The sequence below is a fragment of the Sphingomonas sp. Leaf38 genome (assembly GCF_001421825.1).
GTDB lineage: Bacteria > Pseudomonadota > Alphaproteobacteria > Sphingomonadales > Sphingomonadaceae > Sphingomonas.
The window spans coordinates 1,170,832-1,228,502 of record NZ_LMLD01000011.1; the positions used below are offsets into that span (position 1 = coordinate 1,170,832).

The window sequence follows — 57,671 nt, forward strand, 5'->3', positions numbered from 1 at the left end:
AGCCATAGATCGGCGCCATGTTCGCCTGCTGCAGCCCGAACGAAAATTGCAGCCCGAGAAAGCCGAGGTTCATCTCGATCAGCCGCATCAGCGACAGGCGGGGTTTGGTCATGAGGCCGAGGTTCATCATCGTCATGCCTTCTCTACCATTCCGATACGACACCCTTCCTGTTCCACCGCGGAGGCGGGGGTCCAGGAGTCTCGAACACCGGCTCGCGGGACTCTGTTCTCCAGCCTACGCGGGAGAACAGATAGGGTCGCGTGTATCACCCGGCCGGGCCAGCCCATATTACACCCCAAGGCTCGATCGTCAGCGTGTCGCCGCAAGCTCTGCCCGAGACCCGATCCCGCCATCCGACGAGCCCATCGACCGCCACCGAAGCATTGGAGAAGTTCAGGAAGACGCGGTCGCTGCCACAGCCGATCCCGAGCAGGGCAGGGGAGTCCGTCGCGATCGCCACAGGCGATCCGGCTCCGCCGCTGGCGATCCGTGCGGCGCGCAACGTGGCCAGATCGCCACTGATCCGTCGCGCGGCCGGGCCGTCGAGCGCCGCCCAGTCCATGTCGGGCCGGTGCAGCCAGCGGCCTTCATGTGCTCGCTCGGGATCGTCCAGATAACGGGTGTCGTTCAGCAGCCCGGCTTCGTCGCCCATATAGGTCGTCGCCAGACCACCACTCGCGATCGACAGCGCATTGAGCAGCGCGATCCGGCGAAACGCCATCTCCCGCGCATCGTCGTCCGCTGCCGCTTCGAGCCCGGCCAGTGACGCCATCGTCCCGTTCGAGCCATGCAGCACCGATCCGTCGGACTGAAACGGCGCGCCGCGCGCCCAGCTGCCGTCGCCGCCTTCTAGGAACCGCGCCGCCGTCTTGAGCCGTGCGACCGGATCCGGATCGATCCCGGCGAGATCGCCGATCACCGCGCCCCAGCCGATATCGTCGTGGCAGCGCGCATAGCTCAGCCAGTTGGCGCCGCGCGGCAACCCGCCGCTCGCCCCGACGATCGCATGCGGCAGCGTGGCGGACTGTTCGGCGAGCGCGACCCAGCCTGCGACCATCAGCGAATTATTGTAGACGAGATGGCATTCGGGTTCGAACCCGCCATCCCAGTCCGCGCCCTCGTCCGCGCCGAAATAGGGCGGGACCAGCGCGGTCGGCACGATCGCTTCCGCCTTGAGCAGCGTCGCCGGCGCGACGATATCGAGCGCGGCACGCAGCGCCCGGACGATGAAATGCGCCTCTGGCCGGTTGCGGCAATCGGTACCCAGCTGTTTCCACAGGAAGGCGATCGAATCGAGCCGGAACGCCTCGAACCCGTGGTTTGCCAGCCGCAGCATCGTATCGACGATCGCGAGCATGACCTCGGGGTTCGACCAGTTCAGATCCCATTGGAACGGGTAGAAGGTCGTCCAGACCTGTCCGCCCATCGCCGGGACCGCAGTGAAATTGCCCGGCGCGGTCGTCGGGAACACCTCGGGGAGGGCGGCCTCATAGGCCTGCGCCTCGTCGTCGCCGAGTACGTGGTAGAAGGCGCGATAGTGCGGATCGCCCGCCTGCGCGGCCTTCGCCCAGGGGTGATCGTCCGCGGTGTGATTGAGCGCGAGATCGACGCACAGGCTGATCCGCCCGGCGCGCAGCCGTGCCGCGAGCCGCTCGACATCGGCCATCGTCCCGAGCCGCGGCTCGATCGCCAGATAGTCGGCGACCGCGAAGCCGCCGTCGCTGTCACCCGCGCGCGCCTTGAGCAGCGCGAGCAGGTGCAGATACCGGACGCCGAGCGATTCCAGATGGTCGACCCGCTCGGTCAGCCCGTCGACCGTCCCCGCAAACCGGTCGACATAGGTCGAATAGCCCAGCATGTCGGGCGCGACGAACCAGTCGGGATCGGCCAGCCGCGCGGTGTCGAGCGCGGCCAGTGCGTCCGGGCGTTCGGCCGCCCGGTCGCGCAGGATCTGTTCCATCCGCGGCCAGAGCGCCGCCAGCCGGTCCGCCCCGTACAGCCGTTCGAGCTGGCGTTTCAGGCGGGCGGCCAACGCCTCCAGGCGGCGCTCGGTCGAGGATGGCGTCATGGTCACCGGTCCGATCAGAAGCCGACGCGGACCGCGGCGGAGATCGTCCGGCCGGTGATCGAGCGTGCGCGGACGATGCCGTTGCTCGGGATGTTGCCCTCTTCGGCCTCGGTGATCCCCTTCACGTCGAACAGGTTGTTGCCGTTGACCGACAGCGTGACGTTGTCCGCCGGGCGCACCGACACGAACGCGTTGACCTGCGTATAGCCGGGCATCTTGAGACCGTTATTATCCTGCGCGAAGCTGTCGGTCGTACCGATCACGTTCGCGCCGACGGTCAGCCGGCCTACATCGACCTGCGGGGTCGCCTGGAAGATGAACTTGGCCTGGCGACGCGGGCGGTTGCCCTCGACCGCAGGGTTGAGCACATCCTTGGTGATCTCGGCATCGGTATAGGTGCCGCCCGCCGACAGCGAGAACGGCCCGCGTGCGATCCGACCCTCGAGCTCGACGCCCTTGGCTTCATATTCGCGGTTGAAGAAACGCTGCGTCGTCGCCTCGAAATTCTGCTCCTCGGTACGCGCCCAGAATCCCGTGGCGTAGAGCGAGAGGCCGTTCTGACGATATTTGAACCCGCCTTCGAGCTGGCGGACGAAATCGACTGCGGCGCCCTGGTCGGTCAGGCCGCCAGTCCGCGTGTTGATCGACGGGCCGAACAACAGGCGATCGGCATTGGCGCGGCCGCCGCGGCTGTAGCGCGCGAACACCGCGGTGGTGTCGGTCAGGCGATAGTTCGCGCCGCCCGAATAGGACAGATAGTCGTAATTATAGTTCAGCGGCGACCGAACGTTCGGGATCACCGCGACCTGGCGCTCGGGGGCCGAGATCACGCCGTCGCCGTTGATGTCGAACGTCGTGATGCCGTTGCCGAAGCCAGCGCCCAGATCCGCACCTGCAACGCTGCCGCGTGCGCGACCGAAGTCATAGCGCAGCGAACCGTCGATGTTGAACCGGCCGATTTCCAGCCCGAGCTGCGCGAACGGCGCGTAGGTCGTGTAGTCGAGATCGTACGACCGGCGGCAGCAATTGCCGAAGAAGCTCGCCGAATAGCCCGGTACGCCGTTCTGCGTGACCGGCACGCCGGCAGCGGTGCGGACATTGACCAGCTCGGATCGGCCATTGTCGGCGACGGTCTGAACGAACGAGGTCCACAGCCAGTCGCTCTTGATGTCCTGACGCGAGGCATAGAAGCCGCCGGTGATCGACAGCGATCCGGTACCCACCGGCACCGAGCCGTTGAGGCGGATGTCGTTGGTGATGTTGTTCAGGCTCTTCAGGTCGACATCGAACAGCACGACGTTGGCAAGCAGGCCGTTGCCGTTGAGCGACGCGGGGTTGGCGATCCGCTGGCCCGCCTGCGATCCGCTTGCGTAGAAGAGCTGCGCCCCTGCGCCGCCGATGCCGTTGGCGATCGACTGCGCCGACCCGACGGCGGCGGGGAAGGGCGAGGTGAAGCCGCCCGAAATGTCTGAATAGCGGAACCGCTCGACCACGTTCCAGCCGTCCGCAACCGGGATCTGCGTCTCCAACCCGGCCGAATAGACCACCGGATGCTGGCCGTCGGCGATCGAGCGCGTGACGAGCTTGTTGTCGCCGTCGAGCGTCTGCACGGTGCGGATGTTGCCGCTGTGCAGCGTGCCGTTGTTGATCGAGAAATTAGTGATGTTACGATAGGTCGGGTCGCTGTCGGAGCCGGTGACCTGCACCGGGTTCGGCAGATAGCCGATCGCGCGGTCGTCGAGATACTTGCCGTACAGCCGGACATAGCCGCCGTCGCCGAACGACTTGGTGATGTTCGCCTTGAACTGGCCGCCCTTCACGCCGTCATACCCGACCTGCCGCTGGCCGTCGCCGATCCGGTAGAAGCCGCCGAAGTGATAGGTCAACGAGTCGGACAGCTTGCCGCCCTGGTCGAAATCGACGCGGAATTCGCGGTAGTCGAGCCCGCTCGACAGCTGGAACGCGCCGCCTTCCTGCTCGCCAGTCTTCGACAGGAAGTTGATGACGCCTCCCGGCGAGTTCGAGGCGAAGGTCGAGGCCGATCCGCCGCGCACCGACTCGACCGTCCGCACGTTGAAATCGGCGCGCAGGAAGATGTCGGCGTTACCGAAGGTGATGTCGCCGAATTCGAGGATCGGCAGGCCGTCCTCCTGCAGCTGCAGGAACTTCGAGCCGCCCGACGCGACCGGCAGGCCGCGCACCGAGATGTTCGCGTTGCCATCGCCGCCTGACGCCTCGACACGGATGCCGGGCAGGTTGCGCAGCAGCTCGCCCGAGGTGCGCGGTGCGAGCTGGATCAGCGCATCCGACGTGATCGAGCTGGTCGTGATCGAGGTGTTCAACCGGTTCGTGCCGCGCGCGACCGCGGTGACGACGATGTCGTCCTGCGGGACGTCAGCGGCCGGGGCAGCGGGTGCGGCGGTGGGGTCAGCCTGCGGTGCGATCTGCGCAGCTCCGGCGGTGGCGAACGACGCGGCGGCGATGCCGGCCAGCAATGCGTGACGAACTTTCATGCGATCCTCCCTGCGACGGCTTTCTGAGAAGCCCAAGGCCGCCTCCTACCTCCATCACAATCGATTGCAACCGATTCTTGCAATCGATTGCAAGAATCAGGCGGATTGTCGCTGGATCAAGGTCGGTGGCACGATGGCGGACTCGGCCGGCGCCCCGGCGATACGCTTGAGCAACCGGTCGACCATCAGTTCGGTCCCGATTTCAAGGTCCTGGCGGATCGTCGTCAGCGATGGCGAGGTATGTGCCGCCAGCGTGACGTCATCATAGCCGATCACCGCCGTCGTCCCGGGAATGTCGATCCCAGCCTCGGTCAGCGCGCGCAGCACGCTCATCGCAGCGACATCGGACGCAGCGAAGATTGCATCGGGGATCGCATCGTGGATCGCGCCGGTGGCGAGCCGCGCGGTGATCGCGGCATGCACTACTTCGGGCGTCATCGGCGTCGCGAGCACTTCGCACGGCAGGCCCGCTTCTTCGGCCGCCGCCGCGAACCCGCCCAGCCGGTCCGCGAACTCGGGCGGGGCAGGGTCGCCGACGAACAGCAGCCGTTTGCGTCCCTGCGCGATCAGATGTTCCGCCGCCATCCGGCCGCCCGCAAAATTGTCGGATCCGATCGTCAGGTGATGTTGCCCTTCCCGTTTCGCGCCCCACACCACGAGAGGACGATAGCGTTGCGCGACGCGCTCGATCGCCGCGAACTGATCCGACTGGCCGACGAGCAGCAGCCCATCGATCCGCCCGCTGTCGACCAGTCGCTCGAGCCAGTCGTCGGCATCGGGGATCACGCGCGACAACAAGATATCGTAGCCGCGCTCGACCAGCAGGTCGGCAAGGAATCCGAGGAGCGACAGGAAAAACGGATCGGTCAGATGCTGCGTCTTGGCGTGACCGAGCGGCAGGACGAGGCCAATCGCGCCCGTGCTCTTCATCCGCAGGTTGCGCGCGAGTTGGTTGGGGCGCACGTCGTGCTCGCGGGCCAGCGCCCTGATCCGCGCCTGCGTCCGCGCATTGACCGAGCTGTGCCCCGCCAGCGCGCGCGACACGGTCGCGGTCGAAACTCCGGCGAGTACGGCCAGATCGGCGAGTTTCATGGAGATAGCACGTCCTCGTTATCACGCGATGTTGATCTCGATCGTACAAGCCGCGCCGGCATGCCGCAATCAGCGCGCGGCGGGCATGCCGCGGGTGTGACATTGGCGGCCGATGGCGGGCGTTCGACCGTTGCGATGGTACGGGCCGTAGCCTAGATGTCTGGCACTTAGCGATATTCGAGGCGGCCTTGACTGATACGACCGATCGCGCCGTCGAAAGCGCACCCAAATTGACTGCGGATGCCGAGCGGATCGCAGCCGAGGTGCTGGGCCAGGACGTCGGCACCGATCCGTTCGTTGCCGCGGTACGCGCGACGCGGATGCCGATGATCATTACCAACCCGCGGCTTCCCGACAATCCGGTGGTTTTCGCCAACAACGCGTTCTGCCGGCTCAGCGGCTACACCCGTGAGGAGATTCTCGGCCGTAACTGCCGTTTCCTGCAGGGACCGGAGACCGACCCGGCCACGGTCGCCAAGATTCGCGAGGCGGTGCGTCGCGTCGAATCGATCGAGATCGACATCCTGAACCAGCGTAAGGACGGCGACACGTTCTGGAACCGGCTGCTGATGGCGCCGGTGTACGATACCGAAGGCATGCTGGCCTATTTCTTCGCCAGCCAGGTCGACGTGACGATCGAGCGCGAGCGGTTGACCGGACTCGAGGCGAGCAACGCCTCGCTGATGGCGGAATTAACCGACCGGCTGCGATTGCAGAAGGAGCAGGAACGCGAGTTGGCGTTCACGCTGAAGGCTGCGCGGTTCGGTACCTGGACGCTCGACATCACCGGGTGCCAGCTGATTTCGTCGGAGACCTGCAAGGAGATATTCGGACGCCCGCTCGACCAGCCGTTCACCTATGACGACCGGCTGGCCGCGATCCATCCCGACGATCGTGATAAAAGTGCGGCGGAAGTCGCCCGCTGCATCGCCGATAGCACCGATTACGACGTGGTCTATCGCATCCGCCGGCCCGACGACGAGGTTCGCTGGATCGCGTCGCGTGGCCAGCCCTTCTTCGACGCCGACGGCAATCCATTACGCATCGCCGGTGTCTCGACCGACATCACGGTGCAGCGCCGCAGCGAAATCCTCAGCGCCGCGCTGGTCGAACTGAGCGACGTGTTCCGCGATACCGAGCAGCCCGACGATATCGCGTTCGCCGCGGCGCGGATCATCGGTGAAACGCTCGAAGGCAGTCGCGCAGGCTTTGGCGAGATCGATCCCGCCAGCGAGACGGTCACGATCGTCCGCGAATGGAGCGCGCCGGGCGTGATGCCCTTGGAGGGTAGCTTCGCGCTCCGCGATTACGGGTCGTATATCGACGACCTGATCCTTGGCGAAGAGGTCTGCGTCGAGGATGCGCGCACCGATCCCCGGACCGTGGAGGCCGCGCAGGCGCTCGAGGCGCTGGATGCGCGTGCGATCATCAACATGCCCGTGATGGAGAATGGCCGGCTCGTCTCGATGTTGTATTTGGGGCACGGCGGCGCGCGGCAGTGGCGTCCGGACGAGGTCGTGTTCATCCGTGAGGTTGCCGAGCGCACGCGAATTGCGACCGAGCGCCGCCGCAGCGAACACGCGTTGAGCGCACTCGCCGCCTCGCTCGAACAGCAGGTTGCGGCACGGACCAGCGAGCTTCAGACTGCCGAGGATGCGCTGCGCCAGTCGCAGAAGATGGAGGCGGTCGGCCAGCTGACAGGCGGGGTCGCGCATGATTTCAACAATCTGCTGACGGTGATCCGATCGGCGACCGATCTGCTCAAGCGCCCCGATCTCAGCCCCGAGCGACGCGAGCGGTATATCGATGCGATCTCCGATACCGCCGACCGCGCCGCGAAGCTGACGGGGCAATTGCTGGCGTTCGCGCGCCGCCAGGCGTTGCAGCCCGAAGTCATCGACGTCGGCCAGAGCCTGCGGGTGATCGCCGACATGCTCGGCACGCTGACCGGATCGCGGATCGTCATCGGCATCGACCTGCCAGAAGCGTCGTGTTTCACCAATGTCGATCCGAGCCAGCTCGATACCGCGCTGGTGAACATGGCGGTCAATGCGCGTGACGCGATGCAGGGCGCCGGACGAATCGATATCGCGGTGCGGTCGACCGATCGGATCCCCGCGGTCCGTTCGCATCCGGCGGTCGCAGGCCGTTACGTCGCGATCGCGATGCGTGACACCGGTTCGGGAATCGAGCCCGACAAGCTCGAACGTATCTTCGAACCATTCTTCACCACCAAGGATGTCGGACAAGGCACCGGCTTGGGGCTCAGCCAGGTGTTCGGCTTCGCCAAACAGTCCGGCGGCGACATCACCGTCGAAAGCGACGTCGGCCACGGCACGGTGTTCACGCTGTACCTCCCGCAGGTCGAGCAGGGCGCGCAAGCAACAATCGACCCCGTCGGTGAGGGTGTCACGGACGGGCATGGCACCTGCGTGCTGGTGGTCGAGGACAATGCCGAAGTCGGCACTTTCACCACCCAGTCGCTTGCCGAACTCGGCTATAAGACGGTCTGGACCGCCGATGCGCAGGAGGCGCTTGCCGAGCTTGCCGCCGATGCGACTCGGTTCGACATCGTCTTCTCGGACGTGGTGATGCCGGGGATGAACGGGATCGAGCTCGGTAAGGTGATCCGCGATCGGTACCCGACCTTACCGGTGGTACTGACCTCGGGATACAGTAACGTGTTGGCGCAGGATGGCACGCATGGCTTCGAGCTACTCCACAAGCCCTATTCGGTCGAGCAACTGTCGCGTGTCCTCAGTAAGGCGACGATCTGAGATCAGACGGAATGGCGCATTACGGTGCCGGCGCGATCGGCGTCGCGCGCGTGATACGTGGCGGCCGGAAATCGAGAGCTTGGTGATCGACGCTAGGGTGCAGGACCTTCGACGGACGTCCGTCTGCGCGCATCCGGCGATCAGCCTCGTCCCAGGATGGCAGTATCCGATCGGGCTGGTCCCAGTGGACAATACTTGCCTCGTCGCACCAGTGAAGCAGTTTGGGCATTGCCTGGAGATGGGAGCCATGCGTGACGTAGTGCCGCATCGCCGTCTGGTCGCGCCATAGCGTCATCGTCCAGAACGTCAGCCGTCGATCGGGGAGCAACGATCCCGTGACGAAGCCGTCGGCGCGTCTGACCTGTCCGTTGGTTCCCAGCAATTGCACGATAAACACCGGCATGAAGCGCAGCGATCGGACCCTCAGCCGCGTGACACTGATGAACATCATCGACCTCCATCGCTCGCCGCGCCCATAGCGCGGCGAGGCGTTAAATCTAGCCGATGTCCGATGCTCAAGATAGGGCGCATGGTTGTTTCAGCACTATGGGGTAGTGCATGAATACGTGGGATAAAATGCCCTCTAGGCGGGTTATGTCATTGTAAATATCTCGAATCTTCCGATCGAGGCACCGTGTGGTAGCCGTCGACGCAAAGGGGTTTTGTGGTCTATTCAGCTACTGTGGGTCGTATAGCTATCCTCGGCGTGGCGACCGGCATGCTGTCGTCACGGGCTTGCGCTAACTCCTCCGCAAAGATCGCGACCTTGCTCGGAGGCTATGCCTTCCAGCCAGCGCAGTCGCAGTGCGTCGGTGATCGGCTTGAAGCCAATCTGTCGCTAGGCGAGCTCCAGCAGTTGGGTCGCGCTGCAAAGGCTTGGCGTCAGGGCGATACGAGCCCAATTTGGCTGACCGTAAGCGATTTCCTCCGCGTATCGGGGCAGGTCAAGGATCCGAAGGTGCTCTTCGAAGTCGGCAAAGCTGCAGTTGCCCCCGCGATCCTTACCGCGCCCGCGTCACCGCTCTAGACGTCGATCGCTGACCGCTTTTCGAAGTCCTTGTTGTGCCGGATCGTCGATAACCGGCTCGTTTGGGGATCGTAACGACGCCGGCAACGTTACCCACACGCTCCATCTTCATCTTCGATCGGCGCATCTTGAATCGACGTGGTCAAAGTTTTCTACCCTTGATCAACATAGGAGACCCTACATGAACACTGACACCCTCGCAGGCGCAGCAACCGACTTTGGCGGCAAGGCCAAGGAAGCTCTTGGTACCGCGACCGGCGACACCACGCTCAAGAGCGAAGGCACCGCGGATCAGTTGAGCGGCACCGTTCAGAAAACCGTCGGTCAGGCCAAGGATGTCGTCGAAGAGAACATCCGTCCGCTGGTCGACTATGTCCGCCAGTTCTCGAAGGAGCGTCCGTTCACCGCCGCAGCGGTGGCCGGTGTCCTCGGCATCGCATTGATCAACACGCTTCGCGGCAAGTAAGGCGCACGGCCGGCGGGAGCCCATCAGCCTCCGCCGGTTTGCCCGGTCTGAGGAGACCGCATATGCATAGCGACTATACCGATTTCGACCGAACACCCCACGAACAACGTCCTGACGAAGAATGGGACGGCGTGTGGAATACCGAAGATCGCAACCGCGACACGCTGCGCAAGATCGAGCTTGGTTTGGCTGCGATCGCGATCGCGACCGCCTTGGTGCTGATGCGAGCCGGATGGGTGCGGATGTCTTCGCCTTCCAAGCGGTTTATACCCTCGGCCGCGGACATCCATGTGCGGATGCCGCCACCGCGCTGAATTCGAGAAACTATCTGGCGGGCTGAGCCAGTTCTGGATAGCGGTCTAGGATCGCGCTCGTCACGCCATTCGTCCAGCCGAAGCCGTCCTGCACCGGATATTCGCCGCCGCCACCAGTCGTGCGCTGTTCGACGTTATATTTCTCGAGCATCCTGCCGGTCTCGGCATAGGCAGCCCCTACCGTCCCGAGCCAACGGCGCGCGATGTCCTTGGCCAGCGCGGCCTCGCCATTCGCGGCCAGCCCCGCGATCGCCACCCATTGCAGCGGCGCCCAGCCATTGGGCTCGTCCCATTGAAGGCCGTTTCGCAGCGTCGTGGTCCGCAATCCACCCTCGGCAAGCAGCGATGTGCGCACCGTCTTTGCCACCGAACGCGCTTGCACGGGCGACGCGAGCCCGACAAATAATGGTTCGAGCATCGCCGCGTTGATGCTGGCAGTTGAGCTGTGCGTCGACAGGTCCCAATCGGCGTAGCGCGTGGTCGTCGCCTGCCAGAGATATCGGTCGATCGCGGTCTTGCGTTTGCCTGCCAAGGTCGCGAATTCGGTGGCACATGGCGTATCGCCTGCATTACGGCAGCGCTCGGCGATCCTGCGCTCCATGGACCACAACAGGCTGTTGAGATCGACCGGCACGATGTCCGCCGTGTGGATCGTCGCCAGTGCTTTTGGATCGCGCAGCCAGCGCGAACTGAAGTCCCATCCGCTCTCCGCTCCGGCGCGCAGATCACGGTAGGTCTCGGACACGGGGCGCGGCGCAGCCTTGGCTGCGGTCGCGACATCCTCGGCGTAGGATTCGTCGCGCGGCGTATCCCGGTCGTCATAATAGCGATTGAGTACGCTGCCATCGGGCATTCGCACGACGCGCGCGCATGCCGGCTTGCCGGTAAGGCACGTCGTACCATTCATCCAAAACGCATGCTCGGCGCGCAACGCCGCCAATCGCCGTTTGGCTACTACGGGATCAGAATTGATCGAGAGATCGAGCATCAGCGCGAAATAGGGCGGCTGCGACCGGCTAAGATAATAGGTCCGCGTGCCGTTCGGAATGTGGCCGTACCGCTCGATCAGGCTCGTGAAGTTGTCTAGCATCGATTCCACTAGTAGCTGCTGCCCATCGACCTTGAGGCCAAGCATCGTAAAATAGCTGTCCCAGTAATATATCTCGCGGAACCGCCCGCCCGGCACGACATAGGGGGCGGGCAACGCGAGAGCGGAGCTTTCGGCGACCGGCGCTACGGGTTGGCGCGTCAATTGCGGCCATAGTGTCCGGACATGTGTCCTGAGGTCGTCTGTGCCGCGATCATTCTCGCCTGGCACCACGAAATTGGCGAGCACGAATCCCCTCAGCGCCGCGTTTTCGGGCTTGGTCTGCACATAGTCCGCCACGATCGCGGCAGCCGCACGCTTTGGCACTGCGTCGACGAAGGTCTTGCCGTCAGCGAACACGTGGCTTTGCTGGACGGTGCGGAACAACGGGCCAAAGACGTCGGCAGGAGACTGCACCGATGGCCGATCCAGAGACGGAGTCGAAGTACGAGCAGTCGTCGGGGTTCGGGAGGGGGGCGTCTGTCCCGTTGAGGCCGCGGCGATCAACGTCAGCACGGCGAAACGGCAAAGGCTTTTCATCACGTCGCTAATATTCCGGTAATGCGGTCGATCCGGTCAATATGACGCGATCGGTCCCGTGAGCAAAGTCTCGCCGGCTCTAGCTGACGCATAAACAATGCACGGGCAACGGTGCGCGAAGCCCCGCGGAGCAAGACTCTGGCCTGATGCGAAACCGATGCAGGCGCGGGGTGGTGCCGGTCGACCAATGGCTTGAAGGCCCCGCGAGACAGTACGCTGGCGTGTTCGGTGCCGGGTAGAATCATCGTCCTTACTGCGGAGGGAGAGCCGCCAGGGGTGATGTCGACCGGCGTACCGATCGCCAACTGCGCGTTCGGCGAAGGGGGCGGCGTGCTGTACCTCGCCGCGGACGACCGCATCCTGCGCGTACGGTCACACCGCGGCTGGTGGGGATGAACGAGCGCAACACCGCTCAGAACATCCCGCTCGTCGCGCCCCTCTGGCGGGAGAGGATAGTAAAGCTTTCCTACCGCCGCACAGCGTGGTCGCCGGTGATACCGAACCAGTGCGGGACGCCTGCCGGGATCAGCATGATATCGCCGGGCCGCGGCGCGCGCGTCGTGCCGCCAACGATGCGGTCGCCTTCGGTCTGGTTAGCCTTTATCGGTTTCGCGGCAACGAGCGAGTCGTCCGATATCAGCTTATGGCGCTGGCGATAACTACCGCATATTCGGCCCGATCCGAGTGCGCCGGAGGGCCACCGACCGTTTCGCCATCGCGGACCAGCGGCTGCCACGCAAAGCCCTGGCCAGGTTTTATCGCCTTCGCTATCCCCGCCACCTAAGCGGCAACGTCGACAGACGACGCCAACCCGTTCGAATCGGGGGGCTGTGCCGGTGCGGCCGCGGATCCAAAGGCGATGGCGAGCAAACGCGCAATCATGCTCGGCCGTCGAGGCGGATCGTGCGGGCCTCACGCGCGGAGCGATAAATCGCCTCGACGATCCGCATGTCTCGCAGGCCCTCTTCGCCGGAGACGATCGGTTGGCGCCCAGCGAGGATGCAGTCGGCGAGGTGATCGAGCTGCCCCGCAAATTGCGTCTTGCCAGGGCCGGGCGGCGGTGTGACCACACGTTCACGGCCGTCCCTGCCGAGCCACATCTGGTTGCCGTCGTAACGCGTTGCCGGCTCCAGTTCGACCCGTCCGGTGTCGCCCATCAGCAGGATGCGGTTCTGGTTGGCGCTATACATTGCCTGGCACCCGGCGATCGCACCCGAGGGAAATTCCAGCGTCCAGTCGATCATGTCTTCGACCTCAGTGAAGCGCGGATCGCTGCGGTCGGTGGATTCGCGCGCGGTCACAGCGACCGGTTCCTCGCCGGTCATGTAGCGCGCCGCCTGAAGACTGTAGATGCCCATGTCCATCAGCGAGCCGCCGCCCGACAAGGCTTTCTTCAAGCGCCATTTCGCTGGGTCACGCTGGACGAAGCCGTGCTCGGACCGGACATAACGAATCTTGCCTGCCGCACCGGTCCGCGCGAGCCGCATTGCCTCAAGATTATAGGCCTCGAAATGGCAGCGATAGCCGATCATCAGCTGGCGGTTCGCAGCCTTGCACGCGGCGATCATCGCCTCGCATTCCGCGACCGAGACCGCCATCGGTTTTTCGCACATCACGTGCTTGCCCGCTTTCGCCGCACGGATCGTGTATTCGGCGTGGAGCGCATTTGGTAGGCAGACATAGACGATGTCGACGTCGGGATTGTCGCGGATCGAATCGAACGTGGCATAGGAATAGAGTGCGCTGACGGGCAATCCCTGCTCGTCCGCAACGCGTTTCGCCTTGGCAGGATCGCCACTGACGACCGCGGCCAGTCGGCTGTGCGTGCAATTGGCAAACTGGGGTATGATGACGTCGAGACCGTACGCGCCGAGCCCGACGATCGCATAGCCAAGCCGCCGGTCTGAACGTGCCGCGCCGCAAGCAACCGAGTTCAGCGCCAGCGCGGCAGCGGACAGGATGATGTCGCGTCGTGCAAAATCCATGGTGGGCGCCCCAGCGTAAGGAAGAAGGGATCGGACCTGTCAGAACCGCGCGCATGCCGATCCGGTAGGACCGACCCAATGTGTCGTACAATGCCGGGCTCACGTCGAGCCCTGTATTGGTTTCCGGCGATGGTCCGGCGATGCTCCGGGATCGTGGTCGAACTGATTGGCAATCGCGACGAACATCCTTACCCGCTTGGCGACGTTCAGCGCGCCGCCGACGTCGAAGTCGCGTGCGCGCTTAATCCGGTCATAGTCGATCGTCGCCTTGCTGCTGGTCGATACTGAACAAGCGCCAGCCGAGCAGACGACATCTTGGCGGCTCATACCGCCGTGGCTCAACCAGCGCTGCTCCAGCGTGGGGCTGAACTGCTCGTTGTCGTAGCTTTCCGTGGCGCGCCATTTTGTTTCGGGAGTGGCGCTCGAATTGGCTCCGGCGGCACCCACCGCGCGTGAACCGGGAGCGTGCCGTCGGCTCCGAGCGGTTTTCGCCGCTCATAACTGCCCTCTATGTCGAAGCCGTTGGTCTTAATCGATGCAAGGCTGAACGACTGTACGCTGATGAAGTTCGGCCGCGGTGCGTGCGGTTAAAAGCGCCGCAGTGTCGGTGTTGTCCTGCGAGCAGAGATTGACGATCGGCGCCGCGGACGGGCTTGAGACGACGTTCTTCGGGGCGAACGTGTGATCGCCGAACGACAGGCTCAACCCCGGCAGCCGGTTCAGTTGGGAGAACACGATGCCCGCCTCGATACTGTGTTCGCCTCGATACTCTGCGCGATCTCGGAGCGCAGTGCCGAATTGCCGCTCGTGTTCTGGATGATCAGCACCTTTGCGTTACGGAACGGATCGTTGAAAAAAATTGGGGACGGTTTTCGTGGTCGGCGCCGCGAACAACTCTGACAGGCTCTGCGCCTGGACGCCCCGCGACGTCACTGTTCAAAATTGGAACCTATCGTGCGGCGTTTCCTGTGCCCCGCCGACTTGACAGGCAGAGACGACGCCCGAGGTCTAATAGCCGTGGCGCGCCCTGCGGCGTTAACGTCCGCGCGATCCAGCGTCCTCGCATCGAGGATCGGAAGGTTCCGCGCGAGAAAACTGTTGAGGACGGTGTATCTGCCCGTCTCATTCTTGTAACGGGGCTATCCTGGGTTTGTCTGGTATGCTGATACGGTCCTGCCATGGGCGTGGCATAAGCGAAGCGGCATCGGACAGTCGAGTGCTGCCGAAAATGTGAATCGGCTGGCACGGGCGGCGCGCGCGGCCGCATTGGCGTAGATGATCTTGCCATTGGTCCGCGTCGCGTTAATTGCCTTCGTGTAGCGGCCCGTGAGGCTGACATTGTCGGCGTTGATGTCGGTGATGTTGAAGCCGTGTTCATACTATGCGTCGCCGGCCGTTGCTCCGGACCGGTCACGCCGGCGGTTCGACCAATTCTACCGCATGAACGGAGATCGCGGCATACACGACAAAGGTTACAATGGCCTGGCTAGAATGACCACGACGAAGGTCGTAATGGCCAATCCGGTCGCGCCGCCCGATAGCGTCGTGACGTGGGCAGTGCAACGTGGGCAGTGCGACGGGGCAGTGGGACGAGGGCGAATGGTGCAGGCAGAGCGAGAGAGGTCCGGACATCGCCGCGGTCTCGTCGTGATGGGAGTCAGCGGCAGCGGCAAGTCGACGCTCGCGGCCTGTCTGGCAGAGCGGCTCGGCTGCCCGTTCCTCGAAGGCGATTCCTTTCATTCGGCCACCAGCGTCACCAAGATGCGATCGGGCCATCCGCTCGAGGATGGCGATCGCTGGCCGTGGCTCGACCGGCTCGGTGCCGCGATCGGTGATGCTGCGTCGGGCGCAGGGCACGGCGGCATCGCCGTGGCCGCCTGCTCCGCGCTCAAGCGGGTCTATCGCGAGCGATTGTCGGCCGCCTCTGCTGTGCCATTGGCGTTCGTGTTGCTCGAGACGATGCCCGCGGAGATCGCGCGCAGGCTCGCGACGCGGGAAGGCCATTATATGCCGGCTAGCCTGCTCGACAGCCAGCTCGCGACGCTGGAACGCCCCGGTCCCGACGAGCATGCGCTGACGCTGGACGCAGGTCGGACACCGGATGCGCTGGCGGCCGATGTGGTGGCCTGGCTCGGGATTGCACCGCCAGCCTAGGTTTCAGAGGGGGGCAAGTCTCTTCCGCCACGTGCCGGTGGCAGGCACCCGTTTCAGGGAGATGGGCGGTAGAGCCGACATCGGTTTCATATCCGCTCCTCCATTACCTACGGTCCCACCTTCCCCCGGCGAGGTGGGATTGCCGTTCCGTCCCGATACGCCCTCATGACATCAACCGCTTGCGCCCCTGCGACAGATGCCCGCGCATCGCCGTCAGCGTCCTGCGTGCGGATCGCTTCGACGATCGCGTCATGCTCCCCCATCATCGCGCCGATCACCCCTGGCGGTCGCGAGCGCGAAATATCGACGCCAGCGCGCAGGATCCGCACCACGTCTTCGTGGAGATAATCAACGACGAGCAGAAACGCGCCGTTCGTAATCGCGTCGACGATAGCACATGCAGCACTCAGTCTTCGTCATGGGCCAGCGCGTTCGAGAGCCGCGCGCCACGCAACGCCTCCGGCGCCCTTTCGATTCCGTCGAGCTGTCGATCCGACCGGCGTCATGCTGCCAGACGCGCTGCCTCCACCTCAAGCACGAAGCGCACCTCGTATGTGCCGAACGTCGTTGCCAGCGCATCCATCGACATGTGCGTACCAAGGCGGTCGTACCAGCGGCGTTTGACGCGAGATCCCGCACCCCGCCGCGCTGGCGTGATCCCGTCGGATGCCAATCGCGAGTGCGTCGCGAGCGATCGTGCGCGATATGCCGACGCTGGCGGCAAGGTGCGCTTCGGACGGAAGCCTGTCACCGACCGCGAGCCAGCCGTCGGTGATGATCCGGACGATCGCCGTATAGGCGCGATCCGCCAGCCTGGCTTAGCTCACGACCGTCCTTTCGATATGTGGTCCGTCGTGGTCAAACGACATAGCTCAACGCTATCACCAGCAGAAGGCCAACCACCGAGATCGCCGTTTCGAGCAGTGACCAGGTGCGGAAGGTGTCCGCGGTGCTGGTGCCGACATAGCTTTTCACCAACCAGAATCCGGGATCGTTGACGTGGCTGAAGAATACCGATCCCGCGCCGATCGCCAGCACAACCAGTTCAGGCGACACACCCGAACTCGCAACCACGCCGGGCATGATCCCGACCGCAGTGATCGTCGCAACCGTCGCCGATCCCGCGGCAAGCCGGATCGCGACCGCCACCAGCCAGCCCAGCAAGAGCGGCGAGATCGCGTACAACATCACCGTCCGCGCCAGCAGGTCGGACAGCCCCGCGACGACAAGCACCTGCTTCAGCGCGCCGCCCGCGCCGATCGCGAGCAGGATAGCCCCCGCCGCGCCCATCGTCTCACGCCACACAGCCTCCTGAATCGCCGCCTCGCGCAGCCGCCGACCGAACAGCAGCGGCAACGCGAGCAGGTTCGTCACCAGGAGAGCAAGCACCGGGTTGCTCGCCGCGACCAGGCCGGTGGCACCTTTCCACGTGGGCACCATCTGGCCGATTTCGCCAGTCGCTATCGACAGCACCGGCAGCAGCACGATCAGCAGCGATAGCAGCCGCGGCGGCGTCGCGATCCCGAGCCCGTCGTCGTACACGACCGGCGAGGCGAGGCGGACACCGCGTGTCGTAAACGTGGCCAGCAATGGCCCCGCGACGATCGCCGTCGGAATCGCGACCACGATCCCGTACAGCATCGTCAGCCCCAGATTCGCCCCAAGCGCCTCGACCGCGAGCAGGGGCCCCGGATGCGGCGGCACCAGGGCATGCACCACGCCTAGCCCGGCGAGCGCAGGCATGATCAGCCGCAGCTTGGCCCGATCCCGGTCGGCGTCGTCGATCTCGGCGGTCATCGCCGACATCTCCGCCGCCGCCGCGACGACGATTGGGAGGAGCAGCACCAGCCCGGTCTCGAAGAATAGTGGCAGGCCAATGACAATCGCGATGCCCAGCGTCGCCCAAGGTGCGGCCTGCACGCCGGTCAGCCGGAGCGCGCCCCTGGCGAGCGACGCGGCGGCGCCCGATAGATGCAGCATAGCGCCGAGCGAGAGGCCGAGCGCGACGACCAGCCCAGTCCCGCCGACGATGTCGCCAACGCCCTTCTGCACCGCCTTGGCAACATCGGGCAGCGGCAATCCCGCGAGCAGCCCGACCGTGAACGCGCCGCACAACAGTCCGATGAACGGATGCAAGCGTCCGCGAACGATCATCAACACCGCCAGCAGGATACCCGACAGTGCCGCAATCACGAGCCTGAGATCGCCGCCGATCATCGTCGGGTGATCGCGGGTTGAGCGATACATACGCGTGATGGCATCGACATCCTTCCCATTCGGTCCGACGACGCCTTCGCCTGTCGGGCAGATCAATCTGTAGGACAGGTCTTGGCCGCGTGCGAATAGAAAGGCTCGGCGGCTCAGTGAACAGCGGCGCGTAATGTAACTCCGTCCAACCGAATCCGTAAAAGGCGCTTGGGCGGGCGAAGACCTTGTGCCCTGTCCCCGCGACGTCATATCGCATCGATGCCTTCCAGAGCAGAAGAGGGTGATCATCGAACCGTCTGTTCAAGATGCGCGTCTATCCTCGCCCGCTTTTCCGTATCGGGTGCCGCAGCGCGTGCATCGCAATTGACGCCGACCCAGATCAGGGTGGTGCGCTGCCTCCGTGCGGGGCAACTCAAAGCGGATCACTTTCAGTCTTGGCATCGCCGAAGCGACGGCGAAGGCGCACATGACCGCGCTGATGCGCACAGCGAACGCGCGTATTCGGACGCACGCGGCTATCGTTACGCGGATACTGATGGTGCACTCCGTCTGAGCGAACGGTGTCTGCTTAACGCGACGACGATCTGACGCCGCGGTTCGAGCGCGGCGATCACGGATGCGTCCGGCCATCACCGTACCGGTCCGGACTGCAAGGGGCGGTACTAGACGACGAAGCCTTACGTGGTGGCGCGAGGGCGTTCGGACTTCGGGGCAAACTGCCGATCTTCCCGCCGCTCTTTCCTACCAGCCGACCGTCTTGCGGTTCTGCCGGTCGATCGACATCAGGATCCCAAGACACAACAGCACCGTCATCTGCGCCGAGCTGCCAAAGCTGACCAGCGGGAGTGGAATGCCGACGACCGGGGCGAGGCCCATCACCATCATCAGGTTGATCGCCACGTAGAAGAAGATCGTCGTCGCGAGGCCCGCCGCGGTCAGCCGGCCGAAGCGGGTCTGCGCGCGCTGGCCGACCTCGATGCCCCAGCGGATCACCAGCAGGAAGGCGAGGATCAGCAGGCAGCCGCCGACCAGCCCCCATTCTTCCGCCATCGTCGCGAAGACGAAGTCGGTATGGCCCTCGGGGAGGTAATCAAGATGACTCTGCGTGCCCTGGAGGAAGCCTTTGCCCCAGATCCCGCCCGAGCCGATCGCGATCTTCGACTGGCTGATGTGATAGCCGGTGCCGAGCGGATCGCTTTCGGGATCGAGAAAGATAAAGATGCGGTTGCGCTGATAGTCGTGGAGCAGGAAGTTGATCGCCAGCGGAATCGCGATCGCCGCGGTGATCGCGCCGCCGACGAACAGCCGGAGCGGGATGCCGGCGAGGAACATGACGGTCGCGCCGCCCGAACAGATCATCAGCGCGGTCCCCAGATCGGGCTGCTTCATCACGATCGCCGCGGGTACGCCGATCAGCAGCGCGGCAGGCCAGACGCCCCCGAACCGCCGCGTCTCGCCGGGCGGGAGCATGTCGTAGAATTTCGCGGCTGCCAGTACGATCGCCGGCTTCATGAACTCGGACGGTTGCAACCGGATGAAACCGAGATCGAGCCAGCGCTGCGAGCCACCCGAGACCTTGCCGAGGATCTCGACCGCGATCAGCGACAGCACGATCAATGTGTAGGCGGGCAGGGCGACCGCCTTCCAGCTGCGTTCGGGGATGTAGGACAGGCCGATCGCGCCGGCGAGCAGTACGAAAAAGCGGATTCCCTGCGACAGCGCCCAGGGGCGCAGCGAGCCGCCCGCGGCGGAATAGAGCACAACCTGACCGAAACAGCCGATCGCGACGACCAGCAGGATCACGAGCCAGGGCAGTTTGGCGAGCGGTTCGGGGACGATCCGGTTCATCGGCGGCTGGTCATGGCTGGCGGTCCCTCGAATCGTCTTCGGCCACGGTCGCGCCGGGGGCAGTGAGCGCTTCCTGGGTCGCGTTGGCCATATCCGTGGCATTCGCGACCGCAGGGGCGTCGCTCGGCACGATCGCGTCGGTCTTGGTGGCGATCGCCGCGGGCGGCGCGGATTGCGCCTTGCGATACGTCTCCGCGGTCGCGGCCATGCGCGTGCGGATGTCGCCGCCCCAGGTCGGTTCGACCTCGGCGAGCGATTTCAGCGCCCGGTCGCGGTCGAGCATATAGGTCATGATGTCGCGGCCGATCATCGGCGTGTCGAGATTGCGCACGGTATGACCATTATGTTCGAGCACCACCGCGAGCGCATAGCGCGGGTTGTCGGCGGGCGCGAAACCGATGAACAGCGCGTGATCGCGCATCTTGAACGGCAGCTGCCCGTTCTTGAGCACGCCCGAGCGTCGTTCGGCCATCGTGATGCGGCGGACCTGCGCGGTGCCGGTCTTGCCCGCGATCGCGACACCGGGAATGAGCAGCTTCGCCGCACCGCCGGTGCCGCCCTGGTTGATCACGCCGAACATCGCATCGCGGACACGCGCAAGATGCTCGGAATCGATCGCGAGGGCAGGGGAATCGCGGTGGACGTGATCGGCGAGGATGCTCGGCTGCAACGCGCGGCCCGATGCGAGCCGCGCCGCCATCACCGCGAGCTGCAACGGATTGGCGAGCACATAGCCCTGGCCGATCGAGGCGTTAAGCGAATCCGCCACGGTCCAGTCATGCTTGTACTTCTTCAGCTTCCACGCCGGATCGGGCACCGTGCCGTAGCGCTGCGTCGAGAAGGGCAGGTCGAACTTCTGCCCGAGCCCGAGCGTCCGCGCGACGGGCGCGATCGCGTTGTAGCCGACCCGCCGCGCCATCTCGTAGAAGTAGATGTCACAGCTTTGCATGATCGCGTTCTTAAGATCGAGCGCGCCATGGCCACTTTTCTTGTGGCAATGGAACACGCTGGTGCCGAGCCGCATCGCGCCGGAACAATTGACCCGCGCCGACGGATCGACGCCCGCGTTCATCAGCGCGAGCCCGTTCATCGGCTTGACGGTCGAGCCTGGCGGATAAAGACCCTGCGTCACCTTGTTCATTAGCGGCACGTGATCGTCGTCGCTGAGCATCTGCCATTCGAGATGGCTGATCCCGTCCGAAAAGCTGTTCGGATCATAGGCCGGCATCGACACCATCGCGAGCATCTCGCCCGTCCGGCAGTCGAGCACGACGACCGACCCGGAGTTGGTGCCGAGCCGCCGCGCGGCATATTCCTGAAGCCCCACGTCGATCGTCAGCCGCGCGGTCTTGCCCGGCACGTCGGGCTTGGTCGCGAGTTCGGCGACCAGCTTGCCGCGCGCGGTGACCTCGACTCGTTTGGCGCCGGCGACGCCGCGCAGTTCGGTCTCGAGCATCTTTTCGAGCCCGTCCTTGCCGAGCTTGAAGCCGGGCGTGACGAGCAGCGGGTCGCGAGTCTTCTTGTACTGCTCGGCATTGGGCACGCCGACATAGCCCGTCAGATGCGCGACCGCGGCGCCCGCGGGATAGCTGCGCGCAAAGCCGCGGGTCGGCGCGACGCCGGGCAGTTCGGGCAGGCGGACGCTGACCGCGGCGAACCGCTCCCAGTCGAGATTCTCCGCGACCTGGACGGGCTGGAACCCGGCGGCGTGTTCGAGGTCGATCGCGATGCGTTCGACCTCCTCGGGCGGCAATTGCAGGATGCGGCCGAGCAGCGGCAGCACGCGCTCCTTGTCGCGCAGGCGGTCGGGGATGATGTCGACGCGAAAATCGGTGCGGTTGTTGGCGATCGGCACGCCGTGGCGATCGACGATCCAGCCGCGCCGCGGCGGCAGCAGCGTCATGTTGACGCGGTTGCTTTCGGACATCGCGGTGTAGCGCTCGTTCTGCGCGATCGACAGCCACGCCATCCGCCCCGCGAGCAGCAACCCGACGCCGCCTTGCGCCGCGCCCAGCATCCAGGCGCGCCGCGAGAAGCTGTACGCCTGCGACATCTCGGTGACGATCCGCGGAGTCCCCCTCATTCGCTGCCGCGCTTGTTCTGGATCGCCGCGACGATCCGCGCGGCGAGGGGGAACATCAGGATCGTGACGGCGAGTTGCGCGATCAGGATCGTGTCGACATGCGCGCCGACCGGGACCGCGATGAAGCGGCCGACGATGATGCACAGCGCGATCAGCCCGCTCGCGATCAGCCAGTCCTGCCAGTGATCGCGAAACGCGAGCCGCTGTTCGATCATGTCGATCGCGACGAACGCCAGCGACCAGAGCAGCACCGCGCTGCCGAGCGGCTGGCCGCTGACCAGATCGTCGAAGAAGCCGAGCGGTGCGGCGGCCCACGGCCGGAACGCGAACCGCGCGAGCAGCCGCCACGCGAGCAGCATGACCAGCCCGAACGGCGGCAGCAGCGGGATCGTCGCGACCACCGGGATGATCGTCACGAGCGATCCGGCCATCACCGTCAGCCAGGGGATGACGCGCGCGCGGCTCGCGGGGAGCTTGGAGGCGAAGGGTTTGTAATCGACGCTGTCGACGACGCGGGGCGGCATCATGGCTGCGTGACCGGACGCGGTGGCGGCACCGGCATGAACATCCGCTCGACCAGCGCGAAGTCGAGCGTGTCGGGGTCGGCGAAGGTCCGCGCCATCACCGAATCGGAGCCCGCCTTGGTCACGCGCGCGACCGGAACGCCGGGCGCGTAGATGCCGCCGGTGCCCGTCGTCACGAACAGGTCGCCCGCGTTGAAGCGGACGTTGGTGGCGTTGACCGAGCGGATGTCGATCATCCCGTCGCCGCGTCCCGCCGCGATCGCGGGCATGCCGTCGCGCGTGCGGCGGACGGGGACGATGCTGTCGCCATCGCTCAGCAACAGCACGCGCGCGGCATTGGGGCCGGTCTCGACGATGCGCCCGATCAGGCCGTCGGGGCCGCGCACCGGCATGCCGGGCAGCACGCCGCTCCACCGGCCCGCGTTGAGCAGCGCATAGCGCCGCCCGCTCGATGCGGTCGAACTCACCAGCCGCGCGGTCACGACGGGATCGGGCGACCGGTCGCGGATCGCCAGCAGGCTGCGCAGACGGCGATTGTCATACGCGATCGTCCGCGCGCGCATCAGCAGCGCGCGAGTCCGGTCGCGATCGGCGCGCAGCGCGACGTTCTCCTGCTTCACGAAGAAGTAATTGCCGATCGCAGCGGGGATTCCCGAGACCGACGATCCGACCGTGGCGAGGCCGGTCGACACCGGCGTCGTCACGCCCGCGACGCCCATCCGCAACGCGGAGAACGCGGGCGGATTGAAGATCGATGCGACGAGCAGCACCAGGCCCACCACCGCACCAGCGACGGCGAGCACATAGCCCATGAACACACCATATTGCCGGCGCCGGGAAAACCCCGTGCGCCGGTCGCGGGCTGGCGCCATGCGCCTGTCCCCCTGTCTCGGGCGCCGCCGAAGCGCGGAAGGGATATCCCCCCGCGACTCGGACGGCGCGATTTCGTGTCCGCGTATCTTAAAGCAAAACCAATCTTTTAGCCGCTCATCAGCACGCCGCGGAACAACGGATCCTCGAGCGCGCGGCCGGTGCCCAGCGCGACGCAGGTCAGCGGGTCCTCGGCAACCGTCACCGGCAGCCCGGTCTCGTCGCGCAGCACCTCGTCGAGCCCCTGCAGTAGCGCGCCGCCGCCAGTCAGCACGATGCCCTGGTCGACGATGTCCGCGGCGAGCTCGGGCGCGGTGTTCTCGAGCGCGACGCGGACGCCCTCGACGATCGTCGCGACCGGCTCGCTGAGCGCCTCGGCGATCTGGCCCTGGTTGATCTGGATCTCCTTCGGCACGCCGTTGACGAGATCGCGGCCCTTGATCTGGATGATCATGCCGATGCCGTCGACCGGCGGCTTGGCGATGCCGACTTCCTTCTTGATCCGCTCCGCGGTCGCTTCGCCGATCAGCAGGTTATGGTTGCGGCGGACATAGCTGACGATCGCCTCGTCCATCTTGTCGCCGCCGACGCGCACCGACGTCGTGTAGGCCAGCCCGCGCAGCGAGAGCACCGCGACTTCGGTCGTGCCGCCGCCGATGTCGACCACCATCGAGCCGATCGGCTCGGTGACGGGCATGTCCGCGCCGATCGCGGCCGCCATCGGCTCCTCGATCAGCCAGACCTGCGAGGCACCCGCGTTCGACGCGGCATCGCGGATCGCGCGGCGCTCGACCTTCGTGGAACCCGACGGCACGCAGATCACGATCTCGGGCCAGCGCGCGAACTTGCGGGGGCCATGCACCTTCTGGATGAAATACTTGATCATCTGCTCGGCGACGTCGATGTCCGCGATCACGCCGTCGCGAAGCGGGCGGATCGCCTCGATGTTGCCCGGCGTCTTGCCCATCATCATCTTGGCGTCGTCGCCGACCGCCTTGACGCGCTTGATCCCGTTGATCGTCTCGACCGCCACCACCGACGGCTCGTTCAGGACGATGCCGCGGCCACGGACATAGACAACCGTGTTCGCGGTGCCGAGGTCGATCGCCATGTCGTGCGACATGAACTTGAAGAAACGCGAGTAGAAGGCCATTCAATCAGGGTCCCGTAATCGTGTCCGCCGGACGGGCAAACCGCCGGCAAAAACATGCGCACACACATCATCTCGCGGAGCCCGTCGGTGTTTTCGAGCACCGGGTGCCTATAGTATTTAAGTGGCGTTTGCGGGTCGCGGGATGCCGTCGCTTGGTCTAGACGCAAACCCATGTCAATACGGCGTCTCCCCGAGCATCTGGTCAATCGCATCGCCGCCGGTGAAGTGGTGGAAAGACCCGCCAGCGCGTTGAAGGAGTTAGTCGAAAACGCCATCGACGCGGGCGCGGGCCGCATCGCGATTCTCCTCGTGGAGGGGGGAACATCGCGGATCGAAGTCGCCGACGACGGCTGCGGGATGACGCCGGCCGACATGGCGCTGGCGCTCGAACGGCATGCCACCTCGAAGCTGCCCGACGAATATATCGAATCGGTCGTGACGCTTGGTTTTCGCGGCGAGGCGTTGCCCTCGATCGCGAGCGTCGCACGGCTGACGATCGAAAGCCGGATCCGCGGCGCCGAAGGCTGGGCGCGGACCGTCGACAATGGCCAGGTCACGCGCGAAGGCCCCGCCGCGCTCCCGCCCGGCACGCGCGTCGTGGTCGAGGACCTGTTCGCGCGCGTGCCCGCGCGCCGCAAGTTTCTGCGCTCCCCCCGCGCCGAATATGCCGCCTGCCTCGACGTCGTCCGCCGGCTCGCCATGGCCCGTCCCGACATCGGCTTCACGCTCGAGCATGATGGCCGCCGCGCGCTGTCGGCGATGCAGGTCGAGGATCGGCCGGGCAGGGTGGCGACGCTCACCGACCGCGCGCTCGCCGACAATGCGGTGGCGATTGATCTGGAGCGCGAGGGCGTCGTGCTGGGCGGCGTTGCGAGCCTGCCGACCTACAACCGCGGCATCGCCGACCACCAATATCTGTTCGTCAACGGCCGGCCGGTGAAGGACCGCCTGCTGATGGGCGCGATCCGCGGCGCCTATGCCGAGATGCTGCCGCGCGATCGCCATGCGGTCGTCGCGCTGTTCCTCGACGTCCCGGCCGACCAGGTCGACGTCAACGTCCACCCCGCCAAGACCGAAGTCCGCTTCCGCGACCCCGCGATGGTGCGCGGCCTGATCGTCTCGGGCCTCCGCCGCGCGCTCGATGCGGCGGGCCACCGCAGCCAGCGCGCCTCCGAATCCGCCCTCTCGATGTGGCAACAGGAAACCTCCTCTCCCCCCGGGGGAGAGGAAGGGGCCCGGCCGCAAAGCGGATGGGAAGGTGAGGGCACGCCCCAAAGGCTGCCGCTGGAAAACCGCCACTACGGCGCCGTCAACGACGGCCGCCCGACCTTCTTCGCCGCCCCCCCGCAGGCAAGAGCCGAACCCGCCTGGACACCCCCGCCGCAAACCGCATCCTTCCCGATGGGCGTGGCGCGAGGTCAGGTCGCCAAGACCTATATCGTCGCCGAAGCCGAAGACGGGCTCGTCCTCGTCGACCAGCATGCCGCGCATGAACGCCTCGTCCTCGAACGCATGCGCGCTGCACTGAACGGCGGCACGATCGCCAGCCAGGCGCTGCTGATCCCCGAGGTCGTCGAGCTGGACGAATCCGCGTGCGACCGCCTCGAAGCGCGCGCCGACGAACTGTCGGAGTTCGGCCTCGACCTCGAACGCTTCGGCCCGCACGCGATGCTCGTGCGCGCAACGCCGGCGTTGCTCGGCCAGAGCGACCCCAAGGGCCTCGTCACCGACCTCGCCGACGAACTCGCAGCCTTTGATGAGGCGCTTTCGCTAAAGGAGCGCCTCGACGCGGTGGCCGGCACGATGGCCTGTCACGGCTCGGTCCGCGCCGGCCGCATCCTATCGGTCCCCGAAATGAACGCGCTGCTCCGCGAAATGGAAGTCACCCCGCATTCCGGCCAATGCAATCACGGCCGCCCCACCTGGGTGAAGCTCGCGCATGGCGACATCGAGAAGCTGTTCGGGCGGAAATAGGGGGGGGCGGGCCTACCGGTCCACCGACCTAAACGCGTCGATCAGGTCCCTTGATGGCCAATACCGCGAGCAATGACGACCGTGCCGTCGGACTTTCCCAGTCGAAACACCATGCCGAGGCCTTTGGCGGCGGGGCCGTAGAAATTGGCGGCGAAATCACCGGAATAGCCGCTCGCGACGGGTGTGGTCGTATCCGCTGCGACCTCGTAGACCTGTCCCGTGACTAAGCCGGTTGTAGCGCTGAAGCTGCCTGAGAAGCGCAGATAATAATGAGGACCAGCCACCGCAGGCACGTGCGAAATCTGCCGCAGCGTTCCCGTTATTGTTCGCGTCGGCCAGTCGACCTTAAGGGCGAACTGATCGCCAAAACTGGCGATGCCTTGGTCGGGGGTGGCCGTGTAAAGGTCGAAATAGCTGGTCTCTCGGCTCACCTGCGAGAACTGCGCGGACCCGGTCGTGGGCAGGTCCGTCCGTTGCGTCTTCGGGCCGTAGAAGACATGGCGCAGCGTGATACTCGCGCCGGCTGTGGCACCGGCTGGCGCTAACCACGTATAATAGCCGACATAATCGTCGCCTGTCCCGGTCGTGACGCCGCCGGTCAAGGTGGCGGCTGCAGCGGGTACGGTGATCGCATTAGAATAGCTGTACGTCGTGACACTGGAGCGGGCCGATTGGCCGATCCGGATACGGCCTTGCAACACGTCGGTTTCGTACCGTGCAGTGAAGATCCCGTCGCCAGGCGTCGTAGTCGGCGCGACGTCGATGCCGACCACACTCTCGTCGGACTGGATCGTTGCAACCGGGTGATGGACGATCGTCCCGGTGCCGGTCGTCTGCGTATCGACCAGACGGATGCCAAAGCCCGGATAGTTATCGAGTGTCACCGACCCTGTCGCGGACAAAAACGTCGGCACTGTATAGCTGATCATGGGGGTGGGCGTCGGAGTTGGCGTAGGTGTAGGGGTGGGCGTCGGCGTCGGTGAGGGCGTCGGTGCGGGTGTCAGGTCAATGGAACCATTCCCCTTGCCGCCGTCTGAGCCACACCCACCAAGTGCGCCAAGTGCAAATCCCGCGACGCCGATTATCGAAGACTTTCCCATGAAATGATCCCCCCGGATTTCTAAAGCTGTTGGCCATCCTGCTCAATGTCATCATGATAGGATCTTTCCATGGTAGTTGCCGTGTTTCTTTTTTAGTAAATCGGTGGTCAGTGTTACCCAGTTTTGGGTATTAATATTATGTGCGCTTGCCGTTTGCTTGGCGCTATGCGCATCACCCTTTGAAAGGTTGGGTCCAGTTCGGTCCTGCCAAATGGCCGTAGCAATCAGATGCTGTTCGCTGCAAAAGCAGCTGATGGACCCCCTTTCCCTATTCGGCCTGACCGCGGTGTCGTTCACCCTGCTATGCTATGCCAAGGAAGCCGGCACGCACTGGTGGACGCTCGGCTTTGCATTTGGCTGCGTGCTTGGCTCGATCTACGGCTTCCTCCAGGGTGCGTGGCCGTTCGGCGTGGTCGAGGTCATCTGGACGATCGTCTCGTTCCGTCGCTGGCTCAAGATGCGTCAGTCCGTGCCGCTCCATGCGGAACCGCTCGCTTGACAGCGCGTTTGCCCGCGCCTACCTGATTTTTCCCCGACACGACGGTTCCCGGCGGCGCGTATTCGCGTTCGCCGTTATCGTGCGTTTCGGATCATCGCTAGGAGATGAGGGCCGTGCAGCCATGCCGGACCTCGTGGAGCAGGAGAACCAAGTTCATGGCACGTATCGCGGGTGTTAATATCCCGACCAACAAGCGCGTGGTGATCGCGCTGACCTATATCCACGGCATCGGTTCGACCAAGGCCAAGGAAATCATCACGAAGCTCGGCATCGCCGACACGGCGCGTGTCCAGGACCTGACCGACCAGGAAGTCCTGCACATCCGCGAGACGATCGACGCCGATCACACCGTCGAGGGCGATCTGCGCCGCCAGACCTCGATGAACATCAAGCGCCTGATGGATCTCGCCTGCTATCGCGGCCTGCGTCATCGCAAGGGCCTGCCGGTCCGCGGCCAGCGCACGCATACCAATGCGCGCACCCGCAAGGGCAAGGCCAAGCCGATCGCCGGCAAGAAGAAGTAATCCACTTTTTTAATGGATTACTCCGCCGGCGCTGGTCCCAACGGGCCGCCCGGCGTCACGCAGATACAGGTCAGGAAATACCTCATGGCACGCGAACCTCAGCGCATTAAGCGGCGCGAGCGCAAGAACATCACCTCTGGCGTCGCGCACGTTAACGCCAGTTTCAACAACACGATGATCACGATCACCGATGCCCAGGGCAACGCGATCTCGTGGTCGTCGGCCGGCGCAATGGGCTTCAAGGGCTCGCGCAAGTCGACTCCGTACGCGGCGCAGGTCGCAGCGGAAGACGCCGGCAAGAAGGCCGCCGAGCACGGCGTCCGCACGATCGAAGTCGAGGTCAAGGGCCCAGGCTCGGGTCGCGAATCGGCACTGCGCGCGCTTCAGGCCGTCGGTTTCCAGATCACGTCGATCCGCGACGTGACCTCGATCCCGCACAACGGCGTTCGTCCTTCGAAGCGTCGTCGCGTCTGATTTCTCCGACGTTGCCCGTGCGCGGTTGATCGCGCGGCACGGGTGCATATTCATGGCCGGTGGACGTCCTGTCCGCCGGCCCCCAAATTAGGGGAAGCAAGTGTCTGTCAACGCAAAGAACTGGCAGGAACTCAAGAAGCCCAGCGGCCTGGAGAAAAAGGCCGGTGGCGACACCAAGCGCAAGGCGACCTTCATCGCCGAGCCGCTCGAGCGTGGCTTCGGCCTGACGCTCGGCAACGCGCTGCGTCGCGTGTTGCTTTCGTCGCTGCAGGGCGCGGCCGTCACCTCGATCAAGATCGAGAACGTGCTGCATGAGTTCTCGTCTCTGGCCGGCGTCCGCGAGGACGTGACCGACATCGTCCTCAACGTGAAGCAGATCGCGATCCGCATGCAGGGCGAGGGGCCCAAGCGCCTCCAGCTCTCGGCAACGGGTCCGGGTGAAGTCAAGGCCGGCGACATCGCCGTCTCGGGCGACATCGAGATCATGAACAAGGATCTCGTGATCTGCCACCTCGATGAGGGCGCGACGCTCAACATGGAGCTGACCGCCGACATCGGTAAGGGGTACGTGCCCGCGACCGCAAACCGCCCGGCCGACGCGCCGATCGGTCTGATCCCGGTCGATGCGCTGTACTCGCCGGTACGGCAGGTGTCGTACAAGGTCGACCCGACCCGCGTCGGTCAGGACCTGGATTACGACAAGCTGACGCTGACGATCGAAACCGACGGCACGATCACCCCGGAAGACGCAGTCGGCTATGCCGGTCGCATCCTCCAGGACCAGCTCGCGCTGTTCGTCCACTTCGACGATTCGTCGGTCACCCGCTCGTCGGCGCCGATCGGCCAGGCAGCACCCGCTGCCGGTGGTGCGGAGCCCGCAGGCGACACGCAGCAGATCAACCGTTACCTTCTCAAGAAGGTTGACGAGTTGGAGCTGTCGGTGCGGTCGGCGAACTGCCTCAAGAACGACAACATCATCTATATCGGCGATCTGGTCGGCAAGACCGAAGCCGAGATGCTGCGTACGCCTAACTTCGGCCGCAAGTCCCTGAACGAAATCAAGGAAGTGCTGTCGTCGATGGGTCTTCGCCTGGGCATGGAAATCCCGGGCTGGCCACCTGAGAACATCGAAGAGATGGCCAAGAAGCTCGAGCAGGAAATCATGGGCTGATCTGGCACCGGCGCAGCCACGCTGCGCCGGAGACCGGTCAGCCCGGCCGGCGGGTTCTACCCGACCAACGACGCGGCTTCGCCGCGGCGCCACCCGGTTGAAGATACAGAGGTTAGACTGGAGTTGCGTCCTAGGCGTAACCTTATCCTAACCTTTGCACGAAGGCATCGGTCGCCGGCCTTAACGGCGACCAGCTCCCGGGTACCTCATACGGCCCCTGAACGAACGAAAAGGACTTAAACATGCGCCATCGCGTAGGCGGCCGTAAGCTTCAGCGGACCTCGGCCCACCGTCTTGCTCTGTTCCGCAACATGAGCGCCGCGCTCATCAAGCACGAGCAGATCACCACCACCGTCGCCAAGGCGAAGGAACTGCGTCCTTACATAGAGAAGCTGATCACGCTCGCGAAGAAGGGTGGCCTGTCCAACCGTCGTCTCGCGCACGGCCGGTTGCTCGACGACGCACAGCTGATCAAGCTGTTCGACGTTCTGGCGACCCGTTATGCGGATCGCAACGGTGGTTACACCCGCGTCATCAAGGCCGGCATCCGCATGTCGGACGCCTCGCCGATGGCGGTCATCGAGTTCGTCGATCGCGACGTCTCGGCGAAGGGCCAGGATTCGGGTCCGGTGATGTCGGACGAGGATTACAACGAAGCGGCATAATCCCCGCCTCGTAAGATCGAATTGCAGGCCGCGTTTCCCATCCGGGAGGCGCGGCCTCTTTCGTTACGGGTCCCATCCGGCTATGCGCCCGACATGGAGCACCCAGACAGCATTCTCATCGTCGATTTCGGCAGCCAGGTAACCCAGCTGATCGCCCGCCGCGTGCGCGAGGCTGGCGTCTATAGCGAGATCGCCCCCTTCCAGTCCGCCGAGGCCGCGTTCGACCGGATGCAGCCCAAGGGCATCATCCTCTCGGGCGGCCCCGCGTCGGTCACCGCGGAGAATTCCCCCCGCGTGCCGCAGCGCTTCTTCGAGGCGGGAATCCCGATCCTCGGCATCTGCTACGGCCAGCAGGTCATGTCCGCGCAGCTCGGCGGCAACGTGATCGTCTCGGGCGATGGCGGTGAGTTCGGTAGCGCGTTCATCGAGGTCAAGTCGGCGTGCGCGTTGTTCGACGGGCTGTGGGCTGAGGGCGAACGCCACCAGGTCTGGATGAGCCACGGTGACAAGGTCGACGCGATCCCGCCGGGCTTCACCCCCGTCGCCACCTCGACCGGCGCGCCCTATGCGATCGTCGCCGACGAGACGCGGCGCTTCTACGGCGTGCAGTTCCACCCCGAGGTCGTCCACACGCCGGACGGTGGCAAGCTGATCGCGAACTTCGCGCGGCACGTCTGCGGGCTCAGCGGCGACTGGACGATGGCCGAGTTCCGCGAGACCAAGATCGCCGAGATTCGCGCGCAGGTCGGCACGGGCCGAGTCATCTGCGGGCTGTCGGGCGGCGTCGACTCGGCGGTCGCGGCGGTACTGATTCACGAGGCGATCGGCGAGCAGCTCACCTGCGTCTATGTCGATCACGGGCTGATGCGCGCGGGCGAGAGCGAGCAGGTCGTCAGCCTGTTCCGCGGCGCGTACAACATCCCGCTGATCCATGTGAACGTCGAGGAGTTATTCCTCAGCGGCCTCGCCGGTATCACCGACCCGGAGCTGAAGCGTAAGTTCATCGGCAAGACCTTCATCGACGTGTTCGATGCGGAGGCGAAGAAACTGGGCGGCGCGGAGTTCCTCGCGCAGGGGACGCTGTATCCCGACGTGATCGAGAGCGTCAGCTTCACCGGCGGTCCGTCGGTGACGATCAAGAGCCACCACAATGTCGGTGGTCTTCCCGAGCGGATGAACATGAAGCTCGTCGAGCCGTTGCGCGAGCTGTTCAAGGACGAGGTCCGCGCGCTGGGGCGCGAGCTGGGTCTGCCCGAGATCTTCGTCGGCCGTCACCCTTTCCCGGGACCCGGCCTCGCGATCCGCATCCCTGGCGAAGTCACCAAGGAACGCTGCGACATCCTGCGCAAGGCGGATGCGATCTATCTCGAGGAGATCCGCGCGGCGGGTCTCTACGACACGATCTGGCAGGCGTTCGCGGTGCTGCTGCCGGTGCGCAGCGTCGGCGTGATGGGCGACGGCCGCACCTATGACAACGTGCTGGCGCTGCGCGCGGTAACGTCGACCGACGGCATGACCGCGCAGGCGTTCCAATTCCCCGGCGACTTCCTGCCGCGAGTCGCAACGCGGATCATCAACGAGGTGAAGGGCATCAATCGCGTCACCTACGACTACACCTCGAAGCCGCCCGGCACGATCGAGTGGGAATAAGACGAGCACGACCATCGTTCGGCGCGCTGGCGATCGTCGCCAGCGCGCCGCTGTTGCTCGGCGCGGCGGATCCGCCCGCCTGGACGCGCGCGCAGGCGCCGTTCGCTGTCGCCGGTCCGATCACTTATGTCGGTAGCGAAGGCATCGCGGCCTATTTGATCAAGACGCCCGCAGGCGCGATTCTGATCGACGGGACGCTGGCAGAGAATGCGGGGATGATCGGGCGCAACATCGTCGCGGCGGGTGTCCGCCTCCGCGACGTGAAGCTGATCCTCGTCACGCACGCGCATTTCGATCATGCGGCCGGCGTGGCCGCGCTCAAGCGCGCGACCGGCGCGCGCGTCGTTGCTGGCATCGGCGATGTCCGCGCGCTCGAAACCGGGATACCGCCGGGCGAGACGAACTACGGCGTCATCCGCTTCCCCGCGGTCCCCGTCGATCGCGGCGTTCGCGATCGCGATACGGTGACGCTCGGCAACGTCACGCTGACCGCACGCGCGACGCCTGGCCATACCCCCGGCTGCACGACCTGGACGATGCGGATTCCTGCTCAGCCGCGCGCGCTCGACGTCGTCTTCCCGTGCAGCGTCAGCGTCGCGGGCAATCGGCTGATCGGCAACCGTGCCTATCCCGGCATCGTCGCCGACTATCGCCGCAGCATCGCGATGCTCGGCACGTTGCACGCCGACATCGTCCTGCCGTCGCACCCCGAACTCGCCGACGTGATCGCACGCGGTCGGCGCCGCGCGGCGGGCGACGCGACCGCGTTCGTCGATCCGACATTGCTGCCCAGGATCGTCGCGAAGGCCAAAGCCGGGTTCGATGCCGATCTCGCCAGGCAGGCGCGCTAGACGCCATGCTGGTCCTGTGCGGTATCGCGGTCATCGTCGCTGGCTTCCTGCTCCGGTTCAATCCGCTGCTCGTGGTCGCGGTCGCCGCGCTGGTCACGGGGCTTGCCGCGGGGATCGCACCGCTCGCGATTCTCGCGGCGTTCGGCAAGGCGTTCAACGAGAACCGCTATGTCACGGTGATCTACCTCGTGCTGCCGGTGATCGGGATGCTCGAACGCCACGGATTGCAGGAGCGCGCGCGGCTCGCGATCGGCAAGCTCAGGGGCGCGACGGTCGGGCGGCTGCTGATCGGCTATCTGCTGTTTCGCCAGTTGACCGCGGCGCTCGGCCTGACGTCGATCGCCGGCCCGGCGCAGAGCGTCCGCCCGCTCGTCGCGCCGATGGCCGAAGCCGCCGCCGAGGCGCAAGGTCTCCCGCCGGGTGGCGACCGCATACCGGCGATGGCCGCGGCGACCGACAATATCGGGCTGTTCTTCGGCGAGGACATCTTCATCGCGATCGGTTCGATCCTGCTGATGAAGGGTGTGCTGGAGGGCTATGGCATCGTCATCCAGCCGCTGCACCTGTCGATGTGGGCGATCCCGACCGCGATAGCCGCGTTCGTGATCCATGGCTTCCGCCTCTGGCTGCTCGATCGCCGTCTGGCGCGCGGAGCATGATCGGCACCGGCTTCATTTACGCGGTGGCGGGGCTGATGTTCGCGGCGTTCGCGGTGCTGAGCGCGACCGATCGCACCAACTCCAAACGTCTTGGCAATGCGGCGTTCTATGCGGTGCTGGCGATCAGCTTCCTGCTCGGCGGGCGGCTGGGCGACGTCGGCAATGGCGTCCTCGTCCTGGCGCTCGTCGCGATCGCAGGCTCGGGCGCGATGGGGCGGGGCGGGCGGGCGACCACCTCGCTCGACGCGAGACGGGACGACGCCGCACGGCTCGGCAACCAGATATTCCTCCCCGCGCTGATCATCCCGGCCGCGGCGCTGGGCGGCACGGTGCTGTTCCGCGCGGTGCCGAGCCTCGTCGATCCGAAGCAGGCGACGCTCGTCGCGCTGACCTGCGGCGTCCTGATCGCGCTGATCGCAATGCTGGCCTGGTTCCGCCCGCGGCTCGCCACGCCACTGGCGGAAGGTCTGCGGGTGATGGATGCGATCGGTTGGGCGGCCGTCCTCCCGCAGATGCTGGCAAGCCTCGGCGCGGTCTTCGCGCTGGCGGGCGTCGGGGACGTCGTCGGCGGGCTGGCGGGCCATGCGATCCCCGATAACAGCCTGATCGGCGCGGTCCTCGCCTATACGCTGGGCATGGCGTTGTTCACGATGATCATGGGCAACGCGTTCGCGGCGTTCCCGGTGATGGCGGCGGCGATCGGGATCCCGCTGCTTGTCCGGCACTATGGCGGCGACCCCGCCGTCGTTGCGGCGATCGGCATGCTCAGCGGGTTCTGCGGCACGCTGATGACGCCGATGGCGGCGAACTTCAATCTCGTCCCCGCCGCGCTGCTAGACCTCAAGAACAAGAACGCCGTCATCCGCGCGCAGGTGCCGACGGCGCTGCCGTTGCTCGCGGTCAATATCGGCCTGCTCTACTGGCTGGGCTTTCGCTGAGGCGTCAGCCCAGTTTCCAGTCCCAGCCGAGCGGATCGCCGTCCATGACCTCGACGCCCGCCGCCGCCAGTTCGTCGCGGATCGCGTCGGAGCGCGGGAAGTCCTTCGCCGCACGCGCTGCCCTCCGCTCGTCGAGGCGGTCCGCGATCGTCGCCTCGTCGAGCGTCGCCGATACCGGGCGGACGCGGAGGTCTTCGCGGCGGATCGATGCGAGATCGAGCCCCAACACCGCGTCGAAATCGACCAGCGCCGCCAGCCGGTCTGCCGGCGCGACGCGCTTGTCGCTAAGCATCTCGTCAAGGATTGGCAGCGCGCGGGGCGTCGACAGATCGTCCGATACCGCGGCGTCGAGCCGGTCGCGATAGGCAAACGCGTTACCCGACGGGCCGCCCGCAGGCCGGCCGCGCAACGCATCGACTGTGATCGCCAGCCGCTTCAGGCGGGTTTGCGCGGCGGCCAAATTATCCCACGAGAATTCCAGTTCGCTGCGATAGTGCGCCTGGAGGCACATCAGCCGGTAGGCGAGCGGGTGGAAGCCCCGGTCGACCAGCGTCTTCAGCGTGGTGAATGCGCCGCCAGACTTGGACATCTTGCCCGAGCGTTCGACCAGGAAGTTGTTGTGCATCCACAGCGTCGCGCCGGTGTCGCCGCAGTCGCAATGCGCCTGGTTCTGCGCGATCTCGTTGGGATGGTGGATCTCGCGGTGATCGATCCCGCCGGTGTGGATGTCGAATGTCGCGCCGAGATACTTCTTGCTCATCACCGAGCATTCGAGATGCCAGCCGGGCGCACCGCGACCCCAGGGCGAATCCCATTCCATCTGCCGGTTCTCGCCCGGCGCCGACGTCCGCCAGATCGCAAAGTCCTGCGGGTGGCGCTTGCCCTCGACCGGATCGATCCGGCTCTCGCCCGTATCGTCCTGCGATCGCGCGAGGCGGCCATAGTCGGGCACCGTCGTCGTATCGAAATACAGACCGTCGGGCAGGACATAGCAATGCCGCTCGGCGATCGCCTCGGCAAACGCGATCATCTCGGGGATGTGATCGGTGGCCAGCGGAAACCGGGTCGGAGCGCGAATGTGCAGGTCGACGAGGTTTTGCTTGAACGCGTCCGTATAGTGTTTCGCGATCGCCCAGATATCCTGCCCGCTCGCGCGCGCCGCCGCCTCCATCTTGTCGTCGCCGATGTCCGCGTCCGACGTCAAATGCCCGACATCGGTGATGTTGATGATGTGGGTGAGATGATACCCCTTCCACGTCAGGACACGGCTGAGCGTGTCGGTGAACACATAGGCCCGAAGATTGCCGATATGCGCATAGTTGTAGACCGTCGGGCCGCACGAATAGATGCCGACATCGGCCGGATCGATCGGCCGGAACGTCTCGAGTTCGCGCGAGAGACTGTTGTAAAGCGTAAGGGGGGTGCGGGTCATTCGCTGCTCCTAGCGGTCCGGTCCGGGTCTCGCAAATCGCGCAGCGTATCGTTTGTGCAGCTTATCCATGCGACTCGGCGGGTTTGGCTTGAAACCCGGGACGCACGCTGATAGGGCCCCGGGTTCATGCGGCGCGGACCTATTCGCGACGGCTAAATCTATTCGACCGGAGCTAAACGGGTTTATGCAGATCATCGTACGCGACAACAACGTCGACCAGGCCCTTCGCGCGCTCAAGAAGAAGCTGCAGCGCGAAGGCGTGTATCGCGAGATGAAGTTGCGCCGCCACTACGAGAAGCCGTCCGAGAAGCGTGCGCGCGAGCGTGCGGCAGCGATCCGTCGCTCGCGTAAGCTCGACCGCAAGCGCGCTGAGCGCGACGGCGCGCGGTAATACGCATTGATCCCGTGCTCGTGATCGAGCTTCGGGATCCGATCTACGGGGTTGTCGCTAATCGGCAGCCCCGTCGTGATTCAGTCACAAGATTTTAACAACGGCACGCGCGGCGCTCCGGCGTGACCAGATGACCGGGGCTTGATCCGATGTCGACCGTCACCGCCGTGCCGCTGCAGCCCACCAAGCGCAGCTATCTCGTCTATTTGTGGGTCGGCATCGCGCTGGCGCTGGTTGCCGCGGTTGCGCTCGCGCGACAGGGCGATGACCCGTTAGCGCGCAACGCACGGGCACGCGGCGTTGCCGTCACCGCATCGGGGCTGCAGTACAAGGTCATCTCGCCCGGTAAGCCCGGCGCGGCAAAGCCTACCGACGCGGACGTGGCTCTCGTCAATTACGAGGGCAAGCTGCTCAACGGTACGACCTTCGACAAGTCGCAACAGCCGACGCCGATGCCCGTCACCGGCGTGGTTCCTGGCTTCTCCGAGGCGCTCAAGTTGATGCCTAAGGGGGCCAAGTATCGGTTCTGGTTGAAGCCCTCGCTTGGGTATGGCGATAAGGCCACGGGGCCGATCCCGGCGAACTCGACCCTCGTGTTCGACGTCGAGCTGCTTGATTTCCTGCCACAGAGCGTTGTTCAGCAGATGCAGGCACAGGCGCAGATGCAGCAGCGCGGCATGCCGGGTGCACCCGGTGCGCCTAGCGCTATGCCTGTTCGCCCCTGATTCTTGCGACGGTTACCAAAGCACGTCTTTGATGGGGATGTTCGGCTGCGCTGATATGGATCAGTACGAGTCCCGGTCTGTTCTTCTAGGTTCGACCGCGTTACGAGGTCGAACGAAGAGGGGGCGTGGATGATCTCGGAAAAGTTTCTCATGGGGCGCGGTCGCCATGAGTTGAGCAACGAAGAAAAGCAGGTGCTGGAAGACGGTATCGGTTCGGTCCTGCACGTCGCCGCGCGCAAACAACTGGTCCGCGCGGGTGACCTCATCGACACAAGCACGCTTCTGATCGACGGGTTCGTCTGCCGGTATATGGACGACCGCGAGGGGCAGCGTCAGCTGGTCGCGGTGCATGTGCCGGGCGACTTTGTCGATCTCCATGCCTTTCCGATGAAACGGCTCGATCACGACATCGCGACGCTCGGACCGGTGAAGATCGCGTGTTACGATCACCGGACGCTGCAGGGCATCACCGAACGCTATCCGCACCTCACGCAAAAACTCTGGTTCAGTACCCTTCTCGACGCGGCGATGCACCGGGAATGGATTTTCCGGCTTGGTCGCCTTGGTGCCGAGGGGCGGATCGCGCATCTGTTCTGCGAACTCAACGTCAAACTTGAGATGGTCGGGATGGCTGCAGATGGCCGTTTCATACTGCCGATGACGCAGCCCGACCTGGCGGAAGCGAGTGGGCTGACCGGGGTGCACGTCAATCGCGTGCTTCGGTCGCTCCGCGAGAAAAATTTGCTGACGTTCAAGGCAGGTGAGGCGCGGATCCTGGATCGTAAAGCGCTCGAAGCCGTTGCTGAATTCGAACCGCAATACCTCTACGGGTCCAAAAGCGACTGACTGCGACCCGCAGCATGCGATCGCCAATGGCACCGAAGCCTGGAGAGCCGATCATGTTGAAGCCCCAAATCCTCCCTGGTGTTGCCTCGGCGGAGGGCGGAATCGTGACGCTCGACGGACCCGATGGGGTCGCGATCACCATGACACCTGAGGCTGCGGCTGAAACCGGCCGTCGGTTGATCGCAGCGGCGGAGCGCGCTGCCGGTCAAACGATCGAGGAGCCGCCACTGGATTGAGCGGCGGGCATGCGTAATCGGCCAAACACGGTGCACGCCTTCCTCTGTGTGACTTTATCACTATGCTACCCGGTACATTGACCGGGAGATCCATGTGAAGTTTCTATACCTCGCCGCGAGCGCCGTCGCGCTGATGGCGTCTACCTCCATTGTCGCGCAGACCGCGCCGGCCACTACCCCCGCCGCCAATCCCTTGCTCGCCGATTGGACCGGCCCGATGGGCGGGGTGCCCCCCTGGGACAAGGTTCGCCCCGATCTGTTCCCCCAGGCGTTCGAGACGACGCTCGCCGAACGCGCCGCGGACTACCGCAAGATCGCCGACAATCCCGCCAAGCCGACCTTCGCCAACACGATTGTGCCGATGCAGCTGGCGGGCAAGCGCTATGGTCGGGTGATGACGCTGTTCGGCGTGATGACCGGCAACATGAACACGCCCGCCTATCAGAAGCTCGACCGCGAATGGTCGCCCAAATTCTCTGCCGCGTCGGACGCGATCACCTTCGACAAGCCGCTGTTCGCGCGCATCCAGGCGATCTACGACACGCGCAATTCGAGTGGGCTGACCGCGAAGCAGGTCCGGCTGATCACACGGATTTACGACAGCAGCGTCCGCCAGGGCGCCAAGCTGAACGATGCGCAAAAGGCGCAGCTGTCGCAGTATAACCAGCAGCTTGCGACCGCATTCTCGACCTTTGGAGAGAAGCTGCTCGCAGACGAGAGCAAGGCGATCTCGGTCACCGATGAGGCACAGCTCGCCGGGCTTCCCGACAGCGTGAAGGCGGTCGCCAAGGCCGCCGCTGCCGAGCGGAAGTTGCCGGGCTACGCGATCGTCAACACGCGCTCGGCGGTCGATCCGGTGCTGACCTATGCGACCGACCGTGCGCTGCGTGAGAAGGTATGGCGCGCGTTCGTCAACCGCGGCGACAACGGCGATGCCAACGACACGAACGCGACGATCGCACAGATCGTCAAGCTGCGTGCCGACCGCGCGCACCTGCTCGGGTTCAAGACGCATGCCGACTGGCGGATGCAGGACACGATGGCCAAGACGCCCGCCGCGGCGATGGACCTGATGATGCGCGTCTGGCCCGCCGCCAAGGGCCGTGTCGCCGAGGAAGTTGCCGACATGCAGAAGGTCGCCGGTACCTCGCTGACGATCGAGCCGTGGGATTACCGCTTCTACCAGGAGAAGGTACGTAAAAGCCGGTACGATCTCGATCAGGCGCAACTGAAGCCGTATTTCGAGCTCGGCAGCATCATCCAGGGGTCGCTCTACGCCGCCAACCGGCTGTACGGGCTGAATTTCAAGGAGATCACCGGGACCGTTCCCGTGTTCGAGCCGAACATGCGCGTGTGGAGCGTCACCGACAAGGCCGGCAAAGACGTCGGGCTATTCTACCGCGATGATTTCGCGCGGACCGGCAAGCGGTCGGGCGCGTGGGCGAACACCTATCGCGGCCAGCGCGGCCTCGCCCCGGCGCAGCTCGTGCTGTCGTCGAACAACAACAACTTCGCCAAGGGCGCGCCGGGCGAGCCGATCCTGATCAGCCTCGATGATGCGCAGACGCTGTTCCACGAATTCGGCCACGCGATCCACGCGATGCTGCAGAATGTCGAATATCCTGGGCTCGCCGGCACGCCGCGCGATTTCGTAGAATATCCGAGCCAAGTGAACGAGCATTGGCTGCTGACCCGCGACGTGCTCGACAAATATGCGCGGCATTACCAGACCAAGGCGGCAATGCCGCAGGACCTGCTCGACAAGATCGAGAAGTCGCGCACCTTCAACCAGGGGTTTGCGACTGCGGAATATCTGTCGTCGGCGATCGTCGACATGAAGATCCATACCGTCCCAGACGGCGTCATAGATCCGGACAAGTTCGAGGCCGCGACGCTCGCGGAGATCGGCATGCCGAAGCAGCTGGTGATGCGTCACCGCGTACCGCAGTTCCAGCATCTATTTTCGTCGGACAGCTATTCGGCGGGCTATTACAGCTACCTCTGGTCCGAGACGATGGACGCCGACACGTTTGCGGCGTTCGAGGAGGCTGGCAGTCCGTGGGACAAGCCGACCGCGGATCGTTTCGCGAAGATCCTGCTGTCGACGGGTAACGAGACCGATCGCGCCGAGGCGTATCGCGCGTTTCGCGGGCGCGATCCCGACGTGAACGCGCTGCTGAAGAAGCGCGGCTTCGCGACGCAGGGGGACAAATGATGACCGGCACGACACTGGAGCCCGAAAAGAACCATCGCCTTAAATCGATCCTGGGCGGGTCGGCGGGCAACCTGGTCGAATGGTTCGACTGGTACGTCTACTCTGCGTTTGGGCTGTATTTCGCGCCGGTGTTCTTCCCCAAGGGCAATTCGACCGCGCAGTTGATGAGCGTCGCCGCGGTGTTCGCGGTCGGCTTCCTGATGCGGCCGATCGGTGCGTGGGTGATGGGCATCTATGCCGACCGCCACGGCCGCAAATCGGGGCTGACGCTGTCGGTGACGCTGATGTGCGCGGGGTCGTTTCTGATCGCGATCACGCCGGGCTTTGCGACGATCGGCTGGGTTGCGCCCGCGTTGCTGATCCTGGCGCGGCTGATGCAGGGCCTCAGCGTCGGCGGCGAATATGGCGCGAGCGCGGTGTATCTGTCCGAGATGGCGGGCAAGTCGCGGCGCGGCTTCTTCTCCAGCTTCCAGTATGTGACGCTGATCGCGGGACAGTTGCTCGCGCTCGGCGTGCTGTTGCTGCTGCAATCGACGCTCAGCGTCGGCCAGCTCGATGCGTGGGGCTGGCGCATTCCGTTCGCGATCGGCGGCGTGCTCGCGCTGGTCGTGTTCCGCATCCGCCGCGGGCTGCTCGAGACCGAGAGCTATCAGAACGCCAAGGCCGACGGCACGCCAAAATCGAGCGGGTGGCTGCTGTTCAGCAAATACCCGCGTGAGGCGTTCACCGTGCTGTTGCTCACCGCGGGCGGTACGCTCGCCTTCTATGCGTACACCACGTACATGCAGAAGTTCCTGGTCAACACGAGCGGGTTCAGCCGCGAATCCGCCACGCTGATCATGACTGCGGCGCTGGCGTTGTACGCGGCGTTCCAGCCGGCCGCGGGTGCGCTGTCCGATCGGATCGGGCGCAAGCCGCTGATGGTCGGGTTCGGGATCGCCGGTGTGCTGTTCACCGTGCCGATCTTCACCGTACTGGAGACCGCGACCGACCCTTATCTGGCGTTCGGCCTCGTGGTCGGATCGCTGTTCATCGTCACCGGCTACACCGCGATCAACGCGGTCGTGAAGGCGGAGCTGTTCCCCGCGCACGTCCGCGCGCTGGGCGTGGCGTTGCCCTATGCCTTGGCCAACACGATGTTCGGTGGGACCGCGGAATATGTCGCGCTATGGCTCAAGAACGAGGGCATGGAGCGCGGATTTTACTGGTACGTCACCGCGATGATCGGGGTGTCGCTGATCGTGTATCTGCGGATGAAGGATACGCGGACGCATAGCCGGATCGTCGAGGACTAAGGTCGGGGCTATCGCCGTCATCCTGGGCTCGACCCAGGATGACGGGCTTAGCGCGGCAGTTCGATGATCGCGTCGAGCCCGCCGCCAGTCTGATCGGACGGCGTGCGGTTGACCAGCCGGATCTCGCCGCCGGCCTCGCGCACGATCGCCTGCGCCAAGGCCAGGCCCAGCCCGATCCCGCCGGTCTCGCGGTTGCGCGAACTCTCCAGTCGCGTGAACGCGTCAAACACGTCGCCCATCCGGTCCTCGGGGATGCCGGGGCCATGATCCGCCACGACGATCGCGACCGTCTTGGCGCCCGCCTCGACCCGTACTTCCGCAGACACGCCGTATTTCACCGCATTCTCGATGAGGTTGCGCACCGCGCGACGCATCAGCGATGGGCGCAACCGCATCCGCAGGCGATCCGCTTCGACGAAGCTCACATCGCTGCCGATGTCGCGAAAGTCCTCGACGACGGCATCGACCAGTGCCGCGAGGTCCACATCGGTCGGCAGCTCGCTCGGCCGCCCCAACCGCGCCAGCGACAGGATGTCGTCGAGCGTGCGGTTCATCTCGGCGACGGTGTCGATCATCTTCGCGCGATCGATATCGTCATCGACCGACTCGATTCGCACCCGCAGCGCGGCGAGCGGCGTGCGCAGGTCATGGCCGATCGCGCCGAGCATCCGGTCCTTTTCGTCCAGCATCGCCGTCACGCGCAGTCGCAGCGCGTTGAACGCGGTGATCAGCGCGGCCACGTCGTCGGGCCCTTCGATCGGCATCGGCGTGCCAGGCTCGCCGGGCCGAAACCGTTCCGCCGCAGCGCGCAGGTCGCGGAGCGGACGCGACAGCCGACGGACGATCCACAGGACGGGCAGCAGCACGATGATGTAGAGGATCGCGGTCTGGCTGAGCAACGCGATCAGCAGGCGCGGGCCGGGCTGCGGCCAGGGCGCGGTGATCGTCAGCCAGCCGCGACCGGGCTGTTCGACCGCGATCAAGAGCGCGGTGCCATCGCGATCGATGCGCCGATTGGCCGCACGGCGCCGGTCATCACTGGTCTGGGTGTCGTCCTCGTCGGACGACGGGCGAAGGCCGGTGTCGATCCGTCCGACCGTGACACCCTGATCGGCGAGCTGGCGTCGCAGTTCGGCGGCGACCTCGGGATGACGCTCATAGCCGATCCGGGGAATCGGATCGGCAGTCAGGCGGCGAACGCGGCCGCGATCCGCGGTAAGGGGGCGACCGCCATGCGCCTCGCGGTCGAGCGCATCGGCGATCCGGGACGCGACTGGTCGCGTTGCTTGCGTCAGGCGGAACTCGACCCGATCGCGCAGGACGAGACCGAAGTTGATCACCTGCGCCACGAACAGCGCAAGCGCGATGAGCAGCGCCATCTGCCCCGCGAGACTGCGCGGCCAAGGCCGAAATTGGGTCATGGTCTGTCGATCACAGGGGGCGTGTCACAACCGCGTGACTTCGGCAGCCAGCGTGTAGCCGCCACCCCACACCGTCTTGATCAATTCGGGCGATTTTGCATCCGCCTCGATCTTGCGGCGCAACCGGCTGACCTGATTGTCAATCGCGCGATCGAACGCGGCCGCCTCACGGCCCTGCGTCAGGTCGAGCAACTGGTCGCGCGTCAGCACCTGACGGGGGCGCGTGACGAGCGCGAGCAGCAGGTTATATTCGCCGGTCGAGAGCGGCACCGAGACGCCTTCGCGGTCGACCAGCGCGCGTTCGCCCGATTTCAGCACCCAGCCGGCAAAGGCATAGGCGTTCGCCTCGGGGGCATGCTGGCGTGCACCGCCCGCGGTCGCGCGGCGCAGGATCACCTTGACGCGCGTTGCCAATTCCCGCGGCGAGAACGGCTTCACGACATAATCGTCCGCGCCCATTTCGAGCCCGATGATCCGGTCGGTCTCCTCGGTGCGCGCAGTCAGCAGGATCACCGGCACCTCGCTGGTCGCGGCGATATGCCGGCACAGCGACAAGCCGTCCTCGCCCGGCATCATGATGTCGAGGATGACCAGATCGATCGCATAGGCGGTCAGCCGGGTTCGCGCGCTTTCCGCATCGCCGGCCTGCGTGACGCGAAACCCCTGTTTGGTGAGGTACGCGGCCAACGGCTCGCGGATCGAGCGCTCGTCATCGACGAGCAGCAGATGCGGCATGTCTCCCATCGGGGCAGTGTCTAGCATGGCGGCTGTCCAGGGGAAGCATCGGGGTTCGTCCGATGCTTCCCGTCTTCGCGTTATCGAGCTGGCGCCGGCACGGTCGCCTTCACAGGCGGCGTGCCGCTCTGGTGGCGTTCGCGCCGGTCGTCATGGCGCATCTCCGCGGCATTCGCGCGCTCGGTCGCATCGATCACGCCGTCGTGATTGGCGTCGATCCGGTCGAACCGCTTCAGCGCGCGGGCTTCGAACTCCTCGCGCGTCACGCTGCCGTCGCCGTTCGGATCCATCCGCCGGCCCATCCCATCATGCTTGCTGCCGCCCGGCGGCGGGATGGGAACATCGCGGCCGCTCGCCACCATCCGGTCGTGCCGCGCGGCACGATAGGCGCGTATCTCGTCGGCGGTGATGCGGCCGTCACGATCGGTATCCATCTGCGCGAAGCGGGCGTCGGCCTGCGCGATCGCTTCGGCGCGGGTCGCGACACCGTCGCGGTTCGCGTACTGACGGATCGGCGGGCGCGGGGTCGCGGGGGCGGGATTGGTCTGGGCGGCGCTTGCCACGGAGGCGATCGCGCTCGCGGCGATCAGGAGGGGTAAGACGATCTTGCGCATGTCGGTCTCCGGCGGAGGGGTAAGAATTCCCATCGAATGCCGCTGGTCTACGCCGCGCTTGTCGCAGGGTTTTGCCGCCAAGTAGCCAATATGTCGCAAGATATGTCGGGTTCAGGCGAAGATCGCGACGCTCTGCATCTGTTCGGCGACGGGCGTGCCGTCGGCGTTCCAGATCGCCATCTGCTGGCTCGAACTTCCGTCGCGCGTATAGTCGGTGGTCGCGCGGAGCAGCCACCAACCGTCGCGCGTCTCCGGCTGCGGGCCGAGGATGTTTAGCAGCCACGTCATCGAACTGAGCGGGGCCGGACCGCCGAGCAGCTTCAGCGCGGCAGGCGGCAGGCAGTCGGCGATTGCGATCAGCTCGACCATCGGATCGAGCCCTTCGCGCTCGGCCAGCCGCGCCCAGCGCAGCCATTCCGACGGCCCGACGCCGTCGTCGCGGCGGTCGAGCAGGTCGAAGTTGCGTGAGAAGGCGACCGCGCTCTGACCGCGGAACGTCTGCGTGTCCGGCCCCGGCACCGGAAAGGCGGGCGCACGACCGGTCTGGTGATCGACGCGCGAGGCGACCGGGCCCATGAACACGAACGTCGCGCGCAGCCCGAGCCCGGCCGCGCTCTCGACGTCGACCTGGACGAACGCGGCATTGCGCCCGCGCCGCAGCCGCTGCGCGCGGATCGTGATCTCGCCCGACAGCGGCCCGATGAACGACACCTGCGCGGACCGCAGCGGCGGCAGGTCGGTGTCCGAGCTCTGCGCGGCATGGAGCGCAAGCGCCGCGGAAAAGCCGCCATAGGCGGTGCGGCCCTGCGTCCAATTCTCCGGTACCGTCCCGCGCCAGCCGCCTTCGGTCGGCTCCAAGGCGTCGATCGCCTGTTTGAGACTGGTCATCATGGTCCTTTCATCCTTCGTCATCCTGGGCTCGACCCAGGATCCAGAGCCAAGTGGCGGAACATTCGTGGCTCTGGATCCTGACCTTCGTCAGGATGACGGAGGGGGCGGGGAAAGCGGGGACGCGCCAAGCTGGTCGCGCAGTTCGCGTTTTAGGACTTTGCCGATCGCGCTGCGGGGCAGGTCGTCGGCGACATGGAGCGCGGACAAGCGCTGCGTCTTGCCGAGTTGCGCGTTTGCCCAGGCCAGGATCGTCGCTGTGTCATCGGTGGCGCCGGCTCGCGGCACGTAGAAGCCGACCGGCGTCTCGCCCCACGCCTCGGACGGCACCCCGATCACCGCACAGTCCGCGACCGACGGGTGCTGTGCTAACAACGCCTCGAGGTCCGACGGATAGATATTGAACCCGCCCGAGATGATCAGGTCCTTCTTGCGGTCCATCAGCGTGAGGAACCCGTCCGCGTCGAACCGGCCGACGTCGCCGTGGCGGATGTACCGGTTGCCGTCCGCATCATGCCATTCGGCATCGCGCGTCGCTTGAGAGCGGCCATGATAGCCGTTCATCATTGCCGGGCTGCGACCGACGACTTCGCCCATCTTGCCTGGCGCCACCTCGACGCCGTCGTCGTCGATCAGCCGGATCTCGTGGCCGGGCATAGGCTGGCCGACGGTGTGCAGCTTGGTCGGATTGGCGGTGGCGTTCAGCGCGCAACTCGCGCCGCCCTCCGTCATTCCGTAGAACTCGACGAGCACGCCCGGCCAGCGCGCGACCACGTCGGCCTTGAGCGCAGCGGAGAAGGGCGCGCTGGTGCTGGTCTTGAAGCGGAACGCCGACAGGTCGAAGCTGTCGAAATCGGGCAGCGCCATGATCCGCTGATACTGCACCGGCACCAGCATCGTGTGCGTCGCGCGGTAGCGCTGCGCGAGTTCGAGATACGCGCGCGCGTCGAATTTCCCCATCAGGACGACGGTGCCGCCCCAGCCCAGAGTCGGCAGGAAGCTGACCAACGTGGTGTTCGAATAGAGCGGCGTGGCGATCATCGTGACGGCGGTATCGAACCCCGCGGCGGTATTGCGCGCGATATGCGCCCAGCGCATCGCGTGGCTTTGAACGATACCCTTGGGGGTGCCGGTGGTGCCCGACGAGTAGATGATGTTGAACGGATCTTGGGGCGCGATGGTAACTGGGGTGGGCTCGGCTCCATCGGGAGCAAGCCATGAATCAAAAGATTGTTCTCCCGCGAAGGCGGGAGTCCAGTCTGGGCTGCCGCCTTCGCGGGAGAACAAGATGGAGCGGGCTGCAAAAGTTTGACCTTCCAATGCCCGTGCATTCTCGACATCCAGGAACACCAACGGCGCGCCACTATCGGCGATCATCGCGGCGATTGCCGCCGGCGTGGCGGACGGCGCGATCGGCGTCGCGACGCAGCCAGCGCGTACCGTACCAAGGAATGCCGCGGCGTAGTCGGTCGTCGGCGCGGCGACGATCGCCACGGCCGCGCCCGGCTCCACTCCATCGCGTTGCAGCGCCGCCACGACGCGGTCCATCGTCGAGTCGAGCGTTCGATAGTCCATACTGCCCTTGGTATCGGCTACCGCGATACGATCGCCGCGTTCGAGCGCGTGGGTGCGGATCAAATCGGGCAGCGTGGCGAAGCCCGTGGCGAGCATGTCTGCGGCGGTCGTCATCGCTGCATCGCTAGGCGAACGTCGCAGGCAATGCCATACGGTATATTCGAAAAACGATATCGAGGAGACGCCCATGCTATTCTACGATAGCGCGATGCCCGCGCCCAACCCGCGCCGCGTCCGCATTTTCCTCGCCGAAAAGCACATCCGTGTGCCAATGGTACAGATCTCGATTCCCAAGGCCGAGCACAAGTCTGACGCGTTCCTATCGGTCAACGCGCTCGGGCAGACGCCCGCGCTCGCGTTCGACGACGGCCGCGTGCTGACCGAAAGCGTCGCGATCTGCCGCTATTTCGAGGTGCTGCACCCTGATCCACCGATGTTCGGGCACGGCGCGCACAACATCGCCGAGATCGACATGTGGACCCGGCGAACCGAATTACGCTTGATGACCCCGTTGTCGATGGTCTGGCAGCATACACATCCCTGGACCGCGCGGATCGTGAAGCCACAATATACCGAATTCGGCGAGAGCCAGCGGCCGCGCGTGCTGGCAGCGATGGCGGAGTTCGATTCCGCGCTCGACGGCCGGGACTGGCTCGACGGCGAACGCTACACGATTGCCGACATTGTCCTGCTGACGACGATCGACTTTTCGAGCTTCGTGGGTGTGCCGATGCCCGAGGCGCTGACGCATTTGCGCGCGTGGCATTCGCGGGCCTCTGCGCGGCCGAGCGCGGGCGCGTAGTTGAGTTCCGGTCTGAACAGGTCGGCTCGACCGTCGGCCATCGTGGTGCCGGTGGGGAGGGCCCCGCCAACGCCAGGCAACGGTCGGGCGGACGTTTTCAGGGTCAGTCGGCATTGCGCGTAAAAGACGCTTTGCAACGTCGCGAATCTATGCGAGGGAGCCCGCATACCCGGTATTCAGATTGCCCGGACGGTCCGTTGACCTGAAGAATGCGGACAGGTACCCGGCTACGACGTTGGAGAGGGGATAAGGCGGAAGAGCGACCCGAACGAGGACGCATCTTCCGCCGTCCTTCTCACGTTACCCGGTCATACCGTTAAATTTACCAAACCGTGCTTCGCCGCGGCCATCGTGGTGCTTCATGGTCTGTAATCGCTGTAGCTTTCGCTTGTCTGGTACGTCCTGCCTGTCCTAGCGTAAGGCCTGTTTCGATTTCGAGGTATTGCCGGTGGCCACAGCGTATCAGTCCCATCCCGAGATCGCCGACACATTGGCGATGAAGCGACGGGGTCTGACGCTCGCGTTGCTCACCTTCACCTATTTCTTCAGCTATATGGACCGCCAGATCCTCGCGATCCTGCTCGAGCGGATCAAAGCGGACCTGGTGCTGACCGACACGCAACTCGGATTGCTGTCGGGGCTGGTGTTCGCGATCTTCTACGCGACGCTCGGCATCCCGGTCGCGCGGCTCGCGGACCGGACGAATCGGCGCAACATCATCGCGGCCAGCCTGACGATCTGGAGCGCGATGACCGCATTGTGCGGGCTCGCGCAGAACTTCACGCAGCTGATGCTCTTCCGGATCGGCGTCGGCATCGGCGAGGCGGGATCGAGCCCGCCCAGCCATTCGATTATCGCCGATCTCTATCCGCCCGAAAAGCGTGCGAGCGCGATGGCGGTCTATTCGCTCGGCGTCGTGCTTGGGGCGGGCTTCGGGACGCTGATCGGCGGCGTCGTCGCGCATTCCTATGGTTGGCGGATCGCGATGATGACCGTCGGGCTGCCGGGGATCGCGCTCGCCATCCTCGTCCGGCTGTTCATGGTCGAGCCGCGCCGTGGGCTGTCCGACGCCGCCCGCGCAGCAGAGGCGACGCCGATGCCGAGCGTCGGCCAGGGCTTTGCATCGATGTGGGCGAGCGCACCGGCGCGGCATCTGGTGGTCGGCGTGACGCTTACGTCGATGATCGGCTATGCGCTGACGGGCTGGGGGCCGAGCTACATGCAGCGGTCGCTGGGCGTGTCGATGCTCGACATCTCGCGCTATATCGCGTTGCCGGGCGCGTTGTTCGGCGCGGTATCGGCGCTTGCCGGCGGCAAGATCGCGGACATGCTCGCCAAGCGCAACGGGCTGCATGTCCAGGCGTGGGTGGTGCTGGCCATGAAGGGGCTATCGCTGCCGTTCGCGCTCGCATTCTACCTGATCGATGCGCCGGCGATCGCGATCGGTAGCTACTTCGTGTCGCTGATCTTTGCGAATTCCTACCTCGGGCCGAGCTTTGCGCTGATTCAGCATCTGGCGCCGTTGCAGATTCGCGCGATGTGGGCGGCGATCACGTTGCTCGTCATCAACCTGATTGGGCTGGGGCTGGGGCCGACGATGGTGGGCTGGCTCAGTGACCTGCTGAAGCCTGGGTTTGGTGAGGATTCGCTGCGTTATGCGCTGGTGATCATCGCGCTGATGACGCCTTGGGCGCTGTTCCACTACTGGCGCGCCGGGGTTCTCCTCAAGCGGGCGGAGGATGCGGTCGGGTAAGCGCGCACGCTCCTTCGTCATCCTGACGAAAGTCAGGACCCAGAGTTATGAACGCCGTCCCCTGTAATCCTGGGTCCTGACTTTCGTCGGGATGACGGGAGAGGAGGGGGGGCGCTGCGAGACGTGGCGCTTTGCGTCAGTGCGGCGCGCCGGCTGGCCCGTCCAGTATCCACGCGAGCGCGGTCGTCGAATACCGCCATGTCGTCGCGGACCGAGGCGATCCGCTTGACCTGCAGGCGTGCGAGCTTGCCTTCGGTGTACAGCGCCACCTTGCGCGATTTCAGCGGCATCGACATCGCGACGCGTTGCAGCATCGCAATCACCTCCTGCGGCTGGATCGCGGACTTCGAGAAGTTGCACAGCAGCAGGTGGCGCTTGCCGGTGGCCGACACGCGGCGCGCCTCGCAGTCCAGATCGCGCAGGAAATCCTCGACATGCGGGATCGTCCAGAAGCCCGATGCCTCGACCTCGATGATGCCCGTGTCGAGATCGGTCGTGATACTATGCATGGCGCCCTCCGTGGAGCGCCGGGATCGGCGGCAAGCCGTTAATGCTACGTAACCAATCCGATTCGGCTGTGAACGTGCGCCGATCCGGGTCGGTCGCGCTTTACGCCTTGGCCACCTGATCGTCGAACAGCCCGAACATCAGCGTCGAGGCATACATGGCCACCGCGCGCTCGCGCGGCATCGTCGAGGCCCATTTGCGCATGTCGAACGCCGCGTTCTGGAGCGCCATCAACGCCTGCGCCGCGATCAGCGCATCGACCGCGCGGATCGAGCCTTCGCCGATCCCGTCCATCATCATGCCCGCATAGCGCCGCGCAATCCCGTTCGACCGATCGACCATCGCGTTGCGCACGCCGACCGGCAAACCACTAAGCGCGGTGGTGCGCAACAGCGGCCCGCGCTCGGCGAACTGCACGTCGAGCAATGTCGCGACCGTGCTCGACAGCTTGTGCCAATAAGTCCCGCCCTCGGCCTCGCCCCGGCTCTGCGCATCGGCGATCGTGTCGAAGCTGCGCTGGTAGCAGGCGATGACCAGGTCGTCCTTGGCGTCGAGGTGATGGTAGAAGCTGCCCTTGGTCACGTTCAACTCGGATGCGATCTTCTGCACCGACGCGCCGCGATAGCCGAGTTCGTTGATCAGCCGGGTGGCGGCCAGCAGGAACGCCTCGCGACCCGGCTCCGCCTCGTCATGGCTGAGGTCGAGCAGCGTCGGCGACCAGGTGGCGGCCTTGCCCGCGATGCCGTGCGCGAACACATCCATCAGCCGCTCCTCGACGCGGCCATATTGGTCGGGCTCGTAGCGGGTCAGCCAGATCGGCAGCCAGAACGTGTTTTCGAGCAGGACATGCGCCCGCGCGCCGTTGAGATCGGTCTGCGCGCGTGACGACGCCGGTCCCCAGAGCAGCCGAGTCCGGCGAAACACCTCGCGCCAGCCCGCCATCAGCCGGCCGCGCATCGGTTCCTCGGTGGCGCGCAGATCGGACAGGACCGCGAACGCCTTCTCCTCGCCGCGCTGGATCCGGTTCAGCCGATCCATGTTGAGCGCGAGATAGCGGCGGACGCGCGCCTCGGGCGTCGCCTCTTCCATCGCGACGTCGAGCATCGCGATAAGGGACTCGAGCGTGTTCTCGAACGCCGCCGCCGCGAGGTCTTCCTTGCGCTTGAAATAATAGGTAACGCTCGTCGTGTTGAGCCCGACGCGCCGCGCCACGTCCGCGAACGTCATGCCCTTGGCACTCTGCTCGTTGATCGCTTCTGCCGCCGCGGCGAGGATCGCATCACGCTTCGCACGGAAGCGCTTGGTACCCTGTTCGCTCTCGTCGCTGGCCTCTGCCGGAACCTTCATCGAAACACCCTAACAGCTTCGATTTGAAGATACAGTGCTTTTTAGGCGCTTTCAGGGCGGACTTGAAAACATGCTTTCTGGACCTCTCCGTACGCTTTACCGAATACGCGGTATGGTTTAACCCGCCTCCAAAGCGATGACGAATGGAGAGCCCGCATGGATTTCAGCCTCACCGAACGAGAGACGTATTTCAGCGATCGGGTGCGCGATTTCATCGACCAGAATATCCGCCCGCGCCAGGCCGATTACGACGCGCAGGAGCATGAGGGAGAGCGCTGGAAGGTGCTCCCGGTGATCGAGGAGATGAAGGAAAAGGCCAAGGCCGCAGGCCTATGGAATTTCTTCATGCCGCCGCATTCCGGGCAGACTCATGTCGATGATTCGTTCGCGTTCGAGGGGACGCAGCTCACCAATCTCGAATATGCGTTATGCGCCGAGGAGATGGGCAAGATCGGCTGGGCGAGCGAATGCTTCAACTGTTCCGCGCCCGATACGGGCAACATGGAGGTGTTTCACCGCTATGGCACGCGAGCGCAGAAGGAGGCGTATCTCGGGCCGCTGATGCGCGGCGAGATCCGGTCGGCGTTCCTGATGACCGAGCCGGCGGTGGCGTCGTCGGATGCGACCAACATCGAGACGTCGATGGTCCGCGACGGCGATCACTACGTCATCAACGGGACGAAATGGTGGTCGAGTGGCGTCGGCGACCCGCGGTGCAAGATCGCGATCGTGATGGGCAAGACCAGCTTCGAGGGATCGCGCCACCAGCAGCAGAGCCAGATCCTCGTGCCGCTCGATACGCGGGGCGTGACGATCAAGCGGATGCTGTCGGTCTATGGCTATGATCACGCGCCGCACGGGCATGGCGAAGTGGTGCTCGAGAATGTCCGCGTGCCGGTCGAGAACGTGTTGCTGGGCGAGGGCCGCGGATTTGAGATCGCGCAAGGTCGGCTCGGGCCGGGCCGCATCCATCACTGCATGCGGACGATCGGCGTCGCCGAAACCGCGATCGAGGCGATGGCCAAGCGGCTGCTGACCCGCGTCGCATTCGGCAAGCGGATCGCTGACTTCTCGGTCTGGGAAGAACGTATCGCCACCGCGCGGATCGATATCGAGATGACTCGCCTGCTGTGCCTCAAGGCGGCGGACATGATGGACAAGGCGGGCAACAAGGCTGCGCAACTCGAGATCTCGATGATCAAGGTCGCAGCACCGAACATGGCTCTGCGGATCCTCGATGATGCGATCCAGGCGCATGGCGGCGGCGGCGTGTCGGGCGACTTCCGCCTGGCGCACGACTGGGCGGCGATGCGGACGCTGCGGTTCGCGGATGGTCCGGACGAGGTTCACAACCGCTCCATCGCGCGCAACGAGTTCGGGAAATACGGGGACTTCCGCAAGGGTGGCGTATCGAGCGGGGATGTCGGGGTCAGCCGGTAGAAGCACGTCGTTCATCCGGGGCGAAGTCGGGCGACGGTCGCCTTCCCCAATCCGTTACCCGAGGCCTTCACAAGATCACCACCCCTTGTTCGTCATTCCAGCGAAAGTTGGGATCTCCCCATTCGGGGCGCCCGCCAACCGGGATGCCTGAGCTTTCGCTGGGGTGACGGGCTTGGGCGAGGGGCTCGAGGCGGGGTTCGGGGATAAAGAAGACAGAATCTAACGAGAGGCAGACATGAAAGCCGCAGTCCTTTTCGAAGCCAACACCCCGCTCAGCATCGAGGATGTCACCATCTCGAAGCCGGGCCCGCGCGAGGTCCTGATCCGGACGATGGCGGTCGGCGTGTGCCGTTCCGACCTGCATTTCGTCGACGGCGCCTATCCGCATGCGATGCCGACCATCCCGGGCCATGAAGCTTGCGGGGTGGTCGAGGCGATCGGTGACGAGGTCGGCATGGTCAAGGTCGGCGACCACGTCGTCACGTGTCTGTCGGCGTTCTGCGGGCATTGCGAATTCTGCGTCACCGGGCGGATGGCGCTGTGCGTCGACAGTTCGGTGCGTCGACCCAAGGGCGCGCCGCCGCGGTTGATGCTTGGCGACCGGCCGATCGCGCAGATGCTCAACCTCAGCGCCTATGCCGAGATGATGCTGGTCCACGAACATGCGTGCGTCGCGATCGACCGCGACATGCCGATGGATCGTGCCGCGCTGCTCGGTTGCGCGATCACCACCGGGGCGGGGGCGGTGTTCAACACCACGGACGTGACGCCGGGTGAGACGGTGTGCGTGGTCGGGTGCGGCGGAATCGGCCTCGCCGCGGTCAATGCGGCCAAGATCGCGGGCGCGGGCAAGATCATCGCGCTCGACCCGGTGCCGGAGAAGCGCGCGATGGCGGAGAAACTCGGCGCGACGCACAGCATCGACGCGCTGTCCGACACAGCGGCGGACGAGGTCGTCGCGCTGACCAAGGGCGGCGTGCATCACGCGATCGAGGCGGTCGGGCGGGCGCAATCGGCGGCGACCGCGGTGAAGGTGCTGCGGCGCGGGGGCACCGCGACGATCCTCGGCATGATGCCGCTTGGCGAGAAGGTCGGGCTGTCGGCGATGGACCTGCTGTCGGGTAAGCGGTTGCAGGGCGGCTTCATGGGCTCGAACCGGTTTCCGGTCGATATCCCGCGGCTGGTCGACTTCTACATGCGAGGATTGCTCGACCTCGACACGATCATCGCCGACCGGATGCCGCTCGAGCGGATCAATGACGCGTTCGACGAACTGCGGCGCGGGGACACGACCCGAAGCGTGATCACCTTCTCGTGAGGATGGGCTCATGACGAGCGACGCAGCCACCAGCATGGTCGGCACGATCGCGGTCGGCGACAAGGATCGGCTCGACCTCGATGCGCTTGGCGCCTGGATGTCGGCCAACGTGCCCCATTATGCGGGGCCGCTGACTTACGCCAAGTTCGCAGGCGGGCAGTCGAACCCGACCTATCGGCTCGACACGCCAAATCGCGCCTATGTCCTGCGGCGCAAACCGTTCGGCCCGATCCTGCCCTCCGCGCACGCGGTCGACCGCGAATACCGCGTGATCGCGGGCCTGCATCCGACCGGCTTCCCCGTGCCGCGGCCCTACGGGCTGTGCGAGGACGCGGGCGTGATCGGTTCGGCGTTCTACGTCATGGAAATGGTCGAGGGGCGGACGATCTGGGACGGCGCGATGCCGGATGCGACGCCCGCCGAGCGGACCGCGCATTACGAGGCGATGGTCGACACGCTCGCCGCGCTCCACAATACGGACTACGCCGCGGCAGGGCTTGGCGATTACGGCAAGCCGGGGAATTATTTCGAGCGTCAGGTCGGCCGCTGGACCAAGCAATATCGCGCTGCCGAGACCGAGCGCATGGAGTCGGTCGAGCGCCTCATCGAATGGCTGCCGCGGACGCTGCCCGAGCAGACTCGGACCTCGATCGTCCACGGCGACTATCGCATCGACAACATGATCTTTGCAGCCCCCAAGTCGAACGGGGCAGGGCCCAAGGTGATCGCGGTGCTCGACTGGGAGCTATCGACGCTCGGCGATCCGCTCGCGGACTTCTCGTATCTGCTGATGAGCTGGGTGACCGAGCCCGAGGGGCGTTCCGGCGTGCTCGGCATGACCGGACCAGAAACGGGGATCCCGACGATCGAGCAGGTCGTCGAGCGGTATTGCGCGGCAACCGGCCGCGACGGCGTGCCCGATCTCAACTGGTATTTCGCCTACAATCTCTTCCGGCTGACCGGCATCGTGCAGGGGATCAAGAAGCGCATCATCGACGGCACCGCGTCTAGCGCGCAGGCGGAGAAGACGGTCGCGAAGATCCACGGGCTGGCGGATGCGGCCTGGGGATTTGCGGTGAAGGCCGGGGCTTGATTGCGATCGATCTGGCCGCTCCCTCCCCATCCGTCACCCCAGCGAAAGCTGGGATCTCCCGGTTTGGATCGCAGCGCCAGCCAACGGGAATACCCCAGCTTTCGCTGGGGTGACGGAATTGATGCGGGGAGAGTAGATGTGTCGCAGTTCGATCTGACCGGTAAGGTCGCCATCGTCACCGGATCCTCGCGCGGGATCGGGCTCGCCTCGGCGCATGACCTGGCCAAGCACGGCGCGAAGGTCGTCATCTCCAGCCGCAAGCAGGACGCCTGCGATACCGTCGCTGCGGACCTAAACGCGAAATATGGCGAGGGGACCGCGATCGCAGTCGCCGCCAACATCTCCGACAAGGCCGGTCTCCAGCACCTTGTCGACGAGACCCGCACGCAGTTCGGCCGGATCGACGTGCTCGTCTGCAACGCCGCGTCCAACCCCTATTACGGGCCGCAAGCCGGGATCGCCGACGACCAGTTCCGCAAGATTCTCGATAACAATATCGTTTCGAACCACTGGTTGATCCAGATGGTCGCGCCCGAGATGCTCGAGCGTGGAAGCGGGAGCATCGTCATCATCTCCTCGATCGGCGGCCTCCGCGGCTCTCCGGTGATCGGCGCCTATTGCATCAGCAAGGCCGCGGATATGCAGCTGGCGCGCAACCTTGCAGTCGAGTTCGGACCGTCGGGGGTCCGCGTGAACTGCATCGCGCCCGGGCTGATCAAGACCGACTTCGCGCGGGCGCTGTGGGAAGACCCGCAGCGGATCGAGGCTGCCAATACCAGCGTGCCCCTGCGCCGGATCGGCGAGCCGCACGAGATCGCCGGCGCGGTCGTGTTTCTCGCCTCGCCCGCGAGCAGCTTCATGACCGGCCAGACGATGGTCATCGACGGCGGCGTCACGATCTAACCGGAGACAGACCCATGCGTTTCGAGAACAAGTCGATCATCGTCACCGGCGCAGGCTCGGGCATCGGCCGCGCGGCCGCACTGCTGTTCGCGGCCGAGGGAGGCCACGTCATCGTCGCCGAAAAAACCGAAGGGGCGGACGAGACTGCGCATCTGGTCACGCAAGCAGGCGGTACCGCAAAGGCGATCCGCATCGACGCCGGGATCGAGGACGACGTGATCCGCGCGGTGACGCTCGCGTGCGACAGTTTCGGCGGGCTCGACGTGATGTTCGCCAATGCGGGCATCTCGGGCGGGATGGCGAACCTGTTCGATACCGACGTCGCGCTGATCACCGAGGTGCTCCGCGTCAACCTGATCGGACCGTTCCTCGCGATAAAGCATGCCGCGCCGCGCATTGCCGAACGAGGGAAGGGCGCGATCGTCCTGACCGCTAGCGTCGCCGGGATCCGCTCGGGCGCCGGCTCGCCGGCTTATTCGGCGTCCAAAGCGGGCGTCATCAATCTGGCCGCCGTCTCTGCACAGCAGCTAACCGGCTCCAACGTCCGCGTCAACGCGATCTGCCCGGGGCTCACCGAGACCGGCATGACCAAGCCCGTCTTTGATTATGCGCGCGAGGCCAACAAGATGGACCGCGTCGGCCGTCTGAACCCGCTCCAGCGCGGTGCACAGCCCGAGGAACTCGCCAAGGTCGCGCTGTTCCTTGCCTCCGACGATGCCAGCTACGTCAACGGTCAGGCGATCGCGGTCGATGGTGGGTTGTCGTCGAGCCACCCCGTGACCCGCCAGGAATACGGTAGGACCGCAGCCTGATGGTGCGAGAAGCCCCCCTGTCGACACCGGACGGGCGGTATATCGTGGTTCGCGGGCGGTTGTGGCGCAAGGCGAACCCGGGATTGTCGGACTCGGAGCGGGAGTCCT

General features: G+C 65.3%; 52 protein-coding genes and 1 pseudogene (1 of these 53 running past the window's edge). 29 read left to right on the forward strand and 24 right to left on the reverse strand.

Going from position 1 to position 57,671, the window contains the following annotated elements; all coding sequences use genetic code 11:
* Positions 1-266 precede the first annotated feature (266 nt).
* The 3 genes from ASE88_RS12740 to ASE88_RS12750 all read right to left on the reverse strand — a co-directional run bounded on the left by ASE88_RS12740 (position 267) and on the right by ASE88_RS12750 (position 5,674).
* Complete coding sequence (locus tag ASE88_RS12740) at positions 267-2,069, reverse strand: alpha-amylase family glycosyl hydrolase (protein WP_055878659.1); 1,803 nt, start codon at positions 2,067-2,069, stop codon at positions 267-269.
* Between the two features lie 14 nt (positions 2,070-2,083).
* Complete coding sequence (locus ASE88_RS12745) at positions 2,084-4,582, reverse strand: TonB-dependent receptor domain-containing protein (RefSeq protein ID WP_055878657.1); 2,499 nt, start codon at positions 4,580-4,582, stop codon at positions 2,084-2,086.
* A gap of 96 nt (positions 4,583-4,678) precedes the next feature.
* On the reverse strand, positions 4,679-5,674 hold the full coding sequence (locus tag ASE88_RS12750; protein WP_055878654.1) for a LacI family DNA-binding transcriptional regulator: 996 nt from the start codon (positions 5,672-5,674) through the stop codon (positions 4,679-4,681).
* 188 nt (positions 5,675-5,862) lie between these two features.
* On the opposite strand from ASE88_RS12750, the gene ASE88_RS12755 reads away from it, so the two are divergent.
* Positions 5,863-8,451: a PAS domain-containing protein gene (locus tag ASE88_RS12755; RefSeq protein WP_056478339.1), complete on the forward strand. Its 2,589-nt coding sequence runs from the start codon at positions 5,863-5,865 to the stop codon at positions 8,449-8,451.
* A gap of 19 nt (positions 8,452-8,470) precedes the next feature.
* Here the strand turns inward: ASE88_RS12755 and ASE88_RS12760 are convergent, their stop codons facing one another.
* Positions 8,471-8,902 (reverse strand): DUF3291 domain-containing protein, encoded by a 432-nt coding sequence (locus tag ASE88_RS12760; protein WP_056478340.1) that lies wholly within the window; start codon positions 8,900-8,902, stop codon positions 8,471-8,473.
* A 231-nt stretch (positions 8,903-9,133) separates the two neighbouring features.
* On the opposite strand from ASE88_RS12760, the gene ASE88_RS12765 reads away from it, so the two are divergent.
* The 3 genes from ASE88_RS12765 to ASE88_RS12775 all read left to right on the forward strand — a co-directional run bounded on the left by ASE88_RS12765 (position 9,134) and on the right by ASE88_RS12775 (position 10,258).
* Positions 9,134-9,478, forward strand: a complete 345-nt coding sequence (locus ASE88_RS12765; RefSeq protein ID WP_156357019.1) for a hypothetical protein — start codon at positions 9,134-9,136, stop codon at positions 9,476-9,478.
* Between the two features lie 181 nt (positions 9,479-9,659).
* Positions 9,660-9,944 carry a CsbD family protein gene (locus ASE88_RS12770; protein WP_055878643.1) on the forward strand — a complete coding sequence of 95 codons (285 nt, stop codon included), beginning with the start codon at positions 9,660-9,662 and terminating at the stop codon, positions 9,942-9,944.
* 62 nt (positions 9,945-10,006) lie between these two features.
* On the forward strand, positions 10,007-10,258 hold the full coding sequence (locus ASE88_RS12775) for a hypothetical protein (RefSeq protein ID WP_056478342.1): 252 nt from the start codon (positions 10,007-10,009) through the stop codon (positions 10,256-10,258).
* 10 nt (positions 10,259-10,268) lie between these two features.
* Here the strand turns inward: ASE88_RS12775 and treF are convergent, their stop codons facing one another.
* From treF to ASE88_RS18930, 4 genes are all read right to left on the reverse strand, one after another.
* Positions 10,269-11,885, reverse strand: coding sequence for an alpha,alpha-trehalase TreF (gene treF, locus ASE88_RS12780; RefSeq protein WP_082466531.1), 1,617 nt, complete (start codon positions 11,883-11,885; stop codon positions 10,269-10,271).
* 878 nt (positions 11,886-12,763) lie between these two features.
* Positions 12,764-13,870 (reverse strand): Gfo/Idh/MocA family protein, encoded by a 1,107-nt coding sequence (locus ASE88_RS12790; protein ID WP_056478343.1) that lies wholly within the window; start codon positions 13,868-13,870, stop codon positions 12,764-12,766.
* Between the two features lie 99 nt (positions 13,871-13,969).
* Complete coding sequence (locus ASE88_RS12795; RefSeq protein ID WP_056478344.1) at positions 13,970-14,317, reverse strand: hypothetical protein; 348 nt, start codon at positions 14,315-14,317, stop codon at positions 13,970-13,972.
* An 81-nt stretch (positions 14,318-14,398) separates the two neighbouring features.
* Positions 14,399-14,605 (reverse strand): hypothetical protein, encoded by a 207-nt coding sequence (locus tag ASE88_RS18930; RefSeq protein WP_156357020.1) that lies wholly within the window; start codon positions 14,603-14,605, stop codon positions 14,399-14,401.
* Positions 14,606-15,520: 915 nt separating this feature from the next.
* On the opposite strand from ASE88_RS18930, the gene ASE88_RS12800 reads away from it, so the two are divergent.
* Positions 15,521-16,024, forward strand: a complete 504-nt coding sequence (locus tag ASE88_RS12800; RefSeq protein ID WP_055878634.1) for a gluconokinase — start codon at positions 15,521-15,523, stop codon at positions 16,022-16,024.
* A 163-nt stretch (positions 16,025-16,187) separates the two neighbouring features.
* On the opposite strand, the pseudogene ASE88_RS12805 reads toward ASE88_RS12800, so the two are convergent.
* The 7 genes and pseudogenes from ASE88_RS12805 to ASE88_RS12835 all read right to left on the reverse strand — a co-directional run bounded on the left by ASE88_RS12805 (position 16,188) and on the right by ASE88_RS12835 (position 24,710).
* A pseudogene (locus tag ASE88_RS12805) lies at positions 16,188-16,836 on the reverse strand (FadR/GntR family transcriptional regulator).
* A gap of 46 nt (positions 16,837-16,882) precedes the next feature.
* Entirely contained in the window at positions 16,883-18,241 is a 1,359-nt protein-coding gene (locus tag ASE88_RS12810; protein WP_056479494.1) for a GntP family permease, read from the reverse strand.
* 732 nt (positions 18,242-18,973) lie between these two features.
* The gene (rodA, locus tag ASE88_RS12815) at positions 18,974-20,080 is read right to left on the reverse strand and encodes a rod shape-determining protein RodA (protein ID WP_055878629.1); all 1,107 of its coding nucleotides are present in this window, start codon (positions 20,078-20,080) and stop codon (positions 18,974-18,976) included.
* A gap of 10 nt (positions 20,081-20,090) precedes the next feature.
* Positions 20,091-22,163: a penicillin-binding protein 2 gene (gene mrdA / locus ASE88_RS12820; RefSeq protein ID WP_056478345.1), complete on the reverse strand. Its 2,073-nt coding sequence runs from the start codon at positions 22,161-22,163 to the stop codon at positions 20,091-20,093.
* Complete coding sequence (gene mreD, locus ASE88_RS12825) at positions 22,160-22,690, reverse strand: rod shape-determining protein MreD (protein ID WP_414893746.1); 531 nt, start codon at positions 22,688-22,690, stop codon at positions 22,160-22,162. Before mreD ends, mrdA begins: the two co-directional genes overlap by 4 nt.
* The gene (gene mreC / locus ASE88_RS12830; protein WP_056478346.1) at positions 22,687-23,559 is read right to left on the reverse strand and encodes a rod shape-determining protein MreC; all 873 of its coding nucleotides are present in this window, start codon (positions 23,557-23,559) and stop codon (positions 22,687-22,689) included. Before mreC ends, mreD begins: the two co-directional genes overlap by 4 nt.
* Before the next feature lie 107 nt (positions 23,560-23,666).
* The gene (locus tag ASE88_RS12835; protein ID WP_055878614.1) at positions 23,667-24,710 is read right to left on the reverse strand and encodes a rod shape-determining protein; all 1,044 of its coding nucleotides are present in this window, start codon (positions 24,708-24,710) and stop codon (positions 23,667-23,669) included.
* A 171-nt stretch (positions 24,711-24,881) separates the two neighbouring features.
* Between ASE88_RS12835 and mutL the strand changes: the two genes are divergently transcribed.
* A complete protein-coding gene (gene mutL, locus ASE88_RS12840; RefSeq protein ID WP_056478347.1) occupies positions 24,882-26,684 on the forward strand; it encodes a DNA mismatch repair endonuclease MutL in 1,803 nt (600 codons plus the stop codon).
* 41 nt (positions 26,685-26,725) lie between these two features.
* On the opposite strand, the gene ASE88_RS12845 is transcribed toward mutL, so the two are convergent.
* On the reverse strand, positions 26,726-27,613 hold the full coding sequence (locus ASE88_RS12845) for a hypothetical protein (protein WP_056478348.1): 888 nt from the start codon (positions 27,611-27,613) through the stop codon (positions 26,726-26,728).
* A 424-nt stretch (positions 27,614-28,037) separates the two neighbouring features.
* Here ASE88_RS12845 and ASE88_RS12850 point away from each other — a divergent pair, with 424 nt between their 5' ends.
* The 9 genes from ASE88_RS12850 (at position 28,038) to ASE88_RS12890 (ending at position 35,215) form a co-directional block, all read left to right on the forward strand.
* Complete coding sequence (locus ASE88_RS12850) at positions 28,038-28,283, forward strand: hypothetical protein (RefSeq protein WP_056478350.1); 246 nt, start codon at positions 28,038-28,040, stop codon at positions 28,281-28,283.
* Between the two features lie 155 nt (positions 28,284-28,438).
* A complete protein-coding gene (gene rpsM / locus ASE88_RS12855; RefSeq protein WP_055878599.1) occupies positions 28,439-28,807 on the forward strand; it encodes a 30S ribosomal protein S13 in 369 nt (122 codons plus the stop codon).
* Between the two features lie 84 nt (positions 28,808-28,891).
* Positions 28,892-29,281, forward strand: a complete 390-nt coding sequence (gene rpsK, locus ASE88_RS12860; protein WP_031395237.1) for a 30S ribosomal protein S11 — start codon at positions 28,892-28,894, stop codon at positions 29,279-29,281.
* Between the two features lie 100 nt (positions 29,282-29,381).
* A complete protein-coding gene (locus ASE88_RS12865) occupies positions 29,382-30,452 on the forward strand; it encodes a DNA-directed RNA polymerase subunit alpha (protein WP_031395236.1) in 1,071 nt (356 codons plus the stop codon).
* A gap of 242 nt (positions 30,453-30,694) precedes the next feature.
* Positions 30,695-31,117 (forward strand): 50S ribosomal protein L17, encoded by a 423-nt coding sequence (gene rplQ / locus ASE88_RS12870; RefSeq protein WP_055878595.1) that lies wholly within the window; start codon positions 30,695-30,697, stop codon positions 31,115-31,117.
* Positions 31,118-31,210: 93 nt separating this feature from the next.
* Entirely contained in the window at positions 31,211-32,767 is a 1,557-nt protein-coding gene (gene guaA, locus ASE88_RS12875; RefSeq protein WP_055878592.1) for a glutamine-hydrolyzing GMP synthase, read from the forward strand.
* Positions 32,758-33,618: a subclass B3 metallo-beta-lactamase gene (gene bla, locus ASE88_RS12880; RefSeq protein WP_235525755.1), complete on the forward strand. Its 861-nt coding sequence runs from the start codon at positions 32,758-32,760 to the stop codon at positions 33,616-33,618. Before guaA ends, bla begins: the two co-directional genes overlap by 10 nt.
* Before the next feature lie 5 nt (positions 33,619-33,623).
* Positions 33,624-34,277: a DUF969 domain-containing protein gene (locus tag ASE88_RS12885; RefSeq protein ID WP_056478352.1), complete on the forward strand. Its 654-nt coding sequence runs from the start codon at positions 33,624-33,626 to the stop codon at positions 34,275-34,277.
* Positions 34,274-35,215 carry a DUF979 domain-containing protein gene (locus ASE88_RS12890; protein WP_056478354.1) on the forward strand — a complete coding sequence of 314 codons (942 nt, stop codon included), beginning with the start codon at positions 34,274-34,276 and terminating at the stop codon, positions 35,213-35,215. Before ASE88_RS12885 ends, ASE88_RS12890 begins: the two co-directional genes overlap by 4 nt.
* 4 nt (positions 35,216-35,219) lie before the next feature.
* Here ASE88_RS12890 and cysS read toward each other — a convergent pair whose 3' ends face one another.
* Positions 35,220-36,647 carry a cysteine--tRNA ligase gene (cysS, locus tag ASE88_RS12895; protein WP_056478357.1) on the reverse strand — a complete coding sequence of 476 codons (1,428 nt, stop codon included), beginning with the start codon at positions 36,645-36,647 and terminating at the stop codon, positions 35,220-35,222.
* Between the two features lie 184 nt (positions 36,648-36,831).
* On the opposite strand from cysS, the gene rpsU reads away from it, so the two are divergent.
* The 6 genes from rpsU to ASE88_RS12925 all read left to right on the forward strand — a co-directional run bounded on the left by rpsU (position 36,832) and on the right by ASE88_RS12925 (position 42,355).
* Positions 36,832-37,038: a 30S ribosomal protein S21 gene (rpsU, locus tag ASE88_RS12900; protein ID WP_055878578.1), complete on the forward strand. Its 207-nt coding sequence runs from the start codon at positions 36,832-36,834 to the stop codon at positions 37,036-37,038.
* A 149-nt stretch (positions 37,039-37,187) separates the two neighbouring features.
* Positions 37,188-37,763, forward strand: a complete 576-nt coding sequence (locus ASE88_RS12905; protein WP_055878575.1) for an FKBP-type peptidyl-prolyl cis-trans isomerase — start codon at positions 37,188-37,190, stop codon at positions 37,761-37,763.
* 171 nt (positions 37,764-37,934) lie between these two features.
* Positions 37,935-38,609, forward strand: a complete 675-nt coding sequence (locus tag ASE88_RS12910; RefSeq protein WP_321163419.1) for a Crp/Fnr family transcriptional regulator — start codon at positions 37,935-37,937, stop codon at positions 38,607-38,609.
* Positions 38,610-38,662: 53 nt separating this feature from the next.
* On the forward strand, positions 38,663-38,845 hold the full coding sequence (locus tag ASE88_RS12915) for a hypothetical protein (RefSeq protein WP_055878567.1): 183 nt from the start codon (positions 38,663-38,665) through the stop codon (positions 38,843-38,845).
* Between the two features lie 94 nt (positions 38,846-38,939).
* Complete coding sequence (locus ASE88_RS12920) at positions 38,940-41,060, forward strand: M3 family metallopeptidase (protein ID WP_056478359.1); 2,121 nt, start codon at positions 38,940-38,942, stop codon at positions 41,058-41,060.
* The gene (locus ASE88_RS12925) at positions 41,060-42,355 is read left to right on the forward strand and encodes an MFS transporter (RefSeq protein ID WP_156357021.1); all 1,296 of its coding nucleotides are present in this window, start codon (positions 41,060-41,062) and stop codon (positions 42,353-42,355) included. The genes ASE88_RS12920 and ASE88_RS12925 overlap by 1 nt, the downstream gene beginning before the upstream one ends.
* A gap of 47 nt (positions 42,356-42,402) precedes the next feature.
* Here ASE88_RS12925 and ASE88_RS12930 read toward each other — a convergent pair whose 3' ends face one another.
* From ASE88_RS12930 to ASE88_RS12950, 5 genes are all read right to left on the reverse strand, one after another.
* The gene (locus ASE88_RS12930; protein WP_055878556.1) at positions 42,403-43,776 is read right to left on the reverse strand and encodes a sensor histidine kinase; all 1,374 of its coding nucleotides are present in this window, start codon (positions 43,774-43,776) and stop codon (positions 42,403-42,405) included.
* 24 nt (positions 43,777-43,800) lie between these two features.
* A complete protein-coding gene (locus tag ASE88_RS12935) occupies positions 43,801-44,520 on the reverse strand; it encodes a response regulator (RefSeq protein WP_055878553.1) in 720 nt (239 codons plus the stop codon).
* A gap of 71 nt (positions 44,521-44,591) precedes the next feature.
* A complete protein-coding gene (locus ASE88_RS12940; RefSeq protein WP_056478363.1) occupies positions 44,592-45,125 on the reverse strand; it encodes an EF-hand domain-containing protein in 534 nt (177 codons plus the stop codon).
* Between the two features lie 111 nt (positions 45,126-45,236).
* Entirely contained in the window at positions 45,237-46,016 is a 780-nt protein-coding gene (locus ASE88_RS12945) for a thioesterase family protein (RefSeq protein ID WP_321163420.1), read from the reverse strand.
* A gap of 87 nt (positions 46,017-46,103) precedes the next feature.
* Positions 46,104-47,702 (reverse strand): class I adenylate-forming enzyme family protein, encoded by a 1,599-nt coding sequence (locus tag ASE88_RS12950; RefSeq protein WP_056479504.1) that lies wholly within the window; start codon positions 47,700-47,702, stop codon positions 46,104-46,106.
* Positions 47,703-47,775: 73 nt separating this feature from the next.
* Here ASE88_RS12950 and ASE88_RS12955 point away from each other — a divergent pair, with 73 nt between their 5' ends.
* Positions 47,776-48,390 carry a glutathione S-transferase family protein gene (locus ASE88_RS12955; protein ID WP_056478365.1) on the forward strand — a complete coding sequence of 205 codons (615 nt, stop codon included), beginning with the start codon at positions 47,776-47,778 and terminating at the stop codon, positions 48,388-48,390.
* Between the two features lie 448 nt (positions 48,391-48,838).
* The gene (locus tag ASE88_RS12960; protein WP_235527935.1) at positions 48,839-50,143 is read left to right on the forward strand and encodes a spinster family MFS transporter; all 1,305 of its coding nucleotides are present in this window, start codon (positions 48,839-48,841) and stop codon (positions 50,141-50,143) included.
* Between the two features lie 32 nt (positions 50,144-50,175).
* On the opposite strand, the gene ASE88_RS12965 is transcribed toward ASE88_RS12960, so the two are convergent.
* Together ASE88_RS12965 and ASE88_RS12970 are read right to left on the reverse strand one after the other, a co-directional pair.
* Positions 50,176-50,652, reverse strand: coding sequence for a hypothetical protein (locus tag ASE88_RS12965; protein ID WP_056478369.1), 477 nt, complete (start codon positions 50,650-50,652; stop codon positions 50,176-50,178).
* A 100-nt stretch (positions 50,653-50,752) separates the two neighbouring features.
* A complete protein-coding gene (locus tag ASE88_RS12970; protein WP_056478371.1) occupies positions 50,753-51,997 on the reverse strand; it encodes a TetR/AcrR family transcriptional regulator in 1,245 nt (414 codons plus the stop codon).
* 156 nt (positions 51,998-52,153) lie between these two features.
* Between ASE88_RS12970 and ASE88_RS12975 the strand changes: the two genes are divergently transcribed.
* The 6 genes from ASE88_RS12975 to ASE88_RS13000 form a co-directional block, all read left to right on the forward strand.
* A complete protein-coding gene (locus ASE88_RS12975; protein ID WP_056478373.1) occupies positions 52,154-53,437 on the forward strand; it encodes an acyl-CoA dehydrogenase family protein in 1,284 nt (427 codons plus the stop codon).
* A 235-nt stretch (positions 53,438-53,672) separates the two neighbouring features.
* The gene (locus tag ASE88_RS12980; protein WP_056478375.1) at positions 53,673-54,755 is read left to right on the forward strand and encodes a Zn-dependent alcohol dehydrogenase; all 1,083 of its coding nucleotides are present in this window, start codon (positions 53,673-53,675) and stop codon (positions 54,753-54,755) included.
* A 10-nt stretch (positions 54,756-54,765) separates the two neighbouring features.
* Positions 54,766-55,848, forward strand: a complete 1,083-nt coding sequence (locus ASE88_RS12985) for a phosphotransferase family protein (RefSeq protein ID WP_056478377.1) — start codon at positions 54,766-54,768, stop codon at positions 55,846-55,848.
* Positions 55,849-55,986: 138 nt separating this feature from the next.
* Positions 55,987-56,751, forward strand: a complete 765-nt coding sequence (locus tag ASE88_RS12990; protein ID WP_056478380.1) for an SDR family oxidoreductase — start codon at positions 55,987-55,989, stop codon at positions 56,749-56,751.
* Between the two features lie 14 nt (positions 56,752-56,765).
* Positions 56,766-57,563: an SDR family NAD(P)-dependent oxidoreductase gene (locus ASE88_RS12995; RefSeq protein ID WP_056478382.1), complete on the forward strand. Its 798-nt coding sequence runs from the start codon at positions 56,766-56,768 to the stop codon at positions 57,561-57,563.
* Positions 57,563-57,671: the 5' portion of a hypothetical protein gene (locus ASE88_RS13000; RefSeq protein WP_056478384.1), read on the forward strand. 221 nt of this gene lie beyond the right edge of the window; 109 of the gene's 330 nt are visible here — the first part of the coding sequence; its start codon is at positions 57,563-57,565; the stop codon falls past the right edge of the window. The genes ASE88_RS12995 and ASE88_RS13000 overlap by 1 nt, the downstream gene beginning before the upstream one ends.

Coding starts and splice junctions, on each gene's coding strand:
- ASE88_RS12740 (WP_055878659.1), bottom strand. CDS start 2,069: ATGACGCCATCCTCGACCGAGCGCCGCCTGGAGGCGTTGGCCGCCCGC.
- ASE88_RS12745 (WP_055878657.1), bottom strand. CDS start 4,582: ATGAAAGTTCGTCACGCATTGCTGGCCGGCATCGCCGCCGCGTCGTTC.
- ASE88_RS12750 (WP_055878654.1), bottom strand. CDS start 5,674: ATGAAACTCGCCGATCTGGCCGTACTCGCCGGAGTTTCGACCGCGACC.
- ASE88_RS12760 (WP_056478340.1), bottom strand. CDS start 8,902: ATGATGTTCATCAGTGTCACGCGGCTGAGGGTCCGATCGCTGCGCTTC.
- ASE88_RS12770 (WP_055878643.1), top strand. CDS start 9,660: ATGAACACTGACACCCTCGCAGGCGCAGCAACCGACTTTGGCGGCAAG.
- ASE88_RS12775 (WP_056478342.1), top strand. CDS start 10,007: ATGCATAGCGACTATACCGATTTCGACCGAACACCCCACGAACAACGT.
- treF (WP_082466531.1), bottom strand. CDS start 11,885: ATGAAAAGCCTTTGCCGTTTCGCCGTGCTGACGTTGATCGCCGCGGCC.
- ASE88_RS12790 (WP_056478343.1), bottom strand. CDS start 13,870: ATGGATTTTGCACGACGCGACATCATCCTGTCCGCTGCCGCGCTGGCG.
- ASE88_RS12800 (WP_055878634.1), top strand. CDS start 15,521: ATGGGAGTCAGCGGCAGCGGCAAGTCGACGCTCGCGGCCTGTCTGGCA.
- ASE88_RS12810 (WP_056479494.1), bottom strand. CDS start 18,241: ATGATCGGCGGCGATCTCAGGCTCGTGATTGCGGCACTGTCGGGTATC.
- rodA (WP_055878629.1), bottom strand. CDS start 20,080: ATGAACCGGATCGTCCCCGAACCGCTCGCCAAACTGCCCTGGCTCGTG.
- mrdA (WP_056478345.1), bottom strand. CDS start 22,163: ATGAGGGGGACTCCGCGGATCGTCACCGAGATGTCGCAGGCGTACAGC.
- mreD (WP_414893746.1), bottom strand. CDS start 22,690: ATGATGCCGCCCCGCGTCGTCGACAGCGTCGATTACAAACCCTTCGCC.
- mreC (WP_056478346.1), bottom strand. CDS start 23,559: ATGGCGCCAGCCCGCGACCGGCGCACGGGGTTTTCCCGGCGCCGGCAA.
- ASE88_RS12835 (WP_055878614.1), bottom strand. CDS start 24,710: ATGGCCTTCTACTCGCGTTTCTTCAAGTTCATGTCGCACGACATGGCG.
- mutL (WP_056478347.1), top strand. CDS start 24,882: ATGTCAATACGGCGTCTCCCCGAGCATCTGGTCAATCGCATCGCCGCC.
- ASE88_RS12845 (WP_056478348.1), bottom strand. CDS start 27,613: ATGATCAGCTATACAGTGCCGACGTTTTTGTCCGCGACAGGGTCGGTG.
- ASE88_RS12850 (WP_056478350.1), top strand. CDS start 28,038: ATGGACCCCCTTTCCCTATTCGGCCTGACCGCGGTGTCGTTCACCCTG.
- rpsM (WP_055878599.1), top strand. CDS start 28,439: ATGGCACGTATCGCGGGTGTTAATATCCCGACCAACAAGCGCGTGGTG.
- rpsK (WP_031395237.1), top strand. CDS start 28,892: ATGGCACGCGAACCTCAGCGCATTAAGCGGCGCGAGCGCAAGAACATC.
- rplQ (WP_055878595.1), top strand. CDS start 30,695: ATGCGCCATCGCGTAGGCGGCCGTAAGCTTCAGCGGACCTCGGCCCAC.
- guaA (WP_055878592.1), top strand. CDS start 31,211: ATGGAGCACCCAGACAGCATTCTCATCGTCGATTTCGGCAGCCAGGTA.
- ASE88_RS12885 (WP_056478352.1), top strand. CDS start 33,624: ATGCTGGTCCTGTGCGGTATCGCGGTCATCGTCGCTGGCTTCCTGCTC.
- ASE88_RS12890 (WP_056478354.1), top strand. CDS start 34,274: ATGATCGGCACCGGCTTCATTTACGCGGTGGCGGGGCTGATGTTCGCG.
- cysS (WP_056478357.1), bottom strand. CDS start 36,647: ATGACCCGCACCCCCCTTACGCTTTACAACAGTCTCTCGCGCGAACTC.
- rpsU (WP_055878578.1), top strand. CDS start 36,832: ATGCAGATCATCGTACGCGACAACAACGTCGACCAGGCCCTTCGCGCG.
- ASE88_RS12905 (WP_055878575.1), top strand. CDS start 37,188: ATGTCGACCGTCACCGCCGTGCCGCTGCAGCCCACCAAGCGCAGCTAT.
- ASE88_RS12915 (WP_055878567.1), top strand. CDS start 38,663: ATGTTGAAGCCCCAAATCCTCCCTGGTGTTGCCTCGGCGGAGGGCGGA.
- ASE88_RS12925 (WP_156357021.1), top strand. CDS start 41,060: ATGACCGGCACGACACTGGAGCCCGAAAAGAACCATCGCCTTAAATCG.
- ASE88_RS12930 (WP_055878556.1), bottom strand. CDS start 43,776: ATGACCCAATTTCGGCCTTGGCCGCGCAGTCTCGCGGGGCAGATGGCG.
- ASE88_RS12935 (WP_055878553.1), bottom strand. CDS start 44,520: ATGGGAGACATGCCGCATCTGCTGCTCGTCGATGACGAGCGCTCGATC.
- ASE88_RS12940 (WP_056478363.1), bottom strand. CDS start 45,125: ATGCGCAAGATCGTCTTACCCCTCCTGATCGCCGCGAGCGCGATCGCC.
- ASE88_RS12945 (WP_321163420.1), bottom strand. CDS start 46,016: ATGATGACCAGTCTCAAACAGGCGATCGACGCCTTGGAGCCGACCGAA.
- ASE88_RS12950 (WP_056479504.1), bottom strand. CDS start 47,702: ATGACGACCGCCGCAGACATGCTCGCCACGGGCTTCGCCACGCTGCCC.
- ASE88_RS12955 (WP_056478365.1), top strand. CDS start 47,776: ATGCTATTCTACGATAGCGCGATGCCCGCGCCCAACCCGCGCCGCGTC.
- ASE88_RS12965 (WP_056478369.1), bottom strand. CDS start 50,652: ATGCATAGTATCACGACCGATCTCGACACGGGCATCATCGAGGTCGAG.
- ASE88_RS12970 (WP_056478371.1), bottom strand. CDS start 51,997: ATGAAGGTTCCGGCAGAGGCCAGCGACGAGAGCGAACAGGGTACCAAG.
- ASE88_RS12975 (WP_056478373.1), top strand. CDS start 52,154: ATGGATTTCAGCCTCACCGAACGAGAGACGTATTTCAGCGATCGGGTG.
- ASE88_RS12980 (WP_056478375.1), top strand. CDS start 53,673: ATGAAAGCCGCAGTCCTTTTCGAAGCCAACACCCCGCTCAGCATCGAG.
- ASE88_RS12985 (WP_056478377.1), top strand. CDS start 54,766: ATGACGAGCGACGCAGCCACCAGCATGGTCGGCACGATCGCGGTCGGC.
- ASE88_RS12995 (WP_056478382.1), top strand. CDS start 56,766: ATGCGTTTCGAGAACAAGTCGATCATCGTCACCGGCGCAGGCTCGGGC.